51 protein-coding genes (1 of these 51 only partly in view) are annotated in these 57,480 nt (G+C 71.5%); 4 read left to right on the top strand and 47 right to left on the bottom strand.

Annotated features, from left to right (window positions below; genetic code table 11):
- The 4 genes in view from alaS to ACFQPD_RS03685 are tightly spaced (at most 33 nt apart) and all read right to left on the bottom strand, a layout consistent with a single transcriptional unit that may run on beyond the window.
- On the bottom strand, positions 1–1,631 hold the 5' portion of the coding sequence (alaS, locus tag ACFQPD_RS03700; RefSeq protein WP_385898577.1) for an alanine--tRNA ligase. Its footprint begins 1,021 nt before the window's first position; the window shows 1,631 of its 2,652 coding nt (coding positions 1–1,631); it begins with the start codon at positions 1,629–1,631; the stop codon falls past the left edge of the window.
- A gap of 25 nt (positions 1,632–1,656) precedes the next feature.
- A complete protein-coding gene (locus ACFQPD_RS03695) occupies positions 1,657–1,890 on the bottom strand; it encodes a DUF6167 family protein (RefSeq protein ID WP_385898574.1) in 234 nt (77 codons plus the stop codon).
- A complete protein-coding gene (locus ACFQPD_RS03690; RefSeq protein ID WP_068751367.1) occupies positions 1,887–2,261 on the bottom strand; it encodes a DUF948 domain-containing protein in 375 nt (124 codons plus the stop codon). Before ACFQPD_RS03690 ends, ACFQPD_RS03695 begins: the two co-directional genes overlap by 4 nt.
- 33 nt (positions 2,262–2,294) lie before the next feature.
- Positions 2,295–3,665 (bottom strand): replication-associated recombination protein A, encoded by a 1,371-nt coding sequence (locus tag ACFQPD_RS03685; protein ID WP_385898571.1) that lies wholly within the window; start codon positions 3,663–3,665, stop codon positions 2,295–2,297.
- A 61-nt stretch (positions 3,666–3,726) separates the two neighbouring features.
- Here ACFQPD_RS03685 and ACFQPD_RS03680 point away from each other — a divergent pair, with 61 nt between their 5' ends.
- Complete coding sequence (locus ACFQPD_RS03680; protein WP_353081347.1) at positions 3,727–4,950, top strand: multidrug effflux MFS transporter; 1,224 nt, start codon at positions 3,727–3,729, stop codon at positions 4,948–4,950.
- A gap of 181 nt (positions 4,951–5,131) precedes the next feature.
- Here the strand turns inward: ACFQPD_RS03680 and aspS are convergent, their stop codons facing one another.
- From aspS to ACFQPD_RS03665, 3 genes are all read right to left on the bottom strand, one after another.
- A complete protein-coding gene (gene aspS, locus ACFQPD_RS03675; protein WP_385898568.1) occupies positions 5,132–6,919 on the bottom strand; it encodes an aspartate--tRNA ligase in 1,788 nt (595 codons plus the stop codon).
- Between the two features lie 79 nt (positions 6,920–6,998).
- The gene (hisS, locus tag ACFQPD_RS03670; protein WP_385898565.1) at positions 6,999–8,333 is read right to left on the bottom strand and encodes a histidine--tRNA ligase; all 1,335 of its coding nucleotides are present in this window, start codon (positions 8,331–8,333) and stop codon (positions 6,999–7,001) included.
- Between the two features lie 19 nt (positions 8,334–8,352).
- Positions 8,353–9,012 (bottom strand): MBL fold metallo-hydrolase, encoded by a 660-nt coding sequence (locus ACFQPD_RS03665; RefSeq protein ID WP_385898563.1) that lies wholly within the window; start codon positions 9,010–9,012, stop codon positions 8,353–8,355.
- A gap of 30 nt (positions 9,013–9,042) precedes the next feature.
- On the opposite strand from ACFQPD_RS03665, the gene ACFQPD_RS03660 reads away from it, so the two are divergent.
- Complete coding sequence (locus ACFQPD_RS03660; RefSeq protein WP_385898560.1) at positions 9,043–10,287, top strand: DUF349 domain-containing protein; 1,245 nt, start codon at positions 9,043–9,045, stop codon at positions 10,285–10,287.
- A gap of 2 nt (positions 10,288–10,289) precedes the next feature.
- On the opposite strand, the gene ACFQPD_RS03655 is transcribed toward ACFQPD_RS03660, so the two are convergent.
- The 35 genes from ACFQPD_RS03655 to hisI form a co-directional block, all read right to left on the bottom strand.
- Complete coding sequence (locus ACFQPD_RS03655; RefSeq protein ID WP_385898557.1) at positions 10,290–12,563, bottom strand: RelA/SpoT family protein; 2,274 nt, start codon at positions 12,561–12,563, stop codon at positions 10,290–10,292.
- Between the two features lie 37 nt (positions 12,564–12,600).
- Positions 12,601–13,689, bottom strand: a complete 1,089-nt coding sequence (locus tag ACFQPD_RS03650; protein ID WP_385898555.1) for a potassium channel family protein — start codon at positions 13,687–13,689, stop codon at positions 12,601–12,603.
- Positions 13,690–13,693: 4 nt separating this feature from the next.
- Positions 13,694–14,227, bottom strand: coding sequence for an adenine phosphoribosyltransferase (locus tag ACFQPD_RS03645; RefSeq protein ID WP_385898552.1), 534 nt, complete (start codon positions 14,225–14,227; stop codon positions 13,694–13,696).
- On the bottom strand, positions 14,224–15,369 hold the full coding sequence (secF, locus tag ACFQPD_RS03640; protein WP_385898550.1) for a protein translocase subunit SecF: 1,146 nt from the start codon (positions 15,367–15,369) through the stop codon (positions 14,224–14,226). Before secF ends, ACFQPD_RS03645 begins: the two co-directional genes overlap by 4 nt.
- The gene (gene secD / locus ACFQPD_RS03635) at positions 15,369–16,982 is read right to left on the bottom strand and encodes a protein translocase subunit SecD (protein WP_385898547.1); all 1,614 of its coding nucleotides are present in this window, start codon (positions 16,980–16,982) and stop codon (positions 15,369–15,371) included. The genes secF and secD overlap by 1 nt, the downstream gene beginning before the upstream one ends.
- A gap of 2 nt (positions 16,983–16,984) precedes the next feature.
- Positions 16,985–17,389, bottom strand: a complete 405-nt coding sequence (yajC, locus tag ACFQPD_RS03630; RefSeq protein WP_385898544.1) for a preprotein translocase subunit YajC — start codon at positions 17,387–17,389, stop codon at positions 16,985–16,987.
- Positions 17,390–17,418: 29 nt separating this feature from the next.
- On the bottom strand, positions 17,419–18,246 hold the full coding sequence (locus tag ACFQPD_RS03625) for an HAD-IIA family hydrolase (protein WP_385898541.1): 828 nt from the start codon (positions 18,244–18,246) through the stop codon (positions 17,419–17,421).
- Positions 18,247–18,272: 26 nt separating this feature from the next.
- Positions 18,273–19,292 carry a Holliday junction branch migration DNA helicase RuvB gene (gene ruvB / locus ACFQPD_RS03620; RefSeq protein ID WP_068751355.1) on the bottom strand — a complete coding sequence of 340 codons (1,020 nt, stop codon included), beginning with the start codon at positions 19,290–19,292 and terminating at the stop codon, positions 18,273–18,275.
- A complete protein-coding gene (ruvA, locus tag ACFQPD_RS03615) occupies positions 19,292–19,897 on the bottom strand; it encodes a Holliday junction branch migration protein RuvA (protein ID WP_385898538.1) in 606 nt (201 codons plus the stop codon). Before ruvA ends, ruvB begins: the two co-directional genes overlap by 1 nt.
- Positions 19,894–20,406, bottom strand: a complete 513-nt coding sequence (gene ruvC / locus ACFQPD_RS03610; RefSeq protein ID WP_385898761.1) for a crossover junction endodeoxyribonuclease RuvC — start codon at positions 20,404–20,406, stop codon at positions 19,894–19,896. Before ruvC ends, ruvA begins: the two co-directional genes overlap by 4 nt.
- Before the next feature lie 20 nt (positions 20,407–20,426).
- Positions 20,427–21,200 carry a YebC/PmpR family DNA-binding transcriptional regulator gene (locus ACFQPD_RS03605; protein WP_385898535.1) on the bottom strand — a complete coding sequence of 258 codons (774 nt, stop codon included), beginning with the start codon at positions 21,198–21,200 and terminating at the stop codon, positions 20,427–20,429.
- Positions 21,201–21,257: 57 nt separating this feature from the next.
- Positions 21,258–22,199 carry a GNAT family N-acetyltransferase gene (locus ACFQPD_RS03600; RefSeq protein WP_385898533.1) on the bottom strand — a complete coding sequence of 314 codons (942 nt, stop codon included), beginning with the start codon at positions 22,197–22,199 and terminating at the stop codon, positions 21,258–21,260.
- Positions 22,200–22,207: 8 nt separating this feature from the next.
- Complete coding sequence (locus ACFQPD_RS03595) at positions 22,208–23,002, bottom strand: hypothetical protein (RefSeq protein WP_068751350.1); 795 nt, start codon at positions 23,000–23,002, stop codon at positions 22,208–22,210.
- Complete coding sequence (locus tag ACFQPD_RS03590) at positions 22,999–24,519, bottom strand: lactate racemase domain-containing protein (protein WP_385898530.1); 1,521 nt, start codon at positions 24,517–24,519, stop codon at positions 22,999–23,001. Before ACFQPD_RS03590 ends, ACFQPD_RS03595 begins: the two co-directional genes overlap by 4 nt.
- 16 nt (positions 24,520–24,535) lie before the next feature.
- Positions 24,536–26,884 (bottom strand): HAD-IB family hydrolase, encoded by a 2,349-nt coding sequence (locus ACFQPD_RS03585; protein WP_385898527.1) that lies wholly within the window; start codon positions 26,882–26,884, stop codon positions 24,536–24,538.
- A complete protein-coding gene (gene priA, locus ACFQPD_RS03580) occupies positions 26,877–27,614 on the bottom strand; it encodes a bifunctional 1-(5-phosphoribosyl)-5-((5-phosphoribosylamino)methylideneamino)imidazole-4-carboxamide isomerase/phosphoribosylanthranilate isomerase PriA (RefSeq protein WP_385898524.1) in 738 nt (245 codons plus the stop codon). The genes ACFQPD_RS03585 and priA overlap by 8 nt, the downstream gene beginning before the upstream one ends.
- Before the next feature lie 59 nt (positions 27,615–27,673).
- Positions 27,674–28,285 carry an imidazole glycerol phosphate synthase subunit HisH gene (gene hisH / locus ACFQPD_RS03575; protein ID WP_385898759.1) on the bottom strand — a complete coding sequence of 204 codons (612 nt, stop codon included), beginning with the start codon at positions 28,283–28,285 and terminating at the stop codon, positions 27,674–27,676.
- A complete protein-coding gene (hisB, locus tag ACFQPD_RS03570) occupies positions 28,282–28,890 on the bottom strand; it encodes an imidazoleglycerol-phosphate dehydratase HisB (protein ID WP_385898521.1) in 609 nt (202 codons plus the stop codon). The genes hisH and hisB overlap by 4 nt, the downstream gene beginning before the upstream one ends.
- Positions 28,887–29,978 carry a histidinol-phosphate transaminase gene (locus tag ACFQPD_RS03565; RefSeq protein ID WP_385898518.1) on the bottom strand — a complete coding sequence of 364 codons (1,092 nt, stop codon included), beginning with the start codon at positions 29,976–29,978 and terminating at the stop codon, positions 28,887–28,889. The genes hisB and ACFQPD_RS03565 overlap by 4 nt, the downstream gene beginning before the upstream one ends.
- Positions 29,975–31,276, bottom strand: coding sequence for a histidinol dehydrogenase (gene hisD, locus ACFQPD_RS03560; protein ID WP_385898515.1), 1,302 nt, complete (start codon positions 31,274–31,276; stop codon positions 29,975–29,977). Before hisD ends, ACFQPD_RS03565 begins: the two co-directional genes overlap by 4 nt.
- A gap of 11 nt (positions 31,277–31,287) precedes the next feature.
- Entirely contained in the window at positions 31,288–31,857 is a 570-nt protein-coding gene (locus tag ACFQPD_RS03555) for a hypothetical protein (RefSeq protein ID WP_385898512.1), read from the bottom strand.
- The gene (gene dnaE / locus ACFQPD_RS03550; protein WP_385898510.1) at positions 31,854–35,399 is read right to left on the bottom strand and encodes a DNA polymerase III subunit alpha; all 3,546 of its coding nucleotides are present in this window, start codon (positions 35,397–35,399) and stop codon (positions 31,854–31,856) included. Before dnaE ends, ACFQPD_RS03555 begins: the two co-directional genes overlap by 4 nt.
- Before the next feature lie 91 nt (positions 35,400–35,490).
- Entirely contained in the window at positions 35,491–37,023 is a 1,533-nt protein-coding gene (locus ACFQPD_RS03545) for a TrkA C-terminal domain-containing protein (RefSeq protein WP_385898757.1), read from the bottom strand.
- Positions 37,024–37,104: 81 nt separating this feature from the next.
- On the bottom strand, positions 37,105–37,269 hold the full coding sequence (locus ACFQPD_RS03540) for a hypothetical protein (RefSeq protein WP_385898508.1): 165 nt from the start codon (positions 37,267–37,269) through the stop codon (positions 37,105–37,107).
- 27 nt (positions 37,270–37,296) lie between these two features.
- Positions 37,297–38,763 (bottom strand): glutamate synthase subunit beta, encoded by a 1,467-nt coding sequence (locus ACFQPD_RS03535; protein WP_385898505.1) that lies wholly within the window; start codon positions 38,761–38,763, stop codon positions 37,297–37,299.
- The gene (gltB, locus tag ACFQPD_RS03530; protein ID WP_385898503.1) at positions 38,756–43,285 is read right to left on the bottom strand and encodes a glutamate synthase large subunit; all 4,530 of its coding nucleotides are present in this window, start codon (positions 43,283–43,285) and stop codon (positions 38,756–38,758) included. The genes ACFQPD_RS03535 and gltB overlap by 8 nt, the downstream gene beginning before the upstream one ends.
- 139 nt (positions 43,286–43,424) lie before the next feature.
- Positions 43,425–44,618, bottom strand: coding sequence for an alpha-amylase family glycosyl hydrolase (locus ACFQPD_RS03525; protein ID WP_385898500.1), 1,194 nt, complete (start codon positions 44,616–44,618; stop codon positions 43,425–43,427).
- A 66-nt stretch (positions 44,619–44,684) separates the two neighbouring features.
- Positions 44,685–45,302: an SCO family protein gene (locus ACFQPD_RS03520; RefSeq protein WP_385898498.1), complete on the bottom strand. Its 618-nt coding sequence runs from the start codon at positions 45,300–45,302 to the stop codon at positions 44,685–44,687.
- Positions 45,299–46,147 carry a tryptophan synthase subunit alpha gene (gene trpA / locus ACFQPD_RS03515; RefSeq protein WP_385898495.1) on the bottom strand — a complete coding sequence of 283 codons (849 nt, stop codon included), beginning with the start codon at positions 46,145–46,147 and terminating at the stop codon, positions 45,299–45,301. The genes ACFQPD_RS03520 and trpA overlap by 4 nt, the downstream gene beginning before the upstream one ends.
- Positions 46,144–47,379 carry a tryptophan synthase subunit beta gene (trpB, locus tag ACFQPD_RS03510; protein ID WP_068751339.1) on the bottom strand — a complete coding sequence of 412 codons (1,236 nt, stop codon included), beginning with the start codon at positions 47,377–47,379 and terminating at the stop codon, positions 46,144–46,146. Before trpB ends, trpA begins: the two co-directional genes overlap by 4 nt.
- Positions 47,376–48,170, bottom strand: coding sequence for an indole-3-glycerol phosphate synthase TrpC (gene trpC / locus ACFQPD_RS03505; protein WP_385898492.1), 795 nt, complete (start codon positions 48,168–48,170; stop codon positions 47,376–47,378). The genes trpB and trpC overlap by 4 nt, the downstream gene beginning before the upstream one ends.
- On the bottom strand, positions 48,167–48,373 hold the full coding sequence (locus ACFQPD_RS03500) for an HGxxPAAW family protein (RefSeq protein WP_068751337.1): 207 nt from the start codon (positions 48,371–48,373) through the stop codon (positions 48,167–48,169). The genes trpC and ACFQPD_RS03500 overlap by 4 nt, the downstream gene beginning before the upstream one ends.
- A 40-nt stretch (positions 48,374–48,413) precedes the next feature.
- Positions 48,414–48,821 (bottom strand): hypothetical protein, encoded by a 408-nt coding sequence (locus ACFQPD_RS03495; RefSeq protein WP_385898489.1) that lies wholly within the window; start codon positions 48,819–48,821, stop codon positions 48,414–48,416.
- Entirely contained in the window at positions 48,818–50,305 is a 1,488-nt protein-coding gene (locus ACFQPD_RS03490) for an anthranilate synthase component I (protein WP_385898486.1), read from the bottom strand. Before ACFQPD_RS03490 ends, ACFQPD_RS03495 begins: the two co-directional genes overlap by 4 nt.
- On the bottom strand, positions 50,302–50,640 hold the full coding sequence (gene hisI, locus ACFQPD_RS03485; RefSeq protein WP_353081538.1) for a phosphoribosyl-AMP cyclohydrolase: 339 nt from the start codon (positions 50,638–50,640) through the stop codon (positions 50,302–50,304). Before hisI ends, ACFQPD_RS03490 begins: the two co-directional genes overlap by 4 nt.
- A gap of 23 nt (positions 50,641–50,663) precedes the next feature.
- Between hisI and ACFQPD_RS03480 the strand changes: the two genes are divergently transcribed.
- Both ACFQPD_RS03480 and ACFQPD_RS03475 read left to right on the top strand, forming a co-directional pair.
- Positions 50,664–51,272, top strand: a complete 609-nt coding sequence (locus ACFQPD_RS03480) for a TIGR03085 family metal-binding protein (RefSeq protein ID WP_385898483.1) — start codon at positions 50,664–50,666, stop codon at positions 51,270–51,272.
- A gap of 130 nt (positions 51,273–51,402) precedes the next feature.
- Complete coding sequence (locus ACFQPD_RS03475; protein ID WP_385898481.1) at positions 51,403–51,876, top strand: peptidoglycan-binding protein; 474 nt, start codon at positions 51,403–51,405, stop codon at positions 51,874–51,876.
- A gap of 191 nt (positions 51,877–52,067) precedes the next feature.
- Here the strand turns inward: ACFQPD_RS03475 and ACFQPD_RS03470 are convergent, their stop codons facing one another.
- From ACFQPD_RS03470 to ACFQPD_RS03450, 5 genes are read right to left on the bottom strand one after another with little or no spacing between them, the layout of a single operon-like run.
- Positions 52,068–52,358: a putative quinol monooxygenase gene (locus ACFQPD_RS03470; protein WP_385898479.1), complete on the bottom strand. Its 291-nt coding sequence runs from the start codon at positions 52,356–52,358 to the stop codon at positions 52,068–52,070.
- 9 nt (positions 52,359–52,367) lie between these two features.
- Positions 52,368–53,858 carry an Asp-tRNA(Asn)/Glu-tRNA(Gln) amidotransferase subunit GatB gene (gatB, locus tag ACFQPD_RS03465; RefSeq protein WP_385898477.1) on the bottom strand — a complete coding sequence of 497 codons (1,491 nt, stop codon included), beginning with the start codon at positions 53,856–53,858 and terminating at the stop codon, positions 52,368–52,370.
- Positions 53,855–55,357 carry an Asp-tRNA(Asn)/Glu-tRNA(Gln) amidotransferase subunit GatA gene (gatA, locus tag ACFQPD_RS03460; RefSeq protein WP_385898474.1) on the bottom strand — a complete coding sequence of 501 codons (1,503 nt, stop codon included), beginning with the start codon at positions 55,355–55,357 and terminating at the stop codon, positions 53,855–53,857. The genes gatB and gatA overlap by 4 nt, the downstream gene beginning before the upstream one ends.
- Before the next feature lie 2 nt (positions 55,358–55,359).
- Positions 55,360–55,653, bottom strand: coding sequence for an Asp-tRNA(Asn)/Glu-tRNA(Gln) amidotransferase subunit GatC (gene gatC / locus ACFQPD_RS03455; RefSeq protein WP_068751322.1), 294 nt, complete (start codon positions 55,651–55,653; stop codon positions 55,360–55,362).
- A 50-nt stretch (positions 55,654–55,703) separates the two neighbouring features.
- Positions 55,704–57,254 carry a VWA domain-containing protein gene (locus ACFQPD_RS03450; protein WP_385898472.1) on the bottom strand — a complete coding sequence of 517 codons (1,551 nt, stop codon included), beginning with the start codon at positions 57,252–57,254 and terminating at the stop codon, positions 55,704–55,706.
- Positions 57,255–57,480: the final 226 nt, after the last annotated feature.

The following is a 57,480-nucleotide window of genomic DNA, read 5'->3' as shown; positions in this document are numbered from 1 at the left end:
AACACCTCGACCCGGTGCACGACCAGGCCCGGCACCGGGCGCTGGACGTCCAGCACCTCGAGGGTGAATCCATCGCCGACGATGCGGCCGCGGTCCGCGTCCTGGCCGCCCGCCTCGGCGTAGAACGGGGTCTCCTCCAGCACGATCTCGACGGTGCTGCCGTCGGCCGCGCGGTCCACCACGGCGCCGTCGGCGATGATGCCGCGCACCCGGGTGGCCGCGTCGAGGTCGGTGTAGCCGAGGAAGGGAATCTCGCCGCGCTCGCGCAGCTCGCGGTACGCCTCCATGGAGGCGGCGCCACCCTTCTTGGCCTTCGCGTCGGCGCGGGCGCGCTCCTTCTGCTCACGCATGAGCTCGTCGAACTTGCCCCGATCCACGGTGAGGCCCTGCTCGGCGGCCATCTCCATGGTGAGGTCGATCGGGAAGCCGTACGTGTCGTGCAGCTGGAACGCCTGGTCGCCGGCGAGCGCGGGGGTCGCCGCCGACTTCGCCTGCGCGACCGCCGTGTCGAACATCACAGTGCCGGCCTGCAGCGTGCGGCGGAAGGACTCCTCCTCAGCCGCCGCGGCCTGCGACACGCGCGCCCAGTTGTCGTCGATGTCCGGGTAGGACACTCGCATGAGATCCCGCGACACCGGCAGCAGCTCGCTGAGGACGGGGTCCTGCACGCCGAGGAGGCGCATCGAGCGGACGACGCGGCGCAGCAGGCGACGCAGCACGTAGCCGCGGGCCTCGTTGCCGGGCGTGACGCCGTCGGTCATCAGCATGAGCGACGAACGGACGTGGTCGGCGACGACGCGGAACCGCACGTCGTCGGTGGGGTCAGCGCCGTAACGCCGGCCGGAGAGCTCCGACGCCTTCGCGATGACGGGGAACACCTCGTCGATCTCGTACATGTTGGCCACGCCCTGCTTGAGCAGCGCGACGCGCTCCAGACCGGACCCGGTGTCGATGTTCTGGCTGGGCAGCGGCCGCAGGACGTCGAAGTCGTCCTTGGCGCGCACCGCCGAGAGCTCCTCCTGCTGGAACACGAGGTTCCAGATCTCGAGGAAGCGGTCCTCGTCGACCACAGGTCCGCCGTCACGGCCGAACTCGGGGCCACGGTCGATGTAGATCTCGGAGCAGGGACCGCCGGGGCCGGGGACGCCCATGTGCCAGTAGTTGTCCTTCAGGCCGCGTTCCTGGATGCGGTGCCGGGGGATGCCGACCTGCTGCCACAGGTCGATGGTCTCCTGGTCCCCATGCAGAGCGGTGACCCACACGGACTCAGGGTCGAAGCCCCAGCCGCCGTCGTCCTCGGAACCCGTCACCAGGTCCCAGGCGTAGCGGATGGCGCCTTCCTTGAAGTAGTCGCCGAAGGCGAAGTTCCCGAGCATCTGGAAGAAGGTGCCGTGGCGGGTGGTCTTGCCGACCTCGTCGATGTCCAGGGTGCGCACGCACTTCTGCGAGGACACGGCGCGCTTGAAGGGCGCCGGCTCGTCGCCGAGGAAGTACGGCTTGAACGGCACCATGCCGGCGTTGACGAACAACAGCGTCGGGTCGTTGTAGAGCAGGGAGGCGCTCGGCACGACGGTGTGGTCGCGGGCGGCGAAGAAGTCGACGAAACGGCTCCGGATCTCGGAGGTCTTCATGCGGATAGGTCCTCGGGGAAGTGGATCAACGGGTGGGGGTGGGGAGGTTGAGCTCTCGGCGCAGCTCGGCCTCGCGTTCGGCGGCGGCGGCGCGGAAGGTGGCGACGAAGTCCCCGAAGCTCGCGGCGGCGCGGTGCCCCTGCTCGACGACCTGATCCTGCACGCCGCGGGGCGTGACCTGGTACAGCAGCTGCTTGCCGCGCAGCACGACGAAGACGGCCAGCCCTGCGCCGACGAGGAGCCAGAACAGCCTGCTCACTTCTTCTTCCGTCCCTGGAAGGCCTTGCGGACCCCGTAGGTGAAGGCGGCCGTCTTCACCAGCGGACCGCCGAGCGTCGCGGCGAACAGCGTGGACATCTGCGCGGCGTTCTCGGTCACGACGGTGGCGTGGCCGGAGGCCCGGCTGACGTCGTCGGTCACGACACTCAGCTTGGCCAGCTCGTCGTTGGTGGCGACGACGGTGCCCTTCAGCTCCTGGAGGACGGGGACGGCGTTGTGACCGAGGTCACGCACGGCCAGCCGCACCTCCTCGAGCACCCGGCCCAGCTTGAGCAGCGGTCCGGCCATCAGGGCGACGAGCACGCACAGTGCGATCGCGGCGATGAGCCCGGCGATCTCTCCAACGGTCATGGGGGTCCTCCTCCAACTTCGGACGCCGTAACTCTAGCCGACGGCCCCACCGTCGAGGAGGCGGCGCAGCGTCGCGACCCGGTCCGCGATGGCGGCCTCCTGGCCGTGGTCGGTGGGCCGGTAGTAGCGCGTGCCCTCCAGATCGTCGGGGAGGTACGTCTGGGCGACGACGCCGTGGTCGAAGTCGTGGGGGTAGCGGTAGCCCTGTCCATGGCCCAGCTTGGCGGCCCCGGCGTAGTGGGCGTCGCGGAGATGCGGGGGGACGAGTCCGCCCTTGCCTCGTCGGACGTCGGCGACGGCCTCGTCCAGCGCGAGATAGGCGGCGTTGGACTTCGGGGCGGTGGCCGCGGCGACCGTGGCGTGGGCCAAGGTGATCCGCGCCTCCGGCATGCCCAGGAGTTGCACGGCCTGCGCCGCGGCGACACAGGTCTGCAGCACCCCGCTGGCGGCCATGCCGATGTCCTCCGAGGCCGAGATCATGAGGCGCCGCGCGATGAATCGCGGGTCCTCCCCCGCCTCGAGCATGCGGGCGAGATAGTGCAGGGCGGCGTCGACGTCGGAGCCGCGGATCGACTTGATGAAGGCCGAGATGATGTCGTAGTGCTGGTCGCCGTCGCGGTCGTAGCGCACCGCCGCGCGGTCGGCCGAGGACTCGACCGCCGCCTGGTCGATGACGCCGGTGCCCAGTGCCTCGGCCGCGGCGGCCGACTCCTCGAGGTAGGTCAGCGCGCGGCGGGCGTCGCCGCCCGACAGCCTGACGATGAGGTCGCAGGCGGCTGGCTCGAGGCTGAACTGATCCCCCGACGCCCGGCGCACTCCCCGGTCGTCGGTGAGCGCGCGCTCCAGAAGGCCGACCAGGTCGGCCTCGGTCAGCGGCTGCAGCCGCAGGAGGAGGGACCGCGACAGCAGGGGCGAGATGACCGAGAACGACGGGTTCTCGGTGGTGGCGGCGATGAGGGTCACGAGCCGGTTCTCGACCGCGGGGAGCAGGACGTCCTGCTGCGCCTTCGAGAAGCGGTGGACCTCGTCGACGAACAGGACGGTCGCCTGGCCGCGTGCCAGCTCGCGGCGGGCGGCCTCGATCTCGGCGCGGACCTCCTTGACGCCCGCGGTCACGGCGGAGAGTTCGACGAACCGGCGGTTCGTGGCGCGAGAGACGACGGAGGCGATCGTCGTCTTCCCTACCCCCGGCGGCCCCCACAGGAACACCGACATGGGCTGGCCGTCCGCCAGACGCCGCAGAGGCGACCCGGGGGCGAGCAGGTGCTGCTGGCCGACGATCTCATCGAGTGAGCGCGGCCGCATCCGCACCGCGAGCGGTGCCTGGGGGTTGGCGGCGTCGCCGAGGGATCCCCCGCGCGTCGGGGGCGTGGGGTCCGGGGTGCCGAACAGGTCCGTGCTCACCGGTCCCACTCTAACGACCCCCGGTTTGTTTGAAACCGAAACCATCCTAGGATGGTGGGTTGTGGCATCCCACCTCGGCAACCAGTTCTCGCGACGCCGCCGCATCGCCATCATCATCACTCTCGGGATGTTGACCGGGCTCGGCCCGTTCACCATCGACCTCTACCTTCCGGCCTTTCCGGCGCTCAAGGCCGACCTGCTGCTCTCTGACGCGCAGGTCCAACTGACGTTGTCGGCCACCACGCTCGGGTTCGCCACCGGTCAGCTGCTCGTCGGACCGCTCAGCGACCGCCTCGGGAGGCGTATTCCGCTGATCGCGTGCTCCATCCTGCACGTGGTCTCCTCTGTGCTCGTCGCAGTGGCGCCGACGGTGGAGTTCCTCACCGCCATGCGCCTGCTGCAGGGCGTCGGCGCGGCCGGCGGTGCCGTCGTGGCCATGGCCATGGCCCGCGACCTCTTCAGCGGCCGACCCCTGGTCGTGATGCTGTCGCGGCTGGCGCTGATCTCCGGGCTCGCGCCCATCGTCGCCCCCATCGTGGGGTCGTGGATGGTCAGCTTCATGCCCTGGCGCGGGGTGTTCTGGGGTCTGGCGGCGTACGGCGCCGTCGTCATCGCGCTCATCGTCGTCATGACGGTCGAGACCCGACCTCCGGCCGAGCGGACGCGCGGGGGGCTGGGGCCCGTCGGGCGCGCGTTCCGGGCCGTGTTCTCGGACCGGTTGGCGGTCGGGGCGATCCTCATCGCGGCGTTCAGCTTCGGCGCGCTGTTCTCCTATGTCGCCAGCTCGTCGGTGCTGCTGCAGGAGGTCTACGGCCTCTCCCCCAGCGGCTTCGGCACCGTCTTTGCGATCTGCTCCTTCGGGGTCTTCGTGGGCGTCCAGTTGGGCAGCCGGCTCGCGCAGCGGTGGGGCCCCCAGTGGGTACTGGTGCTCGCGACGTCGCTGATGGTGACCGCCGGGCTGGCGGTGTTCGTCGTCAACGCCGCGGACGTCGGCTACGTGCCGCTGGTGCCGGCCCTGTGGCTGCTGACGTTCGGGTTCGGGCTGTCGGCCCCGTGTGGCCAGATCCTCCTGCTGCACAACCACCGCCAACACTCGGGCACGGCGGCGTCGCTCATGGGCGCGGTGACGCAGATCGTGGGCTCCACCGTCGGCCCGCTTATCGGCCTGGTGCCGATGACGAGCGCCGTGCCGATGGGCACCGGCATCCTGGTGTGCGCGCTGCTGGCGACTGCGGCGCTGTGGCTGGTGTTGCGCCCCCGCTCGGTGCCGAACCTGCTCGGCTGACCCGCCCCTCACCGACACGAATGTGCCGCCCGGGCGCTCCTCGCGCCCGCCTACGCGCTCGAGGGCGCTGTTCCACGGCGTGTCGTGCCAGTGGGCCCGGCCCCGGCGCCCGACACCGAACAGAACCTACGCCCGGGGAAAGCGCCCGGCACCGGACTGGACCGGCGCCGGGCGCCGGCCGCTACTTGGCCGCGTCCTTAGGCTCGGGCTTGGCGTCGACGCCTGCCTCCTTGCGCTGCTGCGCGGAGATCGGCGCCGGCGCCTGCGTCAGCGGGTCGTAGCCGCCGCCGCTCTTGGGGAACGCGATGACGTCGCGGATCGACTCCGAGCGGCTCAGCAGGGCCACGATGCGGTCCCAGCCGAACGCGATGCCGCCGTGCGGCGGGGCGCCGAACTGGAACGCGTCGAGGAGGAAGCCGAACTTCTCCTGCGCCTCCTCGGCGCCGATGCCCATGACCTTGAACACGCGCTCCTGCACGTCGCGGCGGTGGATACGGATCGACCCGCCACCGATCTCGTTGCCGTTGCACACGATGTCGTAGGCGTAGGCCAGCGCGCCGCCGGGGTCCGTGTCGAACGTGTCGAGGCACTCGGGCTTCGGCGACGTGAACGCGTGGTGCACGGCCGTCCAGGCGCCCTCACCGACGGCGACGTCACCCTCGGCCTTGGCGTCCGAGGCGGGCTTGAACAGCGGCGCGTCGACGACCCAGAGGAAGCTCCAGGCGTCCTCGTCGATGAGCCCGCAGCGCTCGCCGATCTCGTTGCGCGCCGCGCCGAGCAGCGCCTGGGAGGCTGCCCGGGCGCCGGCGGCGAAGAAGATACAGTCGCCCGGCTTCGCGCCGGTGGCGTCGGCCAGGCCGGCGCGCTCCGCGTCGGAGAGGTTCTTCGCGACGGGACCACCCAGCTCGCCGGCGTCGTCGAGGGTGACGTAGGCCAGCCCCTTGGCGCCGCGCTGCTTGGCCCATTCCTGCCACGCGTCGAAGGTGCGTCGCGGCTGGGACCCGCCGCCTGGCATGACGATGGCGCCGACGTACGGCGCCTGGAACACGCGGAACGTGGTGTCGGCGAAGTACGAGGTGAGTTCGCTGATCTCCAGGTCGAAGCGCAGGTCCGGCTTGTCGGAGCCGTAGCGGTCCATCGCGTCGAGATACGTGATGCGCGGGAACGGCGTGCTGAGCTCGACGCCGGTGAGCGACCAGATCTCCCGGATCAGTTCCTCGCCGAGCTCGATGACGTCGTCCTGGTCAACGAAGCTCATCTCGACGTCGAGCTGGGTGAACTCGGGCTGGCGGTCGGCGCGGAAGTCCTCGTCGCGGTAGCAGCGGGCGATCTGGTAATAGCGCTCCATGCCGGCGACCATGAGCAGCTGCTTGAACAGCTGCGGCGACTGCGGCAGCGCGTACCACGACCCGGGCGCGAGGCGGGCCGGGACGATGAAGTCGCGGGCCCCTTCCGGGGTGGAGCGGGTCAGCGTCGGGGTCTCGATCTCGACGAAGTCGCGGGCGTGCAGGACGCGGCGGGCGGCCTGGTTCACCTGCGAGCGCAGGCGGATCGCCGCGCCCGGTGCCGGGCGGCGCAGGTCGAGGTAGCGGTACTTGAGCCGCGCCTCCTCGCCGACGTTGACGCGCTCGTCGATCTGGAACGGGAGCGGGGCCGAGGTGTTGAGCACCTCCAGCTCGGCGATCGCGACCTCGATCTCGCCGGTGGGCAGGTCGGGGTTCTCGTTGCCCTCGGGGCGGACCTCGACGACGCCGGTGACCTTGATGCAGTACTCGTTGCGGAGGTCGTGCGCACCGGTGGCGGCCAGCAGCTCGTCGCGGATCACGACCTGCACCCGCCCCGAGGCGTCCCGCAGATCGATGAAGGCGAGCCCGCCGTGGTCGCGGCGCTTGGCGACCCATCCGGCGAGGACGACGGTCTGGCCTGCGTGCTCGCGGCGAAGCGTTCCGGCATCGTGGGTGCGGATCACGGTGTTCCTTTCTGATCGGCTGCATAGACGGTGCAGCTCGGACGAGCCATGCTAGCCGCGCGGGGCGGGCGCACGTGAATCAGTCGGCCGGTCCCACGACCGGGACCAGGTCCGCGGCGGGGGGCTCCCACGTGTCCGGGGACGCGGGCTGCTGATCCCCGGATCGGATGTCCTTGACGGAGTCGTCGTAGCCGGCCCCGAACCAGACGAAGGGGATGCCGCGCCGCTCCGCGTAGCGGATCTGCCGGCCGAACTTGTCGGCCTTGGGCGCCACCTCGACGGCAATGCCGCGAGCGCGCAGTGCCCCCGCGACAGCGATGGCCCGCTCGCGCGACTCCTCGTCGTCGACGGCGACCAGCACGGCGCTCGGCACGCTGCGCGAGGCCACCAGGCGGCCGCGACCGATGAGCGGCGCGAGGATCCGGGTGATGCCGAACGAGTAGCCGACGCCCGGGAAGGTCACCTTCCCGTCGCTGGCGAGGGAGTCGTAGCGCCCGCCGGAGGCCACGGAGCCGAGCTTCTCGGATCCGACGAGGAACGTCTCGTAGACGGTGCCGGTGTAGTAGTCGAGCCCGCGGGCGATCCGGAGGTCGGCGACGACCCTGCCCGGGGCCTGGCGGCCGGCGACCCGCATGAGGCCGGCGAGTTCGTCGAGTCCCTGGTCGAGGAGTTCGTGCTGGACGCCGAGGGCCCGGACCCGGTCCACGACCGACTCGTCCTCGGTGGCGATGCCGGCCAGCTCCACGCAGGCGCGGGCCTGGGCGGTGGTGAGACCCAGTTCTCCGGTGAGGAGCTCGACGACCGCGTCGGGGCCGATCTTGTCGTACTTGTCGACCCGCTGCAGCACGGCGGCGGGGTCCTCGATGCCGAGGCCGCGGTAGAAGCCCTCGGAGAGCTTGCGGTTGTTGACCCGCAGGCTCACGGGGGGCAGGCCGAGGTCGCGGCGCAACGTCTCGAACACGTCGAGTGCCACCAGCGGGATCTCGACGTCGTGGTGCGCCGCGAGCGCGCCCTGCCCGACGATGTCGATGTCGGCCTGCGTGAACTCGCGGTAGCGGCCCTCCTGCGGGCGCTCCCCGCGCCACACCTTCTGGATCTGGTACCGGCGGAAGGGGAAGGCCAGGTGCCCGGAGTTCTCCAGCACGTAGCGGGCGAAGGGGACGGTGAGGTCGAAGTGCAGCCCCAGTTCGTCGGCGTCGCCGGCCTCGGCGTGCAGCCGCCGGACGACGTAGATCTCCTTCTCGATCTCGCCCTTGCGCGCCAGCTGGTCCAGCGGCTCGACGGCGCGGGTCTCGATGGGCGCGAAGCCGTGCAGCTCGAAGGTGGTGCGCACGACGTCGAGCACGCGGTTCTCGACGATGCGTCCCGCGGGGAGGAACTCGGGAAATCCGCTCAGCGGCTTGGGGCGGGGCACGTGCAACCTCACTTTGGCGTCAACGAAGGTAACTGTTGGTGTCGAGTTCCTCGGCGAGGGTGGTGGGCCGGCCGTGCCCCGGCAGGAGCACGACGTCGGCGGGGAACCGCTCGACGATGCTCCGCAGCGAGCGGCGCATCTCGGTCATGCTACCGCCGGGCAGATCCGTGCGGCCGATGGTGCCCGCGAAGATGACGTCGCCGGTGAAGACGACGCGGGTGTCGGCGGCGGTGACGTCGAGCAGCGTCGATCCGGGCGTGTGCCCCGGGGCCGAGAACGGGCTGACGTGGAGGCCAGCGAGCTCGATGTCCCCGGTCAGGTCGCGGACGTCGGCGACGGGGGGCAGCGTGTCGGTGCCCGTGAGTTGGCGCATGAGCGCGGTCCCCTGCGGGCCGAGGCCGTCGCCCGGCCGTTCCAGTAGGTGACGGTCGGCGGCAGCGATGTGCAGCGGGATCTCCCAGCGGGCCGCCAGCAGGTGGGCGTCGCCGACGTGGTCCAGGTGGCCGTGCGTCGCGAGCAGCGCGACGGGCGTGACGCCCCGCTCCTCGACGTAGCGCGCGACTGGCTCCGCGGCCGTGATCCCGGGGTCCACGATGACGCACTGCGTCGCCTTCTCGTCGGCGAGAACGACGTAGCAGTTGGCCTGCCAGGGCGATACCGGTATGGGCTGGATGAGCACGACCCCACCCTATCCCGCTAGATTTGGCGCATGAGCGAACCGCAAGCGCCCTCCGACTTCGGCCGCGTCGATCCTGACGGCACGGTCTACGTCACGGTGGGTGACACCGAACGAAGTGTCGGGCAGATCCCCGACTCCACCCCCGACGAGGCCATGGCCTTCTACGTCCGCCGCTACGAGAACCTGGCCGCCGAGGTCGGCCTGCTCGAGGCGCGCGTCGCCGCCCAGGCGATGTCGCCCGAAGAGGCGCGCACGGCCATCGCCACGGCCCGCACGAACGTGATGGAGGCCAACGCCGTCGGCGACCTGCAGGCCCTTGCCGCCCGCCTCGACGCCCTGAGCGAGGTGCTGCCCGCCCAGATCGAGGCCCGCAAGGCGCAGCGCGCGGAGCAGAACGCCGCCACCGTCGCCGCGAAGGAGGCCATGGTCGCCGAGGCGGAGACCCTGGCCGCCGGCGAGGACTGGCGCGGCGGCGTCGACCGGTTCCGGGTGCTGCTCGACGAGTGGAAGGCACTCCCCCGCGTCGACCGGGCCACGGACAACGAGCTGTGGCACCGTTTCTCATCCGCGCGCACGCAGTACACGCGGCGCCGCAAGGCCCACTTCTCGGACCTGAACCAGCGCCGCGACACCGCCAAGGCCGCCAAGGAGGCGATCATCGCCGAGGCGGAGCGGCTGGCGGAGTCGACGGACTGGGGCGCCACCTCGGCCGCCTTCCGGGATCTCATGCAGCGCTGGAAGGCCGCGGGCAGCGCCCGCCGCGGCGAGGACGACGCCCTGTGGACCCGCTTCCGCGGGTTGCAGGACAGGTTCTTCGAGGCGCGGACCGCCGCGCAGAGCGCCGTCGACGGCGAGCAGGCCGAGAACCTGGCCGCCAAGCAGGCGCTGGTCGACCAGGTGGAGCGCGACCTCGAGGGCGTGACCGACGTGGAAGCCGCCAAGGCCACGCACCGCGAGTTCCTGGCGAAGTACAACGAGGTGGGCCACGTGCCGCGCGCCGCCATGCGCGACCTCGACGGCCGCGTCCGCGCCATCGGCGACAAGGTATCGGCGATGGAGGCCGAGGAGTGGAAGCGCACGGACCCCGAGGCGCGCAAGCGTGCCGAGGACACCGTGGCGATGTTCGAGGCTCAGATCGCCAAGCTCCAGGCGGACCTGGCGGCGGCCGAGTCGAAGGGCGACGCCCGGAAGGCCAAGGACGCCGCGAGGTCCATCGAGACCTACCAGAGCTGGCTGGACCAGGCCCGGGCCACCCTGGCCGACTTCACGCGCTGAGGCTAGCCGACGACGCGGAACACGTCGTAGACGCCGGGGACCCGGCGCACCTGACTGATCACATGCTGCAGGTGCGTCGGGTCCGCTGCTTCGAAGGTCATGCGCCCGCTGAACTGCCGCTGCTTGTTGGTGGTGATGTTGACCGACAGGATGTCGACGTGCTGTTCGGACAGCACCGACGACACGTCCGACAGCAGCCGTGACCGATCGATGCCCTCGACCTGGATGGTGACGAGGAAGGTCGCTCCCGGCTCGCGCGCCGACCAGGCCACGTCGACGATGCGCTCGGGTTCCTTCTTGATCAGCGCCGGGACGTTGGTGCAGTCCGCGCGGTGGACCGACACGCCCTCGCTGCGCGTGACGAAGCCGATGATCTCGTCGCCCGGCAGCGGGTAGCAGCACTTGGCGAACTTGGCCGCGACCGAGTCGTCGCCGTCTACCAGCACATGGGCCCCGTCGCGCACGGGCCGGCGGCGCTGCTTGACGACGATGTCCTCAGTGACCGTGTCGACGGTCTCCTCCTCGCCGCCGTGCAGCACGATGAGCTTCTCGACCACGCCCTGTGCGCCGAGGTGCCCCTCACCGATGGCGTTGTAGAGCGAGGAGACGTCCTTGAAACCCAGCTCGTTGGCGACCGCCGTGAGGTTCTCCAGCGTGAGCAGGCGCTGCATCGGCAGCCCGGTGCGCCGCAGGTCCTTGGCGAGGGCCTCCTTGCCCTGCTCAATGGCCTCGTCCCGGCGCTCCCGGGAGAAGTACTGGCGGATCTTCTGCCGCGCCCGCGACGAGACGACGAACCCGAGCCAGTCCCGGCTCGGGCCCGCGCCCTCCGCCTTGGAGGTGAGGATCTCGACCTTGTCCCCCTGCACGAGCCGGGTGCTGAGCGACACCAGCCGGCCGTTGACGCGGGCGCCGATGCAGCGGTACCCGACCTCCGTGTGGACGGCGAACGCGAAGTCGACGGGCGTGGCGCCGACCGGCAGCGCCATCACCTCCCCCTTCGGGGTGAAGACGTAGATCTCGTCGGCGTTGATCTCGAACATCACGGAGTCGAGGAACTCGCTGGGGTCCTCGGTCTCCTTCGACATGACGCCCAGCTGGTGCATGGCCCGCAGCCCGGCCTCCTCGGGCGTCACGCCGTGCTTGAGGTCCTCCTTGTACTTCCAGTGCGCCGCGACACCGTACTCGGCGCGTCGATGCATCTCGTGCGTGCGGATCTGCAGCTCGACGGGCTCGTTGTTGGCGCCCAGCACCGTGGTGTGGAGCGACTGGTACATGTTGAACTTCGGGCCGGCGATGTAGTCCTTGAACCGGCCCGGGATCGGCTTCCACGCTGCGTGCGCCACGCCGAGCACCGCGTAGCAGGTGGGCGTGTCCTCGACCAGGACCCGCAGCCCGATGAGGTCGTAGATCTCCTTGAAGTCGCGCCCGCGCACCATCATCTTCTGGTAGATCGAGTAGTAGTGCTTGGGGCGGCCGTAGACGGTCGCGGTGATCTTGGCGTCGGTCAGCAGCGTCTGGAACTGGCCGATGAGCTCGCGCAGGTACCGCTCGCGGTAGGGGGCCTGCTGCGCCACCATGTCGACGATCTCGGCGTAGATCTTCGGCTCGATGATCGCGAACGACAGGTCCTCGAGCTCCCACTTGATGGTGTTCATGCCCAGGCGGTGGGCCAGCGGCGCGAAGATGTTCAGGGTCTCGGTGGCGATCCGCACCTGCTTGTCGGGGCGCAGGAAGCCGAGGGTGCGCATGTTGTGGAGCCGGTCGGCGAGCTTGATGACCAGGACGCGCACCTCCTCGGAGGTCGCCATGATCATCTTGCGGATGGTCTCGGCCTTGGCGGTCTCGCCGTAGGTGAGCTTGTCGAGCTTCGTGACGCCGTCGACCATGCGGGCGACCTCGTCGGAGAAGTCCTCGCGCAGCTGCTCCAGCGTGTAGGGGGTGTCCTCGACGGTGTCGTGGAGCAGCGCGGCCACCAGGACGGGCTCGGTCATTCCGAGCTCGGCGAGGATCGTGGCGACGGCGAGCGGATGCGTGATGTACGGATCCCCCGACTTGCGCTTCTGCCCCTCGTGGCAGCGCTCCGCGACGCGGTAGGCGCGCTCGATGAGGTCGAGGTCGGCCTTGGGGTGGTTCGACCGGACGATCCGGAACAGCGGATCCAGCACGGCGCTCTTCGAGCGGACGGCCCCCAGTCGGGCGAGGCGATGCCGCATCCGCAGCCGGGGCTGCTCGGGGCCGGTGACCAGTCGTGACACTCCGGTCAGCTCATCGGTCATGTCCGGCCTCCCCTCACACAAGCGCTGTCAACCAATCCTAGCTGTCCGGGTTGAAGGCTCCGAGGATGTGTTTGGCGTCGCGAACCGGCGGCTGCGCGCGGCGCACGACGATGAGCTCGTCGCCGATCTCGATCCGGGCTGCGGTCTGGTCGTAGAACCGGCGCAGCGTGCCGTTGCGGATGATGCCGATGACGCGCTCCCCCTGCACCGCCGACGGCGGCTGCCCGGCCTCGTGGGGTTCGGCGAGACGCTGGTGCACCTCAAGCCCCTCGGCGCCGGTCAGCATGTCCTGCATGATCGTGCCCAGCTCGGGGCCGAGCGCCGACAGGCCCAGCAGGCGGCCCACCGTCTCCGACGACGTGACGACCGACGAGGCCCCCGACTGCCGCACGAGCGGCACGTTCTCGTGCTCGCGCACCGCGACGACGACGCCGGCCGTGGGGTTGAGCTGCCGGACGGTCAGGGTGGTGAGGATGGCCGTGTCGTCGCGGTCGAGCGAGATGATCACCTGTTTGGCCTTGCTGATCTCCGCCCGGCGGAGCAGCTCGCGCCGGGTGGCGTCGCCCTGGAAGGCCGCCAGCCCGTCGAAGTTGGCGTCCGCGACAGCGCTGGCGTGCTGGTCGATGACGAGGATTTTGTCCGGCGACTCGCCCTGCCGGCGCAGCGTGTTGACCGCGCTGCGGCCCTTCGTGCCGTAGCCGATGACGACGACGTGGTTGCGCATCTTTCTCCTCCAGAACAGGTCCGCGATGCTGCGGCTGCCCTCCTTCGTCAGCACCTCGATGGTGGTGCCGACGAGCAGGACCAGGAAGCCGATGCGCAGCGGCGTGACGACGAGCACGTTCATGAGGCGGGCATGGGCGGCCACCGGGGTGATGTCGCCGTAGCCGGTCGTGGTCATCGTGACGGTCGAGTAGTACAACGCGTCGAGCAGCTGCACGCCGTCGCCGGCCGTGTTGTCGATGTACGCGTCGCGGTCCAGCCACACGATGAACGTGTTGAGCATGAGGATGAGCAGCGCCAGCGCCGTCCGCCGGGCGAGCTCCTTGAACGGCGACAGGGAGATCCGGGGCAGGCTGACCAGCGAGAGGACACCCTCGCGGCCGCCCGGCTCCAGTTTCGCCATGAGCTCAGACTGTCAGGACCGCGGTCACGTTGTCGACGCCCAGTTCGGCGAGCCGCGCGCGGCCCTCCAGGAAACTGAGCTCCATCAGCACCGCGACGTGCACCAGTTCGGCGCCCATCTGCCGCAGCAGGGCCGCCGTCGCGCCGACGGTGCCGCCGGTGGCGAGCACGTCATCGATCACCAGCACCCGTGCCCCGGGCCGGATGGCGTCGCGGTGGACGGTCAGGGTCTCGAAGCCGTACTCCAGCTCGAAGGACTCGCTGATGGTCTCCCCCGGCAGCTTGCCCGGCTTGCGGACGGGGACGAACCCCGCCCCGAGGGCCAGCGCCACAGGGGCGGCGAAGATGAACCCGCGCGCCTCCATGCCGACCACCACGTCGATGTCGCGGGGCGCGGCCTCCACCAGGGCGGTGACGGCTGCCCCGAAGCCAGCGGGCGACGCGAGCAGCGGCGTGATGTCCTTGAACATCACTCCCGGGCGCGGGAAGTCGGGGACGTCGGCGATCAGGCCGGCGATCAGTTGCCGGCGGTCGGTCATCGCGTGCCCTTCTTCCGGCGATCGGCGCGCGACCCTCCGGTGCGGCGCTCGTGGCGGACCGTCGGAGCCGCGACCGTCGAGGCGGCGTCGACGGTGCTGAGCGTCGCGCCCGCGACCAGCGGCTCGGCCGCGGCATCAAGCCTCGCCCGGCCGGTTCGGGCCGCGGAGCGGGCCTGGCGCCGGGCGATCCGGGCGCGGTGCTCGGTCATGCCGGGCTCCCGCTCCCGCAGCCAGGCCAGCAGCGGCGCGGCGATGAACAACGACGAATACGCGCCCGCGATCATGCCGACGAGCAACGCCAGGCCGAGGTCGGCCAGTGGACCGCTCTGCAGCGTCGCGCCGGCGATGAACAGGGCCAGCACGGGCAGCACGCCGATGACGGTCGTGTTGAGCGAACGCACCAGGACCTGGTTGACGGCGAGGTTCGACTGCTCGGAGTAGGTGTGGTTGGTGTGCTCGATGCCCGCGACGTTCTCACGGATCTTGTCGAACACCACGACCGTGTCGTACAGCGAGTAGCCCAGGATGGTCAGGACGCCGATGACGGTCGACGGGGTGACGGTGAAGCCGACGGCCGCGTAGACGCCGACCGTGACCAGCAGGTCGTGGAAGACCGCCACGATCGCCGCGACCGACATCTTCCAGTCCCGGAAGTACACGGCGATCAGCGCCATGACGAGCACGATGAACACCACCAGCGCGATGGTGCCCTGCCGCGTGATCTGGTCGCCCCAGGACGGGCTGATCGCGTTATAGGTGACGTCCTCGGCGGCCACGCCCGCGATCTCCGCCAGGGCCGCGCGCACCTGGTTGGTCTCGTCCGGGTTCAGCGACCGGGTCTGGACGCGGATGGCGTCGTCGCCCAGCGTGAACACCTGGGGGTCGAGCTCCTCGATCTCGATGTCGCCGACCCGCTCGCGCACCTCATCGACGGTGCCCTGCTGGATCGACATCGGGGCCTGGAAGTCCGTGCCGCCGCTGAACTCGATGCCCAACGTCAGGCCGCGGATGAGGAGCAGCACCAGCGAGACGCCGATGATCACCGCGGAGATGAGGAACCAGCGCCGCCGGTTACCCATGAAGTCGTAGCTGAGCTGGCCCGTGTAGAGCCGCTCGGCGATGCCGAGCCTGCGGGCGGTCATCAGGCCTCCTGGGGGATGGTCGGGGCGGCGGCGGGGCGGCGCGGGCGGCGCCCGAGCAGCGACTCGCGGGTCACGCCCATATGCGCGGCGTCGAGCCCCGACCAGCGGTGCCCCTCGCCGTAGAAGCGCGTGCGTCCGAGCAACTCGACCAGCGGCTTGGTGAAGAAGAACACGACGGCCAGGTCGATCAGGGTCGTCAGGCCCAGCGTGAACGCGAAGCCCTTCACGGCGCCGACCGCGAGGACGAACAGTACGACCGCCGACAGCAGCGACACCGCGTCGGAGATGACGATGGTGCCGCGGGCCTTGCGCCAGCCCGCCACCAGCGCGGACTTGAGGCTGCGCCCCTCACGGATCTCGTCGCGGATCCGCTCGAAGTAGATGATGAACGAGTCCGCCGTCACCGCGATGCCGACGATGGCGCCGGCGATGCCGGGCAGGTTGAGGGCGAAGCCCACCACTTCGCCGAGCAGCACCATGGACGCGTACGTGGCCAAGGCCGCGATGGCCAGGGAGGCCACCACGACGATGCCCATGCCGCGGTAGTACAGGAAGCTGTAGGCCATCACGACCGCCAGCCCGATGAGGCCGGCGATGATGCCTACGCGCAGCTGCTCGCCGCCCAGCGTGGCCGACACGGTCTCCACCTGGGACGGCTCGAAGGACAGCGGCAGGGAGCCGAACTTCAGCACGTTGGCGAGGGCGGCCGCGCTGTCGGCGGTGAAGCCGCCGCGGATGATGGCCTCGCCGTTGGTGATGCGCGCCTCAGCCGTCGCGGCGGACTCGACCTTGCCGTCGAGGACGATCGCGAACATGTTGCGAGGAGGGGCGGCGCCGAGGAGGGCGCCGGTGAGCTCGGACATGTTGGCGGTGCCCTCGGCGTCGAAGCTCAGGGTCACGGCATAGCCGAGTTCGCCCTGCGGGATGCCGAAGGAGGCGGTGGTGAGGTCCTGTCCGCGGACGGCGACCGGGCCGAGCAGGAACTTCTGCAGGCCGTCGGTGTCGCACGCGACGAGGGCGGTGGTGGGGGTTTCGGTTTGCTCGTCGCCGCACGTGTAGGCCTCGAAGGCCACGAGGTCGTCCTCGGTGGGCTCGTAGGCCAGGACCTCGGCGATGGGCAGCTGGTCGACGGGCTCGCCGGGGGTGGCGCTGGGCGACGGGGCGGGGCTCGGCGGCGCGGTCGGCAGGCCGGGCAGCGCCGACTCCGACGGCTCCGGGGACGCCGACGGATCGGTCCCCGTGGCGGCGCCCACGTACAGCACGGGCCGGAAGGACAGCTGCGCGGTGGCGCCGACCAGCTGCACCAGGTCGTCCCGCTCGACGTTGGGGGCCGACACGATGATGTTGCGTTCGCCCTGGACGACGACCGACGCCTCGCCGACGCCGAGGCCATCGACACGCTGCTGGATGATGTCGCGCGCGAGCTCGAGCGACTCCATCGTGACGGTCTCGTTCTCGGCCGTGAGCGTGATGGTCTGGCCGCCGCGCAGGTCGAGGCCCAGTTTGGGTGCCCAGGTCCCGGTGGCCGCCATGATGGCGTACAGCCCGGCGATGATGAGCAGGAAGACAGCGAGGACGACGCCGGGGCGCCCCCTCTTGGCGGTGGTGGCCACGGTTACTTGGTGTCCTCCGGGCGCGCCTGGGCGTCAGGGCCCTGGAAGAAGGTGTCGTCGGCCGTGGACTCCGGCAGCGCCGTCGGGTCGGCCTCGCCGACCGGCTCGTCCAGCACGGCGTCGCCGTCGGCGTCGGTGAACTCGAACTCCTCCTCATCGGCGGTGATGACGCGCGCCACGTTGCCCTTGAGGACGGTGACCTCGACGCCGGGCGCGAGTTCGACGATGATCTGCCGCTCTCCGACGTTGGTGATGGTGCCGAACAGTCCGGAGGTGAGGAGCACGCGGGCACCCGGCGCGAGGCTCGACTGCATCTCCTGGTGCTGCTTCATGCGCTTCTGCTGCGGGCGGATCATGAGGAAGTACATGACCGCGAACAGCGCGATCATCATGAGGATCAGGTCCATAATTTCTCCGAACGTCGGTGGGCCACCGCTCAGGATAGCGGAGGCTCAGGATGGTGCCCGCGCGCCTCGCCCGGCGGGACGGCACCGTCGAGGAACTGGTGCACGCCGTCGAGGATCTCCACGGGTCGGTAGGGGAACTGGGCGATGGACGAGACGGTCGAGATGCCGGTGAGCACCAGGACGGTGTGCAGCCCGGCCTCCATGCCCGCGACGATGTCGGTGTCCATGCGGTCGCCGATCATGCCCGTCTCCTCCGAGTGCGCGCCGATCTTGTTGAGCGCCGAGCGGAACATCATGGGGTTGGGCTTGCCGACGACGTAGGGCTCGCGGCCCGTGGCCTTCGTGATGAGGGCCGCGACCGCCCCGGTGGCCGGCACCACCCCGGTGGGGGTGGGACCGGTGGCGTCCGGGTTGGTGGCGATGAACCGCGCGCCGGCGTCGATCAGCCGGATGGCGGTGGTGATCGCCTCGAACGAGTAGGTGCGGGTGTCGCCGATGACGACGAAGTCCGGGCTGCGGTCCGACAGGACCATGCCGGCATCGTGCAGGGCCGTCGACAGGCCAGCCTCCCCCACCATGAAGCACGACCCGCCGGGCTTCTGCTCCGCCAGGAACTTCGCCGTGGCCATCGCGGAGGTCCAGATCCGTTCCTCGGGCACGTTGAGCCCCGAGTCGCGCAGCCGCGCCGACAGGTCGCGCGGGGTGTAGGTGGCGTTGTTGGTGAGCACGAGGAACGGCGTGCCGGTGGCCACCCAGTGGTCGATGAGCTCCTGCGCGCCGGGCAGGGCCCGGTTGTCGTGCACCAGCACGCCGTCCATGTCCGTCAGCCAGGCCTTGATCTCCGCACGCGTCCGCATGCGCCCAACGCTACCGGCGACGGGCCTCAGTCGAACAACGCGGGATTCGTCGACGGTGCCGTCATGCCCAGGTGCGCGTACGCCGCCCTGGTCGCGACGCGGCCCCGCGGGGTGCGCACCAGCATGCCCTCGCGGATGAGGAACGGCTCGGCGACCTCGGAGACGGTCTCGACCTCCTCGCCGACGCTCAGCGCCAGCGTGGACAGGCCGACGGGGCCGCCGTCGAACAGCCGGCACAGGGCGTCGAGCACGGCCCGGTCCAGGCGATCGAGCCCGCGCTCGTCGACCTCGTAGAGCTCCAGCGCCGCCCGCGACACGCCGCGGTCGACGCGGGCGTGGCCCCTGACCTGCGCGAAGTCCCGGACGCGGCGCAGCAGTCGGTTCGCGATGCGCGGGGTGCCGCGTGAGCGCCGGGCGATCTCGCCCTGGGCGTCGGCGTCGATGGGGACGCCGAGTTTGCCGGCCGACGCCGCGACGATGCCCGTGAGATCACCGACGGCGTAGAAGTCCAGCTGGGCCGTGAATCCGAACCGGTCCCGCAGCGGGCCGGGCAGCAGCCCAGCGCGGGTGGTGGCGCCCACCAGCGTGAAGGGCGGCAGCTCGATGGGGATGGCCGTGGCGCCGGGGCCCTTGCCGACGATGACGTCGACGCGGAAGTCCTCCATGGCGAGGTAGAGCATCTCCTCCGCCGGCCGGGACAGGCGGTGGATCTCGTCGAGGAACAGCACGTCGCCGTCGGCCAGCCCGGACAGGATGGCCGCGAGGTCGCCTGCATGCTGGATGGCGGGCCCCGACGAGATGCGCAGGCCGGTGCCGAGCTCCGCGGCGATGATCATGGCGAGGGTGGTCTTGCCCAGTCCGGGCGGGCCGGACAGGAGCACGTGGTCGGGCGCCGTGCCGCGGTGTCGGGCGGCGTCGAGGACGAGACCCAATTGCTCGCGCACCCGGGGCTGCCCCTCGAACTCGGCCAGCCGCTTGGGGCGCAGCGCGGACTCGTAGTCGCGGTCCTCGACGTCCGCCGTCGGGTCCAGCTCTGAGTGTTCCACTACCGCCTCGCCAGCGAGTTGAGCGCAGCCCGAAGCAGCAGCGCCATGGAGATGTCGGGATCCGTGTCGACCAGGTGGGCAACGGCGTCGCACGCCGCGTCGGCGTCCCGGGCTGACCATCCGAGGCCCTGCAGGCCCTCGGCCACCTGGGCCCGCCACGCGTCCTGCGCGGCCACGGGCGCCGGGCCGCCGGCAGCGTCCTCGAGGACCAGCACGCGGTCCTTGAGTTCGATGACGAGCTTCTGGGCGCCCTTCCGGCCGATGCCCGGCACCGAGCACAGGCGGTTGAGGTCCTCGGCGAGCACGGCGCGTTTCAGCTCGCCGGGTGACAGGACCGACACGATCGCCAGCGCGAGCTTGGGCCCGACGCCGGAGGCGGTCTGCGCAAGCTCGAACGCCTCGCGCTCGGCGGGCTCGGCGAACCCGAACAGCGTCATCGAGTCCTCGCGCACGACCAGCGCGGTGTGGAGCGTCGCGACCTCCCCGGGCCGGAGGCCTGCGGCGGTCTGCGGGGTGGTGGCGACGAGGAAGCCGACGCCGCCCACGTCGACGACCGCGGAGGTGGCCCCGGCGGTCAGGACGGTCCCCGTGAGCTGCGCGATCATCGGCTCCCCCTGGCTGCCGCGACGGCCGCGGCGTAGCGATTGGTGGCGCCACCGCGCCAGGCGTGACACACCGCGACCGCGAGGGCGTCGGCGGCGTCGGCGGGGCGCGGTGCCTCGGTCAGCTTGAGGATGCGCGTGACCATCTGCGTGACCTGCGCCTTGTCCGCCGAGCCCGATCCGGTCACGGCGGCCTTGACCTCCGACGGGGTGTGGAAGGTGACGGTGAGGCCGCGCCTGGCGCCGGTGAGGGCCGCGACCCCTGCAGCCTGCGCCGTGTCCATGACGGAGCTCTTGTTGTGCTGCGAGAACACGCGCTCGATGGCGACCGCGTCGGGGCGGTAGTCGTCGAACCAGGCCAGCAGGCCCTCCTCCAGCGCCAGCAGGCGCTGCGCCGGGTCGAGCGTGACGGCGGTGCGCACCACCCCGACCGCGACGAGCTGCGGGGGGCGGCCGACGCTGCCGTCGACGACACCCACGCCGCAGCGCGTGAGTCCGGGGTCGATGCCGATGATCCGCATTCGTCGGCCGGTCAGTCCTCGGACTCGAGGGCGTCGGCGACCTCCTGGGTGAAGTCCAGGTTCGTGTACACGTTCTGGACGTCGTCGGAGTCCTCGAGGGCGTCGATGATCCGCAGCACCTTCTGGGCGACCTCGAGCTGGTCGACCTCCTGGTCGAAGGACGCGACGAACTGCACCTCGGAGGAGTCGTAGTCCAGGCCGGCGGCCTCGATGGCCTTGCGGACCTCGACGGTGTCGTTGGGGTCGCACACGGCCTCCCACACGTCGCCGTCGTCGTTGACCTCTTCCAGGCCGGCCTCGAGCGCGGCCTCCAGCAGCTCGTCGTCGCTGATGTCACGGCCGCCCTGCTGCTTGGGGACGGTGACGACGCCCTTGCGGGAGAACAGCCGCTGCACCGAGCCGACGTCGGCCATGGTCCCGCCGTTGCGGGTCACCGCGACGCGCACGTCTGAGGCCGAGCGGTTGCGGTTGTCGGTGAGGCACTCGATGAGCATGGCCACGCCGGCCGGCCCGTAGGCCTCGTACATGATCGTCTCGTAGTCGGCGCCCCCGGACTCGGCCCCCGAGCCGCGCTTGACGGCGCGGTCGATGTTGTCGTTGGGCACCGAGGACTTCTTCGCCTTCTGGATAGCGTCGTACAGCGTCGGGTTGCCCGCCGGGTCACCGCCGCCGAGCCGGGCCGCGACCTCGACGTTCTTGATCAGCTTCGCGAAGAGCTTGCCGCGCTTCGCGTCGATGACCGCCTTCTTGTGCTTGGTCGTCGCCCACTTGGAATGGCCACTCATCCGCCGTCCACCTTCTCGTCCGTGCTGGTCAATGCTGCCCGACAGCTTATCGCGGGCTCAGGGGACGACCTTCGTGAGCAGGGCCACCGCGTCGCGTGTCGTCCAGCCGAGTTCGGCGCAGAGGCGCTTGACCCCCAATCCGTCGGGGGTGTCGATGCCGATGCCGGCCTCGACACAGCCCTCGTCACGCATGGCGCCCAGGCAGCGGCTCATCAGCTCGAGCGCGATGTGGCGGCCGCGGAAGTCGGGGTGCACACCGAAGCGCTCGATCCAGCCCACAGGAGGGCTGCCGTCCTCCGCCTCGGCGGTGCCGCTCATGGCGTAGCCGACGACGCGGCCGCCCGCCACAGCCAGGTAGGACCAGCCGGGCCGGAAGTCGGGGTCCTCGAGGCGGTCGGTCCACACCTCTGCCGGCACCTCCTTGCCCCTGCCGGCGAAACACACGTTGTGCAGGCAGCGCACGTCGTCGGAGCGGTCTGGCGTGAACGGGACGAATTCGATGCCGTCGACCGCTCGCGACGGGATGGGCCGCGTCAGGTCCCGGTGCAGGTCGTAGGAGTATCGCTCCACGGCGAACCCCAGGCGGGTGGCGACCCGCTCGAGACCGGGCCGGCCCATCTCGGCGTAGCAGCCCAGCCACAGCGGAACCCCGGGGCGGTGCTCGTCGCGCCACGCGGTGGCCTGCGTCACCTGCCACGACAGCAGCGCCGTGCCGATGTGCAGGTGCCGATGCGTGGGGTGCACGCCGCCCATCACGTACATGCGCAGCGGGTCGAGCTCGGCGAGGTACACCACGCCGTAGGCGGACATGGACTGGTAGTGGTCGAACCCGCCGACGGCGGACACGACCATGAGGTCGCGGTCCGTGATCCCCGCCGCGACGCCGGTCAGGACCGAGTCTTCGAGCGCGTCGAGCTGGCCGCGGAAGTGGTCGAGCTCCGCTGCGTCGTCCGGTCCGAGGAGGCGCCACGACAGGTGCGGCTCCACGTAGACATCCATGAGTCCGGTTACCGCCAGATCCGTTGGTCGGTCGTCTCGGTCGGGGCCGCCTGGTCCCAGAGCCGTCGCCAGCGGGGCGCGGCGGGGGCGCCCGAGCCGGTCACGCCGCCGGGCCGGCGGCGCTGCACGGTCCACCAGGAGAGGTCGCCCTCCTGCACGAGCTCCTCGACGCTCGCCTGCAACTCGGCGGTGGCCTGGGTCAGCGACCGGCCCCGCGAGTAGATCGGTGCGCCGAAGCGGATCGAGACCTTCGGACGGGTGCGCAGCGCGAGCTTGAGGATGTCCTTCAGCTTGAACGTGCCGACGACCCCGACGGGCACGATCGGCACGCCGTGCTGGTTGGCGAGGTCCGCCGCCACGGTGGAGAACTCCCCCACCAGGCGCCGCCCGACCGGTTCGTCGGCGAACACGACGATGTTGCGCCCCCGGGCCAGCGCGCGCGACGGCGCGATCATGGTCGGCCGGAGGCGCGCCGGCAGTGCCCACTGCAGCACTTGGTAATCGAGCGCGCCCTGTTCGTTGGCCGCGAAGATGATCGGCTGCTGCAGTCCGGCGAGCGAGTCGGCCGAGACCAGTTCGACGTCGAGACGAAGCCCCAGCAGGCGCAGCAGCAGGTGCCGGCCGGACAGGGTGGCCCGCAGGTTCAGTTGCGGGCGCTCGACGGCGGGGCGCGGCGGGGCGCCGCCCGGGCGGGACCGGCGCAGGCTCTGCCCGAGCGCCATCGCCACGTCAGCGGGCCACGTCAGCCGCGGCGTGCGGCGTTCCCGTCGGGGCTGGGCCCAGGAGGGCAGCCGCCGGGTCATCGCACGTCGCCCAGGGTCAGGCCCGGGCCGTGGAGCACCGTGATGGCGGGGGCCGCGCCGACGGAGTTCGACGCGATCTCCAGCGCGTCGGCGTACGTGCTCGCGGCGCGGTGGCCCAGCAGCGCCGCGCTCCGCCGGTCGCCGCCGACCCAGATGACGTCCGAGAGACGGGCCGCGGCGCGGGCGGTGGCGTACCACTCGTGGAACACGCGCAGCGGGTGCTCGGCGAACTGCTTACGGTACAGGTCGAGGTACCACTCGTCGTCGATCGCGCGGGCCTCGTAGGTGGCCGCGATCTCCGCCGGGTCGGTCGTGGCCGCGAGGACCGTGGCGAAGAAGTCGGCCGCGGCGGACTGGCGGCGGTTGGAGAACCGGCGCCGCAGCGGGTGGAACGCGATCACCGCGCCGCCGTCGCGCACCGCCGAGGTTCCGAGGTGCGCGCCCGCCCGGGTGACCAGGGCGTGGTGCGCGGCGCTCAGCGGCGACCCGACCGGATCGCCCTCGTCGATGGACGCGCCCCACACGGAGGTGACGAGCACGTCGGCCTGTGCGCCGATCTCGACGGCGTTGGCGGCCCGCCACACCAGCCGCGAGTCGGCGAACACGCGGCGGTACTCGCCGCCCAGCACGTCGACGACGGCGTAGTCGGCGCGGGGGTTGCCGTGCAGGAGTTGCGCGCCCTGCCTGGGCAGCGCCGCGACGATCTGCCGGCTGCCGGCGAAGGCCAGGCGGTCGGCCAGGGTCCACTCCCACTCGCGCTTGGAGGCGAACCGTAGCGGCCGGCCCAGCAGGGGCTGGCCGAGGACGGCGACGAGCGCGAAGGTGGTCACGGCCTCGTGGACGACGGCCTCGACGCGCCCGCAGAACGCGTCGTCGCGGTCGACGCCGCCCATGCGCGACAGCGTCTCCACGTCGGTGAGCCCTGCCACCATGGGGCAGTCGGACGCCGCGTCGGTGCGCGCGGAGACCAGGACGACGAGATCCGACTCCGCGACGCGCCGGTTCAGGCGCACGGGGTGCCCGTCGGCGTCCCCGACGGCCACCAGGTCGGCCGAGGTCACGTCGTGGCTGGACACGAGGGAGTCGGGCAGGAACGAGGTCGCGACGCGGTCGCCGAGGACCTCGGTGATGCGTGCCGCGTTCCACTGCTGGCGCAGGCCGGTGGCGATGACGATCTCGACGTCGTCGACCCCGGCGCGGGCCGCGGTCTCGAGGACCCGCTCGACCAGCGCGCGGCGGACGTCGAAGTCGGGTCGCGGCAGGGGTCGGTCGGTGTCCACGACGACGACGGTGAGGCGCGTCTCGGGCTTCAGCTGGGCCGCCAGCGGGTCGGTGCCGGCGGGGGCCGTCAGCGCGGCGTCGATGAGCCCCACGGGGTCCGTGGAGGCCACCGCGTCGGCCGGGTAGACCACCGAGGTGCCGAGCCCGAACCGCTCCAGTCGGAGGTCCGATCCGGCCATCGTGAGCAGCGGCGGGGTCTTGTCGTCGACCTCCAGCACGAATCCGGGACGAGACATCAGGCTTCCTTTCCGTTCACGACATCCTCCAGCGCGGCAGCGGCGACATGGCGGGCCACTCGATGATGGACCATCCCTTGGCGCGGGCCGCGCGCATGAGGCCGATGTCGGGGCTGACCGCCACCGGGTTGCCGACGGTGTTGAGCATGGGCAGATCGACGTGGCTGTCGGCATAGCCGTAGGACTGGCCGAGGTCGATGCCGTGCAGCGTGGCGTAGTGGTGCAGCCACGCCGCGCGGGATTCGCCGACCATCGGCGGGCCGCTGAGGAACCCCGTGCAGCGCCCCGAGGCGTCGGTGGCGAGGTCCGCGGCGACGATCGTGTCGAAGAGGCCCTCGAAGGGCCTGGTCAGCGGCCGGATGACACCGGTCATGAGGATGGTGGTGTGCCCGGCGTCGCGGTGCTCGCGGATCCGGCGGATGGCGTCGGGCGACATCCGGTCGAGGATCTGCGGCGCGAGCGTCTCGTCGACGTACTCCTCCAGGGCGGCGAGGTCGGCGCCGGCGTAGCGGCGGTAGATCGAGCGCAGGAAGCGCCCGCGGTCCCGGCGTTCGGCGCCCAGGTACAGCGGTAGCTGCGCGGCGACGCGCGCGACCTCCGCGGCCCGGCGGGCGGGGCTGAGCTCCGGCAGGCGGGCCCACAAGTAGGTCTCGACGACGTTGGTGGCCATGACGGTGCCGTCGAGGTCGAACGCGGCCAGGACCGTTCCCGGCTCGGCCGGCTTGAGGTCCTTGAACGTCGCCGCGCGCGCCTGCCGCCGTTTGCGGGCGGCTTCGAGGCGCCGTACCGGGTTCGTGATGGCCGGGATGTGCACCTCCTCCATGTAGTGGCGCCAGTCGATGGCGGCGGAGTCGAAGCCGAAGATCTCCTTGTCGTCGGGGTGGAGCGAGTTGTGCAGGGCCAACGCGCGGTCGTCGACGAAGTGCAGCTCGGACTGCAGGTACTCCCCGTAGAGCGTGAAGTACTTGGTGAGGAACTCCAGCTGCTTGGCGCCCTTGTCCAGTTGCTGCGCCCAGCGCCGCGTGGTCTTGCTGCGCGGCGCGAAGCTGAGCAGCTTGTTGCCGGCCTTGATACCGAGGTTGCCGACCCACATCAGCTTCTCGATGGGCTCCGGGCCCGGGAACGTCCAGGTGGCCAGCGGCGTGGAGCCCTGGCCGGTGGTGTACGGATGCTCGGCGAAGTAGCGGCGCACGTGCTCGTAGATGCCGCGGAAGGTGAGCGGGTTCCGGGCGCCGGAGCTGCCGTGGTAGTACTCGACGCGTCCCACCTCGGGCGTCGTGGCGCACACCGCGAGGATGGCGTTGACGATGTAGTCGCACGGGATGATGTCGATGACCGCGTCCGGCGAGGCCGGGAACTCGGGCAGCTGGCCGCGGCCGTAGGCGAGGATGATCGGGTCCGCCATCTTGAACCCCTCGATCCACCCGGGGTACGGGTAGCGCAGCGAGGACTCGACGATGGCCGGCCGGTGGATGGATACGCGGAAGTCGCGCCCGAGGTCGGCGACGACGCGCTCCCCCAGCGCCTTCGCGAACGTGTAGACATCGGTCCAGCCGAGCGAGCGGGCGCGTTCGGTGCCGGCGGCGATGAGCTCGTTCTTCACCCACTCCTGGCGGCGGCGCTCGGTGTCCTCCGACGTCGTGAGATAGCCGGCCTTCGCGTGCAGCTCCTCCGCCTGCTTCCGGAGCACGGTGAGCTGGCCGGCGTCACGGGAGCGCGCCTCGATGTGGTCCTTCATGGCCAGCGCCGCGACCGTCTCGGCCTCGTAGTCGACGTCGTGGACGTGGGCGGCCTCGGGGATGGCCCCCCGGCGGCGGCCCGCGGTGTAGGCCGTGGAGACGTGCACGTAGTGTGGGATCTTGACCAGGGTGCCGTCCTCGTCGGAGCACGCCTCCCGCAGCTTCGTCAGCAGCGCCTTGGTACCGATGACGTTGGTCATGAACGCCTGGTCGATCGGCGGGTCGAACGACACGTCGCCGGCGCAGTGCAGCAGCACGTCGAGGTCGCGCGGCAGGTCCGGCACGTTGGGCAGGTCGCCCTCGATGACCTCGACCCGCGCCGCCATGAGCGCCTCGACGCCTCCCGCGGCCTCGACGATGGGCTTGAAGATCTTCTTGCCCAGGAGGCCTGCCACCCGCTGGTGGGCGGTGACGGACCCCTTGGGCCGCACCAGGACGGCGGTCGTCGTGTCCGGGCACTCGCCCAGGACCTTCCACAGCAGCTGTTCGCCGATGAAGCCGGTCACGCCCGTCATGACGATCTTCTTGCCGCCCAGCAGGTCCGCGATGCGGCCCTCGAGAGGCGGCGGCAGGTGCATGGTCCGGGGCGTGACGTCCCCGAAGGTGCTGGCCGGCGGCTTAGGCATCGACGTCGCCCCCGGCGACGGCGAGGGCCTCCTCCAGCGTGAAGCGCCCGACGTAGAGGGCCGTGCCGATGACGGCGCCCTCGACGCCGTCGTCGACCAGCGTGCGCAGGGTCCGCAGATCGTCGAGGGTGGCGATGCCGCCGGAGGCGATGACCTTCTGTCCGCTGCGGCGGGCCACGGCGGTGAGCAACTCGAGGTTGGGGCCGCTGAGCATGCCGTCGGACTGCACGTCGGTGACGACGAAGCGCTCGCAACCGGCGGCGACGAGACGGTCCAGCGTCTCCGGCCAGGGGCCGCCCTCGGTGGTCCAGCCGCGGGCGGCGAGGTTCTCGCCGCGCACGTCCAGCCCGATGGCGATCCGGTCGCCGTACTCGCCGATGATCCGCTCACACCACTGCGGGTTCTCGAGCGCGGCGGTGCCGATGTTCACGCGGCGGGCGCCGGTGGCGAGGGCGCGTTCAAGGGAGGCGTCGTCGCGGATGCCGCCGGAGAGCTCGACGTTGAGGTCGAGCCGGCCGACGATGCCCCGCAGCAGCTCCGCGTTGGATCCCCGGCCGAACGCGGCGTCGAGGTCCACGAGGTGCAGCCACTCGGCGCCGCCGCGCTGCCAGCGCAGGGCCGCCTCGAGCGGGTCGCCGAACTCCTTCTGGGTCCCCGCGATCCCCTGGACCAGCTGGACGGCCTGGCCGTCCTGCACGTCGACGGCGGGCAACAACTGCAACTTCTCCACGACGCCCAACCCTAGCCCAAAGCCGCCGGGCCGCCCCCCGTCGGCCGAGGAGCCGACGGCTACCAGGAGCCGAGCCAGTTCGCGATGAGGGCGGCGCCGGCCGCCCCGGACTTCTCCGGGTGGAACTGGGTCGACGACACCGGCCCCCGCTCCACGGCGGCGACGAACGTCGCGCCCTCGTGCGTGGCCGTGGTCACGACCGCGTCGTCGGGCCCGTGGAGGGCGGCGTAGCTGTGCACGAAGTAGAACCGCTCGCGCTCGAGGCCTGCGAACAGGCGGCTGCTCTCGCCGACGTCGACGGTGTTCCACCCCATGTGTGGGAGGCGCCGGGCGTCCAGCTGGACGACGCGCCCCGGGTACAGCCCGAGGCCGGCGGTGTCGACGCCGTGCTCGGTGCCGCCCTCGAACAGCACCTGGTGGCCGACGCAGATCCCGAACAGCGGGCGGCCGGCCTCGACCCACTCCGCGATGAGCTCGACTCCCCCGGCGGCGGTCAGCCCCGCCATGCAGGCCGCGAACGCGCCGACGCCGGGCACCACGAGCGCGTCGCAGCGCCGCAGCTCGGCCAGGTCGGCCGTGACGACGAGGTCCGCCCCCGCGCCCGCGAACGCCCGCGCGGCGGAGTGCAGGTTGCCCGAGCCGTAGTCGAGCAGCCCGACCCTGCCGCTCAGAGCGCACCCTTGGTGCTCGGCACGCCGGTGACGCGCGGGTCGATCTCAACGGCCTCGCGCAGCGCGCGGGCCAGGGCCTTGAACTGCGCCTCGACGATGTGGTGCGGGTCGCGGCCCCGCAGCAGCGTCAGGTGGATGCACAGCCCCGCGTTGAGCGCGAGCGCCTCGACGACGTGGTAGGTCATGGACCCGGCGTAGGGGACGCCCGAGCCGCCGATGAGGGCGTAGACCTGGCCGTCGGGCTCGCCGCTGCACGCCACGTAGGGGCGCCCCGCCACGTCGACGACGCAGTCGGCGACCGCCTCGTCGAGCGGGACGACGGCGTGGCCGAAGCGGCGGATGCCGGACTTGTCGCCGAGCGCCTGCCGCAGCGCCTGGCCGAGGCAGATGGCGGTGTCCTCGATCGTGTGGTGCCCGTCGATGTGGAGGTCGCCGGTGGCCTCGACCGTGAGGTCGATCAGCGAGTGCCGGGCCAGGGCCGTGAGCATGTGGTCGTAGAAGCCGACGCCGGTCGAGATCGTCGAGGCTCCGGTGCCGTCGAGGTCGACGGTCACCGTGATGGTCGATTCGCTGGTGGTGCGGCTGACGGTCGCGGTACGGCTCACGGGGTGGTCCCTTCAATGGTGGGCGAGAGGTCGTCGAGGGCGGCGCGCAGCGCGGCCATCTCCTCGGGGGTGCCGGCCGAGACGCGCAGGTAGCCGTCGGGTCCGGTCTCGCGGATGAGGATGCCGCGGTCCAGCAGGTCCTGCCACACCTGGTGCCGGTCCGCGAACCGGCCGACGAGCGTGAAGTTGGCCTGCGAGTCGATCACGGCGTAGCCGCGCCCCTTGGCCCACGCCTCGAATCCGCGCGCCTCGGCGGCGAGTTGCCGCACCTGCGCCAGGAGCTCGTCGGCGTGCGCGAGCGCGACGCGGGCCACGGCCTGCGTCTGGGCGCTGAGGTGGTAGGGCAGCCGCACGATGCGGCAGGCGTCGACGATGGCCGCGTCGGCGGCGAGGTAGCCAACCCGCCCGCCGGCCAGGGCGAACGCCTTGGACATGGTCCTGGACACGACGAGCCGGGGGTGCCGGTCGAGCAGTTCCAGGGCCGAGGGCCCGCTCGAGAACTCCTGGTACGCCTCGTCGACGACGACGATCGCCTCGGTGCCGGAGCAGACCTCGTCGATGACGTCGAGGCCCACGACCGTCCCGGTCGGGTTGTTGGGCGTGGCGATGACGACCACGGTCGGCTCGGTCTCCCGGATCGCGTCGAGCACGAGGCCGGCGTCGAGCCCGAAGTCCGCGCGGCGCGGGACGGTGACGAACTCGGTGCAGGTGTTGCGGGCGTACTCCGGGTACATCGAGTAGCTGGGCGTGAAGGTCAGCATGCGCCGCCCGGGCCCGCCGAACGCGGTGAGCAGGTGGGCCATGATCTCGTTCGATCCGTTCGCCGCCCAGACGCGGTCCGCGGTGAGGCCGTGCCCGAGGTAGCGGGCCAGGTCCGCGCGCAGCTGGGTCGCCTCCCGGTCCGGGTACCGGTTGAGGGTGCCGGCCGCCGTTACGATCGCCGCGGCCATCTCGTGCCGGATGAGCGGCGACGGCGGGTACGGGTTCTCGTTGACGTTGAGCACGACCGGCACCTGGAGCTGCGGCGCGCCGTAGGGCTCCTGCCCGACCAGGTCCGCGCGCAGCGGCAGGTCTGCCAGCGTGATCATCGCGGCCGCCGCACGGTGATGGCCTGCGCGTGTCCCGGCAGGTCCTCGGCGAGCGCGAACCGTTCCACGCCGTCGGCGATGGCCAGCAGCGCGTCGGCGGTGTATCCGATGACGTGCACGGTCTTGATGAACGAGCGCACGGTCAGCCCCGAGGAGTGACAGGCGCAGCCGGCGGTGGGCAGGACGTGGGTCGAGCCCGCGGAGTAGTCGCCGAGCGACACCGGCGAGTGGTCGCCGACGAAGATGGCGCCGGCGTTGCGGATGCGGTTGGCCACCGCATCGGCGTTGACCGTCTGGATCTCCAGGTGCTCGGCGGCGTAGGCGTCGGCGACGGCGACCGCCTGGTCGACGTCGCGCACCAGCACGACCGCCGACTGCTGACCCGTCAGGGCGGTGGTGATCCGCTCGACGTGCTTGGTGGCCGGCACCTGGCGCTGCAGCTCCTGCTGCACCGCCTCGGCGAGCGACACGGAGTCGGTGATGAGGACCGACGCGGCGAGCGGGTCGTGCTCGGCCTGGGAGATCAGGTCGGCGGCCACGTAGGCGGGCGTGGCGCTGTCGTCGGCGATGATGGCGATCTCGGTCGGGCCGGCCTCCGAGTCGATGCCGACCAGGCCGCGGACCAGCCGCTTGGCCGCCACCACGTAGATATTGCCGGGGCCGGTGATGAGCGACACCGGCTCGCACAGCCCGGGGACGCCGTGCGCGAACATGGCGATCGCCTGCGCGCCGCCCACCGCGAACACCTCCTCGACGCCCAGCAGGTGACACAGCGCCAGGATGTTGGGGTGCGGCAGGCCGCCGTGCTCCCGCTGCGGCGGCGACGCCACCGCGATGGACCGGACGCCGGCGACCTGAGCCGGGACGACGTTCATGATGACGCTGGAGGCCAGCGGGGCCAGCCCGCCCGGCACGTAGAGGCCCACCCTGTCGACCGGGATGTTGCGCAGACCCACGCGGGCGCCGTCGGCGAGGATGGCGGGCGCGGGTGCCGCGTCACGTTCCAGCTCCTCGGCCACCTGACGGCGGCGCCGGATGGCCTCGGCGAAGGCCGCGGCGAGCTCGGGGTCGAGTTCCTCGGCGGCGCGGGCCAGCTCGGCGGCTGGGACGCGGAGCGACTCGGGCACGACCCGGTCGAAGCGCTCGGAGTATTCGCGCAGCGCGGCCTCGCCCCGCTGCGCCACGCCGGCGACGATCGGCTGGACCACGTGGACGGCGGCTTCCACGTCGAAGGACCCCCTGGGGAGGTGGTCGCGGTAGGGGCCGTCGAGGCCGGTCAGATCAAGAACCCTGAGCACGAGGGCCAAGTCTAGTCGGAGGAGTCCCGAGGAGCGTCCACGCGGTCCACGCGCGGCTCCGGCCAGAAGGCCGCCAGCAGCATGATGGGCGTGATGGCGGCGAACGGGGCCACCAGGAGCGCCGACGCGGAGCGCAGCGCGAGGTCGACGTGGACGACGTCGCCCGCCTCCGCGCGGGCCAGACGCTCGACGAACCCGCCCTCGGTCACGAGCAGCCCCACCCGCCACGTCACCACCGCGGCGGCCAGCGACGCCAGCAGCGGCGCGACGATGACGACCCAGCCCTTGCGGTACAGCGACAACCACCCCAGGACGCCCAGGACGAGGCCGACGGCGCCGGTGATGAAGGTGTAGGCGACGTCCGCGAAGACAATCGAGGCGTTGCCGCGTTCCGTGATGGTGGCCGTCATGTCCTCGCCGACGACGTAGCTCGGCAGCGGTGTCGCCCAGTTCCACAGCAGGCCGCCGACCACACCGAGGACGACGGCCACGAGCACGTTGGCCACGACGCGCCAGGCGGTGACGCCCCAGAGTTCCGCCAGCTGCCCCTGGCGGGTGACCACGAGCACATCGTCGCTCATGACTGATCCCTCCCCACGCCCACGCAGCTGGGGCCCAGCACGGCCTTGAGGTCCGCGAACAGCGCCGACGTCAGCTCGACGCGGAAGCCGTCGCCCAGCCGGAACGTCGTGACCTTGTCGCCGGTGCGCAGCTGCAGGTGCACCTCGGCCGCACCCGGGTACTGGGCCAGGATCTCCTTGATGCGGTTGACCACGCCGGGCGTACAGCGCACGGCGGGGAGGGTGAGGGCAAGCGGCCCGACGGCGCCCTCGGCGCTCATGTGGGGGGCGATGACGTTCTGCGCACGCATGCGCCCGCGGTCCTCGCCGGACTCGGCCACACCGTCGACCGCGACGATGGTGTCGGGCGCCAGGTGCTGCGCGACCTGGTCGTAGACGCGCGGGAAGACGGTCACCTCGATGGAGCTGGTGAGGTCCTCGAGCACCACCTGCGCCCAGATGTTGCCGGCCTTGTTGACCCGCCGGTTGACCGACGTGATGAGGCCGCAGAGCTTCGTGGGGCCGCGGTAGCCGTCGCCGGCCGCGACGGCGGCGATGGGCCGGTCGCTGTTGGTCTGCAGCACGTGCTCCAGCCCGTTGAGGGGGTGGTCCGAGACGTAGAGGCCGAGCATCTCGCGCTCGAACGCCAGGCGGGTACGGCGGTCCCACTCGTCGACGTCCGGGACCTGCCCGTGCGCGGCCGACGACGCGGTGTCGCCGTCGCCGAGGTCGAAGCCGAAGTCGAAGCCGTCCTGGCCGTTCTCGGCGTTGCGCTTGACGTCGATGATCTGGTCGACGGCGCTCTCGAACACGCCCATGAGGGCGCGGCGGGTGTGGCCGAGCTCGTCGAACGCGCCGGCCTTGATCAGCGACTCGATGACGCGCTTGTTGCACATCAGCAGCGGCGCCTTGTCGAGGAAGTCGTGGAAGTCGGTGGCGGGGCCGAGCTTCTTGCGCTGCTCCACCCAGGCCGTGACGACCTTGTCGCCCACGTTGCGCACGGCGCCCAGACCGAAGCGGATGTGTTCGCCGACGGGGGTGAACATGACCTCGGAGGAGTTCACGTCCGGCGGCAGCACCGCGATGCCCATGTGCCGGCATTCGGCGAGGTACATCGCCGACTTGTCCTTGTCGTCGCGCACCGACTGCAGCAGCGCGGCCATGTACTCGACCGGGTAGTTGGCCTTGAGGTAAGCCGTCCAGTAGGAGATGACTCCGTAGGCGGCGGTGTGGGCCTTGTTGAACGCGTAGTCGGAGAAGGGGACGAGGATCTCCCACAGCGCCTTGATCGCGTCGTCGGAGTAGCCGTTCGCCTTCATGCCCTCGGAGAAGGGCACGAACTCGGCGTCGAGCACCTCCTTCTTCTTCTTGCCCATGGCGCGGCGCAGCAGGTCCGCCTTGCCCAGGGAGTAGCCGGCCACCCGCTGGGCGATCTGCTGGACCTGCTCCTGGTAGACGATGAGCCCGTAGGTGGTCGACAGGATGTCCTCGAGCGGCTCGGCCAGCTCCGGGTGGATCGGCACGATCTCCTGCAGCCCGGTCTTGCGCAGCGCGTAGTTCGTGTGGGACTGCGCGCCCATCGGCCCCGGCCGGTACAGCGCGAGGGCGGCGGAGATGTCCTCGAAGTTGTCCGGCTGCATCTGGCGCAGCAGCGTGCGCATGCCGCCGCCGTCGAGCTGGAAGATTCCGAGGGTCTCCCCGCTGGCCAGGAGCTCGTAGGAGGCCTTGTCCGTCATGTCCTCGACGAGGGTGTCGAGGTCGAGGTCGAAGCCGCGGTTGAGTTTGATGTTGCGCACCGCGTCGTCGAGGACCGTGAGGTTGCGCAGCCCCAGGAAGTCCATCTTGATCAGGCCCAGCGACTCGCAGCCCGGGTAGTCGAACTGGGTGATGATGGCGCCGTCGGCCTCGCGCTTCATCAGGGGGATGATGTCGATGAGCGGGTCGGAGCTCATGATCACGCCGGCCGCGTGGACGCCCCACTGGCGCTTGAGTCCCTCCAAGCCCTTGGCGGTGTCGACGACGGTGCGCACGTCGGGCGACGACTGGTACAGCTCGCGGAACTCGTTGCCTTCGGCGTAGCGCTTGTGCGACTCGTTGAACAGCTCCGCCAGCGGCACGCCCTTGCCCATGACGTCGGCCGGCATGGCCTTGGTGATCTGCTCGCCGATCGCGAACGGCATGTCGAGGACGCGGGCGGCGTCCTTGACGGCGGCCTTGGCCTTGATGGAGCCGTAGGTGATGATCTGGGCGACCTTGTCCGAGCCGTACTTGTCGCTGACGTAGGCGATGACCTCGGCGCGGCGCCGGTCGTCGAAGTCGATGTCGAAGTCCGGCATGGAGACGCGCTCGGGGTTGAGGAACCGCTCGAACAGGAGGCCGTGCTGCAGCGGGCACAGGTCCGTGATCCGCAGCGCGTACGCGCAGATCGATCCCGCGCCCGAGCCGCGGCCCGGGCCCACCCGGATCCCGTTCTTCTTGGCCCAGTTGATGAAGTCCGCGACGACCAGGAAGTAGCCGGTGAAGCCCATCGACGCGATGATGGACGTCTCGAACTCGGCGCGCTGGCGCACCTCGTCGGTGATGTTGCCTCGGTAGCGCTCGTGGAGGCCCCGCTCGACCTCCTTGTGGAACCACGTGTCCTCGGTCTCGCCCTCGGGGACCGGGTACTTCGGCATGTAGGTACCCATGCCCTCGTCGAACGAGGTCTCGATGCGCTCGGCGATCGCCAGGGTGTTGTCGCAGGCCTCGGGCAGGTCGCGGAACAGCGCCCGCATCTCCTCGGCGGACTTGAGGTAATAGCCGTTCCCGTCGAAGCGGAAACGGTCCTGCTGCGCCTTGCGGGAGCCGGCGGAGACGCACAGCAGCGTGTCGTGCGCGTCGGCGTCGTCGGCGTGCACGTAGTGCAGGTCGTTGGTGGCTACCAGCGGCAGCTGCAGATCCTTGGCCAGCCGCAGCAGGTCCTGGCGCACGCGGGTCTCGATCTCCAGCCCGTGGTCCATGAGCTCGACGTAGAAGTTCTCCGCGCCGAAGATGTCGCGGAACTCGGCGGCGGCCGCCCGCGCGTTGTCGTACTGCCCGAGCCGCAGGAACGTCTGGACCTCCCCCGAGGGGCAGCCCGTGGTGGCGATGAGGCCCTTACCGTAGAGGTTCAGCAGCTCCCGGTCCGCGCGCGGCTTGTAGAAGAACCCCTCCAACGACGAGCGGGTGCTCAACCGGAACAGGTTGTGCATGCCCTCAGGGTTGGCCGCCCAAATGGTCATGTGGGTGTAGGCGCCCTTGGAGGCGACATCGTCGCCCGTGCCGTCGCCGAACTGGACCCGCTTGCGCTCCGAGCGGTGCGTGCGCGGCGTGAGGTACGCCTCGAGCCCGATGATCGGCTTGACGTCGTAGTTCTTGCTGGTCTTGTAGAACTCGTAGGCGCCGTAGAGGTTGCCGTGGTCCGTGATCGCCAGCGCGGGCATCCCCATGCGCTCGGCGTTGGCGAACAGGTCCTTGACCCGGGCCGCCCCGTCGAGCATCGAGAACTCGGTGTGGGCGTGGAGGTGAACGAAACTGTCCGCCATGTAAACCAGTGCCCTCCATCCCTCAGACCGCGCGACGCGACCCCACCTTACCCGCCGCCGCCCGGGCTCACGGACAGCGACCCGGCGCGCCTCAGCCGACGGCGCCCATCACCTGCACCGCGACGATCTTGGCGATGATCCCCAGCGCGAACAGGGCGGCGTAGCCGGCGTCCACGCGGGAGTCGCTGACCCGCGACGTCGCGAAGGCGAGGATCGCCGGCTGGCCCACGTAACCCGCGAAACCGCCCGCGGCCCGGGGCGCGCTGAGCCCCAGCGCCCGGGCGCCCGCGAGGAATGCGGCCGCCGACGCCAGCACGATCGCGGCGGCCAGCAGGCCGGCGCGCAGCCCCGTCGCGGTGAGGGCCTGCTCGGCGAACTTGGGCCCCGACGACAGTCCGACGGTGGCGAGGAACAGGAGCAGCCCGACCTGCCGGATCGTCAGGTTCACCGTCAGCGGCATCGCCCAGATGAGCGGGCCCGTGCGGTGGATCGCGCCGAGCGCCATGCCCACCACCAGCGGCCCGGCCGCAGAGCCGAGCGAGAACGCCGCACCGCCGGGCAGCGGCACCGCGACGGCGCCGACGAGCAGCCCCAGCACGAGGCCCAGGCCGAGGGCCAGCGCGTCGACCTCCGAGACGCGGCGCTCTGAGTTGCCCAGCAGCGCCGACAGGTCGTCGAGTTCCTCCTGCGGCGCGACGGCCAGCACGCGGTCCCCCAGCTGCAACACCAGGTCGTCGCGGGCGAGGAGGTCGGCGTCGCCGCGCCGCACGCGCGTGATGACGGCGCCGTGCCGCCCGGGGAGGTTCAACTGCGCCACGGTGCGGCCGGCCACGGCCGGCGAGGAGACGACGAAGCGCGTGAAGTCGACGGCGCCGCGGTCGTCGGTCAGCTCCCGGCTGAGCCGGTGGCCCAGGTGCGCCGTCGCGGCCTCGACCGCCGACGGCGCACCGACCACGAGGACCTGGTCGCCCGCCTGGAGGTCCTCGCCGGGGGCGAGGACGCGGGTGCGCCCGTCGCGGACGAGGTAGCTCATCTTGATCGCCTCGTCGCTCCAGCCCGGGACCGCGCGCGGGGACGTCGCCCGCTCGACGTGCACGGACTCCGCGACGATGCCGTCGGCCGAGGCCGGCGTGGGATCGGCGCGCCCGGGCCAGGACCGCGACACGACCAGCGCGACCACGACGATCGCGAGCACGACACCCACCGGGTACCCCAGGGCATAGCCGACGGCGGCGTCGGGGCTCCCGGTCGCGGCGGTGGCCGCGGCCAGCGCCGGCGTCGAGGTGAGCGCGCCGGCCAGGAGGCCGGCGACCATCCCGGTGCCCAGCCCCAGCCAGGACCCGGCGAGGCCGGCGAGCGCCGCGACCGCGGCGACCGTGGCCACGCCGAGGACCATGAGGGGCAGCTGGCGCCGGAGGTCGGCGAAGAACGTCTCCCCCGCGGCCACCCCGACCGTGTAGACGAACAGCGCGAGGCCCAGCGTCGACACCAGGGCGAGTCCGTCGCCGAGGGCGGGGCTGACCGCGCCGAGCGCGAGGCCCACGAACAGCGCGCCCGCCGCGCCGAAGCGCAGCGGCCCGAACGGGATGACGCCCACGGCGGCACCGAGGGTGACCACCAGCATGATCGTCAGCAGCGGCGACGAGGCCAGCAGGTCCAGCACGATGTCCTCCCCCGCCGGGCCGGCGCCCGGACAGTCAGCAGGCTACTCGGCCTCGGTCAGCCAGGTGAGCTGGGATCCGTCCTCGACGATGTGGTGCCCGAGGGCGGCGTTGAACTCCCGCCCGTTCTCGGTGAGTCCGGCCATGAGGTGCGCCACGCGTTCCTCATGGCCGGGCAGCGCGGTGAACTCCGCGAAGAGGGTCTTCATGCGCGCACTCTAGACCCGCCCGCGGCGTCACACCAGGAGCTGGCGCACCTCCGGCCCGATGGGCCGCGGCAGCTTCGACGAGCCGCTCAGGTACGCGTCGACGCCCTGCGCGCAGGAACGCCCCTCGGCGATGGCCCAGACGATGAGCGACTGCCCACGCCCCGCGTCGCCGCAGGCGAAGACGCCGGGGACGTTGGTGGCGTAGTGGTCGTCGCGCCGGATGTTGCCGCGGGGGTCCAGCTCGAGCCCCAGCTCGTCGACCAGCCCGGTCCGCTCGGGGCCGGCGAAGCCCATGGCCAGGAGCACCAGCTGCGCCGGGATGTGGCGCTCGGTGCCGGGAACCGGCTCGAAGCGGCCGCCCTCGAAGCGCACCTCGCAGATGTCCAGGCCGGCGACGCGTCCCTGGTCGTCCCCCACGAAGCGGGTGGTCGACACGGCGTAGACCCGGTCGCCGCCCTCCTCGTGCGCGGAGGTGATCTTGAAGGTCATGGGGTACGTCGGCCAGGGCTGGTGGCCGGGCCGCTGCACCGGAGGCATCGGCATGATCTCCAGCTGCGTGATGGAGCGGGCGCCCTGCCGGATGGAGGTGCCCAGGCAGTCGGCGCCGGTGTCGCCGCCGCCGATGATGACGACGTCCTTGCCCTCGGCGGTGATCTGGCCCTCCACCTCCTGCCCCAGCGCCACGCGGTTGGCCTGCGGGAGGAACTCCATGGCCTGGTGGATGCCGGCCAGCTCGCGGCCGGGGACGGGCAGGTCGCGCGCGACGGTGGAGCCGATGGCCACCACGACGGCCTCGTACTGGTCGAGCAGGGCCTGGCCCGTGACGTCGACGCCGACCTCGACGCCGGTCTTGAACTGGGTGCCCTCCAGCACCATCTGCTTGAGGCGGCGGTTGAGGACGGCCTTCTCCATCTTGAACTCGGGGATGCCGTAGCGCAGCAGGCCGCCGATGGCGTCGGCCCGCTCGTACACCACCACCGTGTGCCCCGCGCGGGTGAGCTGCTGGGCCGCGGCGAGCCCCGCCGGCCCCGACCCGACGACCGCGACCGTCTTGGCCGTGTGCCACTCGGGCTGCTGCGGGACGACGCGCGAGTCGTCCCACGCCTTGTCGATGATGGCCACCTCGACGTTCTTGATGGTCACCGGGTCACGGTTGATCCCGACGACGCACGAGGTCTCGCACGGCGCCGGGCACAGCCGGCCGGTGAACTCCGGGAAGTTGTTGGTCGCGTGCAGCCGGTCCAGTGCCGCCTGCCACTCGTCGCGCCACACGAGGTCGTTCCACTCGGGGATGAGGTTGCCGAGCGGGCAGCCGTTGTGGCAGAACGGGATGCCGCAGTCCATGCAGCGCCCCGCCTGCTCCGAGATGATCGGCAGGAGGGCCCGACCCGGCGTGCCCGGGTAGACCTCTTTCCAGTCGTGGATGCGCTCCTCGACGGGCCGCCTGGGCGCGACGCGTCGCGGCGTGGTCATGAACCCCTTCGGATCAGCCATGAGCGGCCTCCATCATCAGCTTGGTGGTGTCCTCTTCGGTGAGCCCGTCGGCGACGGACCGGGCCTTGACGGCCATGATGCGGGCGAAGTCGCGCGGCTCGATCTTCGTGAACCGCAGCTTCAGGTCGGCGTCGCCGAGCTGCAGGAGGCCGTCGGCCACCAGCGAGCCCGTCTCGTCGCGGTGCTCGGCGAGCAGCTCGCGGACGCGGGCGACGTCGGCATCGGTGAGCTCGACGGGGTCGACGAGCTCACTGTTGAGACGCAGCGGGTTGAGGTCGAGGACCCACGCCACGCCGCCCGACATGCCGGCGGCGAAGTTGCGGCCCGTGGGACCGATGACGAGCACCTCGCCGCCGGTCATGTACTCGCAGCCGTGGTCGCCCACGCCCTCGACGACGGCGGTCGCGCCCGAGTTGCGCACGCAGAACCGCTCGCCCACGACACCGCGGAGGAACAGCTGGCCCGACGTCGCGCCGTACGCGATGACGTTGCCGGCCACGATCTGCTCGGCCGGGTCGAAGCTGACCTCCTGCGGCGGGGTGACGACGATGCGGCCGCCGGAGAGGCCCTTGCCCACGTAGTCGTTCGAGTCGCCGATGAGACGCAGCGTCACCCCTCGGGGCAGGAACGCGCCGAAGCTCTGGCCGCCGGTGCCGGTCAGCGTGAACTCGATGGTGCCGGGCGCCAGGCCGAGCCCCTCGGTGGCCTTCGTCACCTCATGGCCGAGCATGGTGCCGACGGTGCGGTCGACGTTGCGCACCGGCAGCGACTGCCGCACGCGCTCGCCGCGGGTCAGCGCCGGCTCCGCCAGGCGGATCAGCTCGACGTCCAGCTTGCCGGACAGTCCGTGGTCCTGCGTGGTCGTGCGGTGCAGGGCGGTGCCCTCGGGCACGTCGATGGCCGCCAGGACGGGGCTGAGGTCGAGGCCTTGGGTCTTCCAGTGCCCGACCGCCTCGCTGACGTCCAGCAGGTCGACGCGGCCGACGGCCTCCTCGATGGAGCGCAGCCCCAGCTGGGCCAGCAGTTCGCGCACCTCCGCCGCCATGAACATGAAGAAGTTGACCACGTGGTCCGGGTCGCCGTGGAACTTGCCGCGCAGTTCGGGGTTCTGGGTCGCGACGCCCACGGGGCACGTGTCCTTGTGGCACACCCGCATCATGATGCAGCCCGACACCACCAGCGGCGCCGTGGCGAAGCCGAACTCCTCGGCGCCCAGCAGGGCGGCGATGAGGACGTCGCGGCCGGTCTTGAGCTGCCCGTCGCACTGCACGACGATGCGGTCGCGCAGCCCGTTGAGCAGCAGCGTCTGCTGCGTCTCGGCCAGGCCCAGCTCCCAGGGGGCGCCGGCGTGCTTGATCGACGTCAGGGGCGCCGCGCCGGTGCCGCCGTCGTGGCCCGAGATGAGCACGACGTCGGCCTTGGCCTTGCTGACGCCGGCCGCGACGGTGCCGACCCCGATCTCGGAGACGAGCTTCACGTGGACCCGCGCCGACGGGTTGGCGCACTTGAGGTCGTGGATGAGCTGCTTGAGGTCCTCGATCGAGTAGATGTCGTGGTGCGGCGGGGGCGAGATGAGGCCCACGCCCGGCGTCGAGTGCCGGGTCTTGGCGACCCACGGGTACACCTTCGGGCCGGGCAGCTGTCCGCCCTCGCCCGGCTTGGCGCCCTGGGCCATCTTGATCTGGATGTCGTCGGCGTACGTGAGGTACTCCGAGGTCACGCCGAAGCGGCCCGACGCCACCTGCTTGATGGCGGAGCGGCGCGCGGGGTCGTGCAGCCGCTCCGGGTCCTCGCCGCCCTCGCCGGTGTTCGACTTGCCGCCGATGCGGTTCATGGCCACGGCGAGCGTCTGGTGCGCCTCCATCGAGATGGAGCCGTAGCTCATCGCGCCGGTGGAGAACCGCTTGACGATGCTCTCGACCGGCTCGACCTCCTCGATGGGGATCGGGGTGGCGTCGCGGAACCGCATGAGCGAACGCAGCGTCATGATGCGCTCGGAGTTGTCGTTGACGAGCGCGGTGTAGCGCTTGAAGGCCTCGTAGTCGCCGTTCGCGGTCGAGTACTGGAGGCGGAACACGGACTCCGGGTCGAACAGGTGCGGCTCACCCTCGCGGCGCCACTGGTACTCGCCGCCGACCAGCAGGTTGCGGTGCGCCAGCGGGATGCCGTCGGTGGGGTAGGCCAGCTGGTGGCGGGCCCGGGTCTCGGCGGCCAGCTCCTCGAGGCCGAGACCGCCCAGCCGGCTGGTGGTGCCGGTGAAGTAGCGGTCGACGACGTCCTGGCTGAGGCCGACGCACTCGAAGATCTGCGCGCCCGTGTACGAGGCCACGGTGGAGACGCCCATCTTGCTCATCACCTTGAGCACGCCCTTGGACAGGGCCTTGGCGACGTTGGCGATGGCCTTCTCCGGCGTGACGTCGACGTACATCTCGCGGCGGGCGAGGTCCTCGGCGGACTCGAACACCAGGTAGGGGTTGACCGCCGCCGCGCCGTAGCCGATGAGCAGCGCCATGTGGTGCACCTCGCGCACGTCGCCGGCCTCGACGACGAGCCCGACCTGCGTGCGGGTCTTCTCGCGGACCAGGTGGTGATGGACGGCGGCGGTGAGCAGGAGCGACGGGATGGGCGCGAGCTCTGCGGTGGAGTGCCGGTCGGACAGGACGATGGCGCGCGCGCCGCCGCGGATGGCCGCGGACACCTCCTGGCAGATCTCGTCGATCTTCTTCTCCAGCGCCCGGCCGCCTCCGGCGACCTTGTAGAGGCCGCGCACGACGTGCGTGCCGAAGCCGGGGAGGTCTCCCTCGCGGTTGAGCCGCACGATCTTGGCCAGCTGCTCGGAGTCGAGGATCGGCCGGCTCATCGTGATGACGCGGGCCGACTCGGGCGTGGGCTCGAGGAGGTTGCGCTCGGGGCCGATCTGCGCGGTCAGCGACGTGACGAGCTCCTCGCGGATGGCGTCGAGCGGCGGGTTGGTGACCTGCGCGAACAGCTGCTTGAAGTAGTCGAAGATCAGCCGGGGGCGGCTGCTCAGCACCGCGACCGGCGAGTCGGTGCCCATGGACCCGATCGGCTCGGTGCCCGCGTTGGCCATCGGCGCGACGATGAGGCGCAGCTCCTCCTCGGTGTACCCGAAGACCTGCTGGCGGCGGATGACGGAGGCGTGCGAGTGGACGATGTGCGTGCGGCTGGGCAGCTCATCGAGCTCGATCTTGTTGTCGGCGACCCACTGCCCGTAGGGATGCTGGTCGGCCAGGGCACCCTTGACGTCCTCGTCGGAGAGGATGCGGTGCTGCTCGAGGTCGAGCAGCAGCATGCGGCCCGGCTGCAGGCGGCCCTTCCGGACGACGTCGCCGGCCTCGATCGGCAGGACGCCCGCCTCGGACGCGAACACGACCAGGCCGTCGGCGGTCTCCCAGTAGCGCCCCGGCCGCAGCCCGTTGCGGTCCAGGCAGCCGCCGATGATGGACCCGTCGGTGAAGGTCATGCACGCGGGCCCGTCCCAGGGCTCCATGATCATCGAGTGGTACTCGTAGAAGGCGCGGCGCTTGGGGTCCATCTCGGCGTGGCCCTCCCACGCCTCGGGGATCATCATGAGCACGGCGTGCGGCAGCGACCGGCCGCCGAGGTGCAGCAGCTCGAGCACCTCGTCGAAGGACGCGGAGTCCGAGCCCTCGGGCGTGCAGATGGGGAACAGCGCCTCGAGGTTGCCGGGGAACTTGTCCGACGTCAGCAGCGCCTCGCGGGCCCGCATCCAGTTGCGGTTGCCGCGGACGGTGTTGATCTCGCCGTTGTGGGCGATCATGCGGTAGGGGTGCGCCAGCTCCCAGGCTGGGAAGGTGTTGGTGGAGAAGCGCGAGTGCACCAGCGCGAGCGCGGACTCGATGCGCTCGTCGTGCAGCTCGGGGAACACCTCTTCCAGCTGCTGGGTGGTGAGCATGCCCTTGTACACCAGGGTCCGCGCCGACAGCGACGCGAAGTAGACGCCCGCCTCGTGCTGCGCGCGGCGGCGCAGCACGTAGGTGTACCGGTCGAGGTCGATGCCCGACTGCCCGGAGCGTCCGGCGACGACGAGGTGCTCGAAGTGCGGCATGGCCCCGATGGAGATGGGCGACAGCGTGGCGGTCTCGACGGGCACCTCGCGCCAGGCGAGGACGTCGAGTTCGATGTCGTCCGCGATGGCCTCGATCGCGGCCTTGACCTCGGCGCGGCGGGCCGCGTCGGTCGGCAGGAACGCCAGGCCGACGGCGTACTCGCCGTGGTCGGGCAGCCGCACGCCGACGACGTCGCGCAGGAAGCGGTCCGGGATCTGGATGAGGATGCCGGCGCCGTCGCCGGCCGCCTCGTCGGCGCCCGTGGCGCCACGGTGGTCGAGGTTGCGCAGGGCCTCGAGGCCCTGTTCGACGATCTGGTGACGCGGCACGCCGTCGAGGTGGGCGACGAAGGCGACACCACAGGCGTCGTGCTCGTAGGCCGGATCGTAGAGACCGACCTTGTCGCGGTGCGGGAACACGCTCTGAGCCATCTGCTGGGTCCTCCTCATGTCACGGGCATGCCGCGGCCGGGCCGTGGCGAGGAAACACTAAGCGGCGCCCAGGGAGCCGTCCAACCGATCCCAGGCTCTGCGGAAGAGCGTAAAACGATTGTTACATTGCCGAAACAGATCAGGCCTGCATGTAACGGAGGTGGTCCCCGTCGGCGGTGGCGTGCAGGCTGCCGGACGCCAGATCGACGGCCACCTCGGCGGTCTGGGAATCGCGGCCGACGAGGCGATAGGCGAGCTGTTCGTTGGCGCGGTGGGTGACCTCGAGGGCCGCGGTCGCGAGCCAAGGGTGGCGCCGACGGAACGCGATGGCCTCCTGATACGTGCGGTGAAGCCCGGCGCCCAGCGGCGACAGGTCCGCGGGGGTGGGCGGCAGCGGGGGGCGCACCTCGTCGTCGCCGTGCCAGGCCTCCGTCTTGGTGCCGGTGAAGCCCTGCTCGTCGCCGTAGTAGACGATCGGCATGCCCGGCAGCGTGAAGAGGATCGCCGCGGCGAGGCCGGCGCCGGGGGCGCCCAGCCTTGTCGCGATGCGCGTGACGTCGTGGTTGCCGACGAACGTGGCCGGCAGGAAGTCGGCGGCGAAGGCGGCATGCCGGTCCAGGGCGTGGGCCAGCTCCCAGAGGTTGCGGTCGGCGATGGCGCTCCAGATGGCCTTCCACAGCTCGTACTGGGTCAGCGAGTCCAGCGTGGAGTCGTGGATGAAGCCGCTGTAGTCGCCGTGGATCACCTCACCGAGCAGGACGACGTCGGGGTAGTCCGCGCGGACGCGGGCGGCGACGTCGCGCCAGAAGCCGGTGGGGACGGCATAGGCGACGTCGAGGCGCCAGCCGGCGATGCCGCGGCGCAGCCAGTGGGTCATCACGTCGACGACGAGATCCGCCACCGCCGGGTTGGCGTGGTCGAGCTCGACGAGGGCGTCGTGGCCCTCCCAACCCTTCGGCGCGCCGTCGACGTGCCGGATGAGGTCCGGGCGGCTCGTCACGAGCGGGTGTTCGCGCGCCACGTGGTTGAAGACGCCGTCGAGCATGACGTGGATGCCGCGGTCGCGGGCGGTGGCGACGAGGTCGTCGAAGTCCGTGTCGTCGCCGAGCCGGGGGTCGATGCGGAAGTGGTCGACGGTGTCGTAGCCGTGGGCCACCGACGCGAACACCGGTCCGAGCAGCAGCCCGTTGCAGCCGAGCTCCAGGACGTAGTCGAGCCAGTGCTCCAGCCGGCGCAGACGGTGTGCCGGTGCGCCGTGCTCACCCCGGATGGGTGCGCCGGTCGCCCCCAGCGGGTACACCTGCCACCAGATCGCGTGCTCCATCAGGCCCATTCGGATCCTCCTCGCCGTCGTCCCGCCAGGCTACTCCGGGGCGCGCGCCGACGCAGGCCACCGGGGTCAGAGCGCGACGAGTCGCTCGTAGTCCTCGCGGAGCTCGGCGGCCGACAGGCCGTTCCAGACGACCTGCAGCGTGCGGTCGCTGCCGAACCCGAGGACGTACGTGCCGTGGTCCACCTCGTAGCCGCCGGAGGGCAGCTGCCTGCCTTCGGTGATGTCGATCCCCAGGCTGAGGGCCGCCGGCTTGATGGCCTCCAGGTCGCCGGTGAGGCCGATGAACGTGTCGTCCACCCTGGACAGGTACGACTTCAGGACCTCGGGCGTGTCCCGGGCGGGGTCCGTGGTGACGACGATGAGGGTCACGTCGTCGACCAGGCCCTCCGGGAGCCGGCGCTTGGCGGTGGCCATGTCGGCCATGATGCCGGGGCACACGTCGGGGCAGTTGGTGTACCCGAAGAACAGCGCGACCGCGGGCGTCGAGGGGTCACGGGCGAGGTTGTACGGGTTGCCGTCCTGGTCGGTCAGCGTCACGTCCGGCAGCGGCGCTCCCCCGCCCTCCAGGTGCGTGCCGTGCCACGGGCCGCGGCTCACGTCCGCGGCGGGGCCCTCGTCGTCCGGGGCGCACCCGGCGAGCAGCACCAGCCCGCCGAGCCCGATGAGGGACCGGCGAGGGATCACAGGCGCGCCCGATCCACCCCTGCCGCCAGGTCGGCGGCCAGCGTGCGCAGGCGGCGCAGGTCCCCTGGCAGGTCGGCGCCGTCGGAGTCGAGGCACTTGAGCAGCGCCGAGCCGACGATGACCAGGTCCGCGTAGGCGCCGATCTCGGCCGCCTGGTCGCCCGTGCTCACGCCGAGCCCGATGCCGACCGGGAGCCCCGGGTCGACCGAGCGGGCGCGGCTGACGATCACCGGCGCGGCGTCGGAGGTCGCCGCGCGGGCCCCGGTGACGCCCATGACGCTGGAGGCGTACACCCAGCCCCGGCAGGAGCGCATGGTCAGCGCGATGCGCTCGTCGGTCGACGACGGGGCGATGAGGAACACGCGGTCGAGGCCGTGGGCGTCGCTGGCCTCGATCCACTCGGGGCAGTCGTCCGGCGGCAGGTCGGGGGTGATGACGCCGGCGCCGCCGGCGGCGGCCAGGTCCCGCGCGAAGCGGTCCGGACCGTACGCCTCGATGAGGTTCCAGTACGTCATCACCATCGGCGTCGCCGACGTCGCCGCGACCGCCTCGACGGCGCGGAACGCGTCCGCGGTGCGGACGCCGCGGGCCCGGGCCTTGGCGGTGGCGTGCTGGATGACCAGGCCGTCCATGAGCGGGTCCGAGTACGGGATGCCGATCTCGACGAGGTCCACGCCGCGGCCGTCGGTGCCCTCGGTGATGGCGGTGACGGCCTCGATGGAGTCCGCGACGCTCGGGTAGCCGACGGGGAGGTAGCCGACCAGCGCCGGCCGCCCGGCGTCGAGGCACGCGGACACGACGCGGCCGGAGATGCCGAGGCGGGCCTCGTCGGTGTACTGGCTCATGCCATGCCTCCCACGGTCTTGTCGGGGACGCCCGGCAGGCCGAAGTACTCGAAGGCGGTGGCCACGTCCTTGTCGCCGCGGCCCGAGAGGCACACGAGGATGGTGGGACGGGCCTCGGGGTCCTCGGCGGCGATCTGGAGCCCGAGCCGGCGGGCGCCGGCCAGCGCGTGGGCCGACTCGATCGCGGGGATGATGCCCTCGGTGCGGGTCAGGAGCTTGAACGCGTCCATGGCCTCGGCGTCGGTGACCCCCTGGTAGACGGCGCGTCCGGTGTCGGCGAGCCACGCGTGCTCCGGCCCCACGCCCGGGTAGTCGAGCCCCGCGGAGATGGAGTGCGACTCGATGGTCTGCCCGTCCTCGTCCTGCAGGACCATGGTGCGGGCACCGTGGAGGACGCCCGGCGAGCCCGCCACGATGGTGGCGGCGTGCCTGCCGGTGGCCACACCCTCCCCCTCGGCCTCGAAGCCGTACAGCTTCACGGACTCGTCGGGGATGAAGTCGTAGAACATGCCGATGGCGTTCGAGCCGCCGCCGACGCACGCGGCCACGTAGTCGGGCAGCGCGCCGTGGTCGTCGAGCATCTGCTGACGCGCCTCGGTGGAGATGACCCGCTGGAGCTCGCGCACCAGGTAGGGGAACGGGTGCGGGCCGCCGACGGTGCCGATGAGGTAGTGCGTCTGGTCCACGGTGGTCACCCAGTCGCGCATGGCCTCGTTCATGGCGTCCTTGAGCGTGCGGGAGCCGGCCGCGACCGCGTACACCTCCGCGCCCAGCAGCTGCATGCGCGCCACGTTGAGGGCCTGCCGCTTGGTGTCGACCTCGCCCATGTAGATGCGGCATTCGAGCCCGAGCAGGGCCGCGGCGGTGGCGGTCGCGACGCCGTGTTGACCCGCCCCGGTCTCCGCGATGACGCGGGTCTTGCCCATGCGCTTGGTCAGCAGCGCCTGGCCGAGGACGTTGTTGATCTTGTGCGCGCCGGTGTGGTTGAGGTCCTCGCGCTTGAGCAGGACCCGCGCGTTGCCGCAGTGGGCCGAGAAGTTCTCGGCCACCGTGATGGGCGTGGGCCGGCCCGAGTAGTCGCGCTGCAGGCGGGCCAGCTCGGCCCGGTACTCCGGGTCGGCCATCGCCTCCTCGAACGCGACCGTCAGCTCGCTGAGGGCCGCCTGGAGCGCCTCGGGGACGAAGCGGCCACCGAAGCGGCCGAAGTGGCCGGTGGCGTCTGGGACGCTCATGCGTGCACCCTTTCTGCGGCGGACATGAAGTCGGCGATGGCGGCGACGGGGTCCCCGTGCCGGACGAGCGCCTCGCCGACGAGCACGGCGTCGGCCCCCTGCGCGGCGACGGTGGCGACGTCGTCGGCGGTGAGGATGCCGGACTCCGCCACGCGGACGACCGAGTCCCCCAGCCGTGAGGCGAGGGGGCCGAAGGTGGCGAGGTCGACGTCGAGGGTCTTGAGGTTGCGGTTGTTGACGCCGATGAGGTCGAAGCCGAGCGCCAGGGCGCGGTCCACCTCGTCGGTGGTGTGCGTCTCGACGAGCGCGGTCATGCCGAGCTCGGCGGTGAGCCGCCCGAAGTGGGCGAGCTCGTCGTCGGTGAGGGCGGCGACGATGAGCAGCACGAGGTCCGCCCCGTGGGCGCGGGCCTCGAGGAACTGGTAGTCGTCGACCATGAAGTCCTTGCGCAGGACCGGCACGTCGACGGCGGCGCGGACCGCGTCGAGGTCGGCCAGCGAGCCGCCGAAGCGCCGGGCCTCGGTCAGCACGGAGATGGCGGCGGCCCCGCCAGCGGCGTAGGCGGCGGCGAGGGACGCCGGGTCCGGAATGGCCGCCAGATCACCCTTGGACGGGGACCTGCGCTTCACCTCGGCGATGACGACCAGGCGGGGGTCGCGGAACCGGGGCATGGGGTCCAGCGCCGGCGGAGCCGCGGCGGCGGCCTCACGCACGGCGTCGATGGGCACGCGACGGCGCCGCTGCTCCAGATCCTCCCGGACTCCCGCGATGATGTCGTCGAGGACGGTCACGGCTGACCGAGGCCCATGGCCTTCATCACCATGGTCGCCAGAGCGCCGATCAGGACGATCGCCGCGCCGAAGATGACCAGCGGCCAGTTGGGGCCGAGCAGGGATCCGACGGCCGCCAGGATGAAGCCGATGGCGGCGGCGATGGAACCCGCCCACGCGGCGGGGCTCTTCCCGTGGTGGTAGTACTTCGCGGTACGCGCCATGAGTTGCCAAGCCTTTCGTCTGCCTAACGGTGCGACGAGATTACCCTGCCCCGCCGTCGCCCCGCACGTGCTGTTCATCGGTGGGATCGTCGCCGCGGTCCATCGCGGACCACAGATCAGGCGGGGCCTCGCGGCCCTCCCTGGCGCGCCCGGCCCAGCCGGGACCCCAGACGACCAGCCCGACGGCGGCCACGACCAGCGCGACGAATCCCGCCACGGCCAGCCACAGCCCGGCCTGGGCCGCCCACACCGATCCCGCGACGGCCAGGGCCGCGAGCGCGACGCCGACGACCCGCAGCCCGATCCCCCGGAGCATGAGCGTCAGGCCGACGCCCGCCGCGGCAGCCCAAGCCACGGCCTGCACGCCGCTGGCGGCCGCCTGGGCGGCGAAGCCGGCCGTCAGCGCACCGGCAGCCGCGAGCAGCGTGACGGGCAGGCGCCCCCTCACGGCGCCGTCATCGCCTCGGCACGGCCGATGGCGCTGATCACGGCCCGGGCCTTGTGCCGGCACTCGGCGTCCTCCGTCGCCGGCACGGAGTCCGCGACGATGCCCGCGCCCGCCTGCACGTGGGCCACGCCGTCGGCCAGCACGGCTGTGCGGATGGCGATGGCGACGTCGGAGTTCCCGGCGAAGTCGAAGTACCCGACGACGCCGCCGTACAGGCCCCGCCGCGACACCTCCAGCCGGTCGATGATCTCCATGGCGCGCACCTTGGGCGCCCCGGAGAGGGTGCCCGCAGGGAAGCAGGCCAGGACGGCGTCGAGGGCGCTGCGGCCGGACGCCAGGCGCCCGGACACCGCGGCCTCCAGGTGCATGATGTGGCTGTAGCGGTGGATGTTCATGAACTCGTGCACCGTGACGCTGCCCGGCTCGCAGATCCGGCCGAGGTCGTTGCGCCCCAGGTCGACGAGCATGAGGTGCTCGGCCTTCTCCTTCGGGTCGGCCAGCAGTTCCTCCGCGAGGCGCCGGTCCTCCTCGGGCGTGCGCCCCCGCGGCCGGGACCCCGCGATGGGCCGGGTGGTCGCCAGCCCGTCGTGCACCGTGACGAGGGCCTCGGGACTCGACCCGACGACGTCGAAGCCCGGCAGGCGCAGCAGGTACAGGTAGGGGCTGGGGTTGGTCAGCCGCAGCGCCCGGTACACGTCGAGCGCGTCGGCGCGGGTGGGGATGTCGAAGCGCTGGGACACGACGATCTGGAACGCCTCCCCCGCCCGGATCTCCTCCTTGGCCTCCTCGACCAGCGCCATGTACTCCTCGGACGTGCGCTGGCGGCGCACCTCGGGCTCGACCGGCTCCCCCTCCTGGAGCGTCAGCGAGCGGCGCGGGGCGGCGAGGGCGTCCGCCATCCGCTCCACGGCCGCGACGGCGTCGTAGTACGCCCGCTCCACGCCCTCGTCCGTGCCGTCGAAGTTGATGGCGTTGGCGATGAGCCACAGCTCCCCGCGATGGTGGTCCAGCACAGCGACCTCGCTGGTGAGCATCATGACCAGCTCCGGGAGCCCCAGGTCGTCGACGCAGGTGTCCGGGATCCGCTCCAGGCGTCGCACGACGTCGTAGCCCAGGTAGCCGACCATCCCGGCGTGGAACGGTGGGAGGCCCTCGACGGCGGGCGTGGCCAGCTCCTCGAGCGTGGCGCGCAGCACCTGGAGCGGGTCGCCGTCGGCGATCCCGACCAGTTCGTGCCCGATCCACTCGGCGCGGCCGCCGCGTTCGGTGAGGGTGGCCGCCGTGCGGACGCCGACGAACGAGTAGCGCGACCAGACGCCGGCCTCGGCGGACTCGAACAGGAAGGTGCCCTGCCGCGCGCCGCACAGCAGTTGATAGACCGCCACCGGCGTCAGGTCGTCGGCCAGGACGCGGGCGTGGACGCTGATGACGCGCCGGTCCGCCGCCAGGGCGGTGAACTCCTCGAGAGTCGGAGTGACCCTCATGCGAGATCCGCCGAGGTCAGGGGCGTGTAGAAGCACGTGCGGTTGCCGGTGTGGCAGGCGGCGCCGGTCTGGCGCACGGTGAGCAGGAGGGTGTCACCGTCGCAGTCGACCGCCATGGACACGACCTCCTGCGTGTGACCCGACGTCTCACCCTTGACCCAGTACTCCTGCCGCGAGCGCGACCAGTAGGTCGCCCGCATCGTGGCCAGCGTTCGGCGCACCGCCTCGGCGTCCATCCACGCGAGCATGAGCACCTCCCCGGTGTCGGCGTCCTGGGCGACGGCGGGCACGAGCCCGTCGGCGTTGTACCTGATGGCGGCTGTCATGGTGGACATTCTGCCGTGCCTAAGCTGGTGCCATGACCTTCGCCCAGCGCCAGCGCGCCGCACTCATCGACCTCATGGCCGAGCTCGGCCCGTTCGCCCCGACGATGGCCGGGGACTGGCGGGTGCAGGAGCTTGCCGCCCATCTCTATATCCGCGAGCACCGACTCGACGCCCTGCCCGGCATCGGCCTCGACCGGTTCGCCGCCCTGACCGAGCGGATCCAGAGCGACGAGCTGCACCGACGCGGCTTCACCGGCCTGCTGGAGGAACTCCGGCGGCCGGGGTGGATCATGCGGCCGCTCGACCGGCTCGTCAACACCTCGGAGCTGTTCATCCACCACGAGGACGTGCTGCGGGCCAACGGCCGCAGCCAGACGCTGACGGCCGCCGAGCAGCAGGAGCTGTGGCCCATCGCGAAGGCGCTCGGGCGCCGCACCCAGCTGGCGGCGGGCAGCCGCGCGATCCTGCGCCGCAGCGACACCGGCGCGGAGCTCGCGATGGGGCAGGGCACCCGGCCGGTGACGGTGTCGGGACTCCCGTCGGAGCTGCTGCTGCACCTCAGCGGCCGCGACGCCGACGTGCGCCTCCACGGCGAGCCCGACGCAATCGGGGCGTGGCGCAACTCAATCGCCGCGCTCTGAGGGGCCGTTCGCCGGGACCACCCGCAGCACCGACATCGCGGCCGAACTCATCCTCGTCTCGGGCTGCCAGGACAACCAGCTCTCCAGCGACGGCGACGTCAACGGGCTGTTCACCGAGACCCTGCTGCGGGTGTGGGGCAACGGGTCGTTCTCGGGCGACTACCGCGCGTTCCACTCCGCGATCGTCAGGCGCATGCCGATGGACCAGGTGCCGAACTTCTACACCGTCGGCACGGTGTCGGCGTCGTTCCAGGCGCAGCGGCCGTTCACCCTCACTGCGCCCGCGGCGTCGGTGCCCGCGAACCCGGGCGGCTGGGGTCAGGGCACGGGCTCGACCGGCTCGCCGCGTCGGACGCTCCGCCATGGCGACAGCGGCGAGGACGTGCGCTACCTGCAGCAGCGGCTGAGCGCGTTCGGCTACTGGCTGAGCGCGGACGGTCAGTTCGGCCCGGCGACGGAGTCGACCGTGCGAAGCTTCCAGCGCAGCCAGGGCTGGTGGCCGACGGCGTCGTGGGTCCGCAGACCTGGGCCGCCCTCGGCTGACCCCCGCTCCCTGAGGAGGCCCAGCCGCGAAGCGGCCGCGCCGTCCATCCCCGCTCCCTGAGGAGGCCCCAGCCGCGAAGCGGCCGGGCCGTCTCGAAGGGTCGAAACTGTCAGAGGCCCCCACCGCTCCCTGAGGAGGCCCCAGCCGCGAAGCGGCCGGGCCGTCTCGAAGGGTCGTAACGATCAGGAGCCCCCGCTCCCTGAGGAGGCCCAGCCGCGAAGCGGCCGGGCCGTCTCGAAGGGTCGTAACGGTCAGGGAGCGACCGGGCGGTACACCCTCTTCGACCGCGGCTCGACCTGCACGCGGTTGGCGACCTCCGCCCAGGCCTGGTAGTGCTCCGTCGTCTTGTGCGACGCCAGGTCTGCCTCGGACCGGTACGCCTCGACGAGCACGAAGCGCGTCGGGTCGTCGGCGTCCTGCAGGACCTCGAAGCGCAGGCAGCCGGGCTCCTCCAGCGACGCCCGGCTGTTCGCGGCGCACACCGCCGCGAACTCCTCCTCGGTCCCGGCCACGACCGTCACGGTGGCATGGAACAGGTACATCGCCCCTCCTCAGGTGAGTTTCGCGAGGATCAGCTCGCGGACCTTGCCGGCGTCGGCCTGTCCCTTCATGGCTTTCATGACCTGCCCGATGAGGGCGCCGGCGGCCGCGACCTTGCCGTCGCGGATCTTCGCCGCCACGTCCGGGTTCGCCGCGATGACCTCGTCGACGGCGACGGTGAGCGCGCCTTCGTCGGACACCACGGCCAGGCCGCGGGCCGCGACGACGTCGGCGGGCTCGCCCTCGCCCGCGAGCACGCCCTCGATGACCTGGCGGGCGAGCTTGTCGTTGACCTTGCCGGCGTCGACCAGCCCCTGCACGGCCGCGACCTGCGCGGGCGTGATGGGCAGCTCGTCCAGCTCGACGCCGGATTCGTTGGCGCGCCGCGCCAGTTCGGTGACCCACCACTTGCGGGCGGCGGCGGGGGTGGCGCCGGCGGCCACCGTCGCCTCGACGAGCCCGAGGGCCCCCGAGGAGACGATGCTGCCGAAGTCGATGTCGCTGAAGCCCCAGTCGGTCTGCAGGCGACGGCGGTGCTCGGCCGGCGGCTCGGGCAGCGTGGCGCGCAGCTCCTCGACCCACTCCCGCGACGGGGCGATGGGCATGAGGTCCGGCTCGGCGAAGTACCGGTAGTCCTCCGCCTCCTCCTTGGAGCGGCCTGGCGACGTGGTGCCGTCGGATTCGTGGAAGTGCCGGGTCTCCTGCTTGACGCGGGCGCCGCCGTCGAGGATGGCCGCCTGGCGGGTCATCTCGTAGCGGATGGCGCGCTCGACCGAGCGCAGGGAGTTGACGTTCTTGGTCTCGGTGCGGGTCCCGAGGACGTCGGAGCCGATGGGCATGAGGGAGACGTTGGCGTCGCAGCGCAGCGACCCCTGTTCCATCCGCACGTCGGAGACGCCGAGTGCGCGCAGGAGGTCGCGGAGGTGGGCGACGTAGGCGCGCGCCACCTCCGGGGCCTTCGCCCCGGCGCCGCGGACGGGGCGGGTGACGATCTCGATGAGCGGCACGCCGGCGCGGTTGTAGTCGATGAGCGAGTAGTCGGCGCCGTGGATGCGGCCGGTGGCGCCGCCCATGTGGAGGGCCTTGCCGGCGTCCTCCTCCATGTGGGCGCGTTCGATCTCGACGCGGTAGGTCTCGCCGTCGACCTCGACGTCGACCCAGCCGTCGAAGGCGATGGGCTCGTCGTACTGCGAGGTCTGGAAGTTCTTGGTCATGTCCGGGTAGAAGTAGTTCTTCCGGGCCATGCGGCACCACTCGGCGATCCGGCAGTTGAGCGCCAGCCCGATGCGGATAGCGGACTCGACGGCCTTGCCGTTGATGACCGGCAGCGAGCCGGGCAGCCCGAGACACACCGGGCACACCTGTGTGTTGGGTTCCCCGCCGAACGTGGTGGGGCAGCCGCAGAACATCTTGGAGTTGGTGTTGAGTTCGACGTGCACCTCGAGGCCGAGGACGGGCTCGTAGCGGGTGAGCAGGTCGTCGTAGGGAATCGTCTCGGTCATCGGGCGATCTCCTTGTCAGCGAGGCGGGCGAGCAGCGGGCCGCCCCAGCGCTCCTCGAGGGCGCGTTCGACGACGCCGCCCACGCGGTAGAGCCTGGCGTCCTCCATGGGCGGGGCCATGACCTGCAGGCCGACGGGGAGGCCGTCGCTGCTGAGGCCGGCGGGGAACGAGGCGGACGCGTTGCCGGCCATGTTCGACGGGATGGTGCACAGGTCCGCCATGTACATGGCCATCGGGTCGGCGGTGCGTTCGCCGATGCGGAACGCCACCGTGGGCGTCGTCGGGGAGACCAGCACGTCGCAGGACTCGAAGGCGCGGTCGAAGTCGGCCTGGATGAGGCTGCGGACCTTCTGGGCCGAGCCGTAGTAGGCGTCGTAGTAGCCGGCCGACAGCGCGTAGGTGCCGATGATGATGCGACGCTTGGCCTCCTTGCCGAAGCCCTCGTCGCGGGTGAGGTTCATCACCTCTTCGGCGGAGCGGGTGCCGTCGTCGCCGACCCGCAGGCCGTAGCGCATGCCGTCGAAGCGGGCGAGATTGCTCGACAGCTCGGCGGGTTGGATGAGGTAGTAGGCGGGCAGCGCGTAGCTGAACGCGGGGCAGGACACCTCGACCACCTCGGCGCCGGCGGCGCGCAGCAGGTCGACGGCCTCGGTGAAGCGGGCGAGCACGTCCGGCTCGTAACCCTCGCCGCCCAGCTCGGTGACGACGCCGACCCGGAGGCCGGCGAGGTCCTGGGCGGTCGCGGCGGCGGCGAGGTCGGCGACGGGGCGGTTGATGGACGCCGAGTCGTGACCGTCGTAGCCGCCGATGACCTGCTGCAGGAGGGCCGCGTCGAGGGCGGTGCGGGCGCAGGGGCCGGGCTGGTCGAGGCTGGAGGCCATGGCGACCAGGCCGTAGCGCGACACTCCCCCGTAGGTCGGCTTCACGCCGACAGTGCCGGTGACGGAGCCGGGCTGGCGGATGGAGCCGCCGGTGTCGGAGCCGACCGCCAGCGGGACCATGAACGACGCCACGGCAGCGGCGGAGCCGCCGCCCGAGCCGCCGGGGATCCGGTCCGGGTCCCACGGGTTGCGGGTGGGGCCGAAGAAGGAGGTCTCCGTCGACGACCCCATGGCGAACTCGTCCATGTTGGTCTTGCCGACGATGACGAGGCCGGCGTCGCGGAGGCGGGCGACGACAGTGGCGTCGTACGGCGGGATCCAGCCGTCGAGCATCCGCGACCCGCACGTGGTGGGGTGGTCGGTGGTGCAGAAGTTGTCCTTGACCCCGACGGGGATGCCGGCCAGCGGGCCGAGCTCCTCGCCAGCGGCGCGGCGGGCGTCGATGCCGCGGGCGGCCTCGAGGGCGGCCTCGGCGTCGACGGAGAGGAAGACGTTGAGGGTCGGGTTGAGTTCCTCGATGCGGGCGAGGCAGGCGCGGGTGAGGTCCTCGGAAGTGAGGGCGCCGTCGGCCATGAGGGCGGCCAGCTCGTGCGCGGGCTTGGTGAGCAGCTGGTCCATGGTCACTCCTCCCCCAGGATCTGCGGGACGCGGAAGCGGCCGTCCTCCTGGTCCGGGGCGCCGGAGAGGGCCTGGTCCTGGGTGAGTGACGGCGTGACGACGTCGTCGCGGAAGACGTTGGTCAGCGGGATCGCGTGGGTGGCCATCGGCACGTCCGGTCCGGCGACCTCGGAGACGCTGCGGACGGAGTCCAGGATGACGTTGAGCTCGGGTGCCAGGTCGTGGCACTCCTGCTCGGTGAGCCGGATGCGCGCCAGCGCGCCCAGGCGGGCCACGTCGTCGGCGGTGATACCCACGGGTGTGCTCCTCGGTGTCGGCGGTCGCCGCGGCCGCGGCGCGCCCCATCTTAGGGCCCTGTCAGCTGCCCGGTCGTGGCGTGGGTGTCGCTGATCAGCTGGAGCATCCGGGTGCGCTGGTCGGTGTAGCGCAGTTCGGTGGCCTCGGTGAGGCGGGTGGTGTCGCCGTCGGCGAGGGTCGCGGTGAACTTCTGCTGGCCGTGCCGGCCCTTCAGTGCGACGGTGCCGTCTTTCAGGCGGCGGGCCTTGAGCTTGAGCTCGCCGCGGGAGATCGCCGCGTCGGGGCCAGCGACGATGAACTCGTCGACGATCCTTCCCTCGTGCAGCACGGCGATGGAGCCGTCGAGGCGGGGACGGCGCTTCCTCGCGGCACTCAGCAGCGCGAGGAGGAGCAGGAGGGCCAGGATGGCGCCGCCGGCCGCGGGGAGCGCCCATACGGGCAGGGCTGCCAGCGTGTCGCTGAGGGTGCGGCCGGAGTCTGCGGGGGTGTCGGTGGCGGGCGGTGTCGCGGTGGGCTCGGTGGCGGGCGCGGGTTCCGCGGCGGCATTGGCAAGGTCAATGGCCTGCGATGCCACGGTGATGTTCTGGTCTATCCCCAGAGCCGTGAGCTGGGGCGCCCAGGGCGAGGTGAGCGTCGCGACGACCGTGCTGGTCGACTCGGTCCCGGGTGGGAGCGTGACGGTGAGCGTCGCGGTGGCGGACTGGCCGGGTGCCACCTCGACGGCGGCCGGCTCCATGCCGATGGCCGCTCCCTCGACGGCGGGCTCAAGAGCCACCGACGCGATGCTGAGCGGGAGGTAGGTGGTCGACGACGTCAGCGTCGCGGTCGCGGTGAGGGTGCCGTCCTCGATGGTGGCATCCCCGACGGTCAGCGACGCGGGGCCCTCCAGATCCGGGCCCAGGGCCTCGACGATGCGCAGCCGGGTGAGCTCGTCGTTGAGGCCGGTGAGGTAGGCGACGATGTCGTTTGGGGTCGCGACCTCCGCGTTGGGGAAGACAGACGTCAGCAGGCCTGCGTCCGAGGTGCTGCCGAGGGTAAGGGCGAAGGCCCCGATCTGGCGGTCAGTCGAGACGGTGGCGGCGCGCTGACGGAGCTGGGCCCAGGCGGGGGACGTCGGGGTGACGTAGTCGGAGGTCTCGGCGGCATCGAGCTCGCCGTCGGTCAGCAGCGCGATCGCGGCCACCTCGGATCCGCCGTCGCGGTTCAGGGCCTCGACGCCGGCCTCGATGGCGGCACCGATGTCGGTCTGGTCGCCGGTGGGCGCGGCCGGAAGCGCGTTGAGAACCGTCGCCGGCGCGGGGTCGAGGCCGGCGAATGCGGTGCGGGCGCCGTCGTCGAAGGTGATCAACGTGACGTGATCGTCGGGGGTGAGGTTGGTGAGGAGCCCGGAGACGGCGTCGCGGGCGCGCGCCCAGCGATCGTCGTCCTTCATGGAGACGGAGGTGTCGACGAGGATGACGAAGTCGGTGGCCTGCTCGGTGACGCCAACTGCCTGGGCGATGGCGTCGAGGGCCTCGTCGGCCCGCGCAGGGGCCGTGGCGACGGCGAGAAGCAGGCACCCCGCGGCAAGCGCGCGTAGGGCAGTTCTGACAGGCTTCATACATCCCCCAGAGGTGTGTGACCAGAGCTTAGTACGGTCGCGGTGACAGGTGTGGCCAAAGGTTAACGACCTAGTCGCCAAACTGTTATCTGACAGGCGCGTGATGCCTCATGTCAATACCTCCGGGTGAACTGATCGTTGCCTCAGCAGTGAACCTCCGGTTCGCCAGGTCGTTGCCTCACCTGTTTCCTCCGGTTAGCCGGTCGCGGTCCGGCGTTGCCGGGCG

It is taken from the genome of Tessaracoccus sp. O5.2, from assembly GCF_964266725.1.
Classification (GTDB): domain Bacteria; phylum Actinomycetota; class Actinomycetes; order Propionibacteriales; family Propionibacteriaceae; genus Arachnia; species Arachnia lapidicapta.
The sequence above is the reverse complement of the archived record's forward strand: the minus strand, read 5'-3'. Positions and strand labels throughout refer to the sequence as shown.

Coding starts and splice junctions, on each gene's coding strand:
- ACFQPD_RS03690 (WP_068751367.1), bottom strand. CDS start 2,261: ATGACCGTTGGAGAGATCGCCGGGCTCATCGCCGCGATCGCACTGTGC.
- ACFQPD_RS03660 (WP_385898560.1), top strand. CDS start 9,043: ATGAGCGAACCGCAAGCGCCCTCCGACTTCGGCCGCGTCGATCCTGAC.
- ACFQPD_RS03655 (WP_385898557.1), bottom strand. CDS start 12,563: ATGACCGATGAGCTGACCGGAGTGTCACGACTGGTCACCGGCCCCGAG.
- ACFQPD_RS03650 (WP_385898555.1), bottom strand. CDS start 13,689: ATGGCGAAACTGGAGCCGGGCGGCCGCGAGGGTGTCCTCTCGCTGGTC.
- ACFQPD_RS03645 (WP_385898552.1), bottom strand. CDS start 14,227: ATGACCGACCGCCGGCAACTGATCGCCGGCCTGATCGCCGACGTCCCC.
- secF (WP_385898550.1), bottom strand. CDS start 15,369: ATGACCGCCCGCAGGCTCGGCATCGCCGAGCGGCTCTACACGGGCCAG.
- yajC (WP_385898544.1), bottom strand. CDS start 17,389: ATGGACCTGATCCTCATGATGATCGCGCTGTTCGCGGTCATGTACTTC.
- ACFQPD_RS03625 (WP_385898541.1), bottom strand. CDS start 18,246: ATGCGGACGCGTGCGGAGATCAAGGCCTGGCTGACGGACATGGACGGC.
- ruvA (WP_385898538.1), bottom strand. CDS start 19,897: ATGATCGCGCAGCTCACGGGGACCGTCCTGACCGCCGGGGCCACCTCC.
- ACFQPD_RS03605 (WP_385898535.1), bottom strand. CDS start 21,200: ATGAGTGGCCATTCCAAGTGGGCGACGACCAAGCACAAGAAGGCGGTC.
- ACFQPD_RS03600 (WP_385898533.1), bottom strand. CDS start 22,199: ATGGATGTCTACGTGGAGCCGCACCTGTCGTGGCGCCTCCTCGGACCG.
- ACFQPD_RS03595 (WP_068751350.1), bottom strand. CDS start 23,002: ATGACCCGGCGGCTGCCCTCCTGGGCCCAGCCCCGACGGGAACGCCGC.
- ACFQPD_RS03590 (WP_385898530.1), bottom strand. CDS start 24,519: ATGTCTCGTCCCGGATTCGTGCTGGAGGTCGACGACAAGACCCCGCCG.
- ACFQPD_RS03585 (WP_385898527.1), bottom strand. CDS start 26,884: ATGCCTAAGCCGCCGGCCAGCACCTTCGGGGACGTCACGCCCCGGACC.
- ACFQPD_RS03565 (WP_385898518.1), bottom strand. CDS start 29,978: ATGATCACGCTGGCAGACCTGCCGCTGCGCGCGGACCTGGTCGGGCAG.
- ACFQPD_RS03555 (WP_385898512.1), bottom strand. CDS start 31,857: ATGAGCGACGATGTGCTCGTGGTCACCCGCCAGGGGCAGCTGGCGGAA.
- dnaE (WP_385898510.1), bottom strand. CDS start 35,399: ATGGCGGACAGTTTCGTTCACCTCCACGCCCACACCGAGTTCTCGATG.
- ACFQPD_RS03545 (WP_385898757.1), bottom strand. CDS start 37,023: ATGCTGGTGGTCACCCTCGGTGCCGCCGTGGGCGTCATCCCGTTCGGG.
- ACFQPD_RS03540 (WP_385898508.1), bottom strand. CDS start 37,269: ATGAAGACCCTCTTCGCGGAGTTCACCGCGCTGCCCGGCCATGAGGAA.
- ACFQPD_RS03535 (WP_385898505.1), bottom strand. CDS start 38,763: ATGGCTGATCCGAAGGGGTTCATGACCACGCCGCGACGCGTCGCGCCC.
- gltB (WP_385898503.1), bottom strand. CDS start 43,285: ATGGCTCAGAGCGTGTTCCCGCACCGCGACAAGGTCGGTCTCTACGAT.
- ACFQPD_RS03525 (WP_385898500.1), bottom strand. CDS start 44,618: ATGGGCCTGATGGAGCACGCGATCTGGTGGCAGGTGTACCCGCTGGGG.
- trpA (WP_385898495.1), bottom strand. CDS start 46,147: ATGAGCCAGTACACCGACGAGGCCCGCCTCGGCATCTCCGGCCGCGTC.
- trpB (WP_068751339.1), bottom strand. CDS start 47,379: ATGAGCGTCCCAGACGCCACCGGCCACTTCGGCCGCTTCGGTGGCCGC.
- ACFQPD_RS03500 (WP_068751337.1), bottom strand. CDS start 48,373: ATGGCGCGTACCGCGAAGTACTACCACCACGGGAAGAGCCCCGCCGCG.
- ACFQPD_RS03490 (WP_385898486.1), bottom strand. CDS start 50,305: ATGAGGGTCACTCCGACTCTCGAGGAGTTCACCGCCCTGGCGGCGGAC.
- hisI (WP_353081538.1), bottom strand. CDS start 50,640: ATGTCCACCATGACAGCCGCCATCAGGTACAACGCCGACGGGCTCGTG.
- ACFQPD_RS03480 (WP_385898483.1), top strand. CDS start 50,664: ATGACCTTCGCCCAGCGCCAGCGCGCCGCACTCATCGACCTCATGGCC.
- ACFQPD_RS03470 (WP_385898479.1), bottom strand. CDS start 52,358: ATGTACCTGTTCCATGCCACCGTGACGGTCGTGGCCGGGACCGAGGAG.
- gatB (WP_385898477.1), bottom strand. CDS start 53,858: ATGACCGAGACGATTCCCTACGACGACCTGCTCACCCGCTACGAGCCC.
- gatA (WP_385898474.1), bottom strand. CDS start 55,357: ATGGACCAGCTGCTCACCAAGCCCGCGCACGAGCTGGCCGCCCTCATG.
- ACFQPD_RS03450 (WP_385898472.1), bottom strand. CDS start 57,254: ATGAAGCCTGTCAGAACTGCCCTACGCGCGCTTGCCGCGGGGTGCCTG.